The organism is Actinokineospora bangkokensis (assembly GCF_001940455.1).
Classification (GTDB): Bacteria; Actinomycetota; Actinomycetes; order Mycobacteriales; family Pseudonocardiaceae; genus Actinokineospora; species Actinokineospora bangkokensis.
On record NZ_MKQR01000018.1, the window covers coordinates 56,896 to 114,566 of the forward strand.

45 protein-coding genes (2 of these 45 only partly in view) are annotated in these 57,671 nt (G+C 72.8%); 22 read left to right on the forward strand and 23 right to left on the reverse strand.

Features of this window, described 5'->3' with window-relative positions:
• Positions 1 to 42, forward strand: the final stretch of a protein-coding gene (locus BJP25_RS18645) for a DNA-binding transcriptional response regulator (RefSeq protein WP_143219173.1). The gene continues 918 nt to the left of window position 1, outside the view; 42 of the gene's 960 nt are visible here — the last part of the coding sequence; its start codon lies off the left edge, out of view; it ends in the stop codon at positions 40 to 42.
• Positions 43 to 47: 5 nt separating this feature from the next.
• On the opposite strand, the gene BJP25_RS18650 is transcribed toward BJP25_RS18645, so the two are convergent.
• From BJP25_RS18650 to BJP25_RS18660, 3 genes are read right to left on the reverse strand one after another with little or no spacing between them, the layout of a single operon-like run.
• Complete coding sequence (locus BJP25_RS18650) at positions 48 to 2,510, reverse strand: ATP-binding protein (RefSeq protein WP_075976261.1); 2,463 nt, start codon at positions 2,508 to 2,510, stop codon at positions 48 to 50.
• Entirely contained in the window at positions 2,497 to 5,868 is a 3,372-nt protein-coding gene (locus BJP25_RS34235; RefSeq protein WP_075976262.1) for a phospholipase D-like domain-containing protein, read from the reverse strand. The genes BJP25_RS18650 and BJP25_RS34235 overlap by 14 nt, the downstream gene beginning before the upstream one ends.
• Complete coding sequence (locus tag BJP25_RS18660) at positions 5,868 to 9,512, reverse strand: AAA domain-containing protein (RefSeq protein ID WP_143219175.1); 3,645 nt, start codon at positions 9,510 to 9,512, stop codon at positions 5,868 to 5,870. The genes BJP25_RS34235 and BJP25_RS18660 overlap by 1 nt, the downstream gene beginning before the upstream one ends.
• 632 nt (positions 9,513 to 10,144) lie before the next feature.
• On the opposite strand from BJP25_RS18660, the gene BJP25_RS18665 reads away from it, so the two are divergent.
• From BJP25_RS18665 to BJP25_RS18680, 4 genes are all read left to right on the forward strand, one after another.
• Positions 10,145 to 10,735 carry a TetR/AcrR family transcriptional regulator gene (locus BJP25_RS18665; RefSeq protein ID WP_084794167.1) on the forward strand — a complete coding sequence of 197 codons (591 nt, stop codon included), beginning with the start codon at positions 10,145 to 10,147 and terminating at the stop codon, positions 10,733 to 10,735.
• A 95-nt stretch (positions 10,736 to 10,830) separates the two neighbouring features.
• The gene (locus BJP25_RS18670; protein WP_075976265.1) at positions 10,831 to 11,565 is read left to right on the forward strand and encodes an SDR family NAD(P)-dependent oxidoreductase; all 735 of its coding nucleotides are present in this window, start codon (positions 10,831 to 10,833) and stop codon (positions 11,563 to 11,565) included.
• A 107-nt stretch (positions 11,566 to 11,672) separates the two neighbouring features.
• On the forward strand, positions 11,673 to 12,278 hold the full coding sequence (locus tag BJP25_RS18675; protein WP_143219176.1) for a hypothetical protein: 606 nt from the start codon (positions 11,673 to 11,675) through the stop codon (positions 12,276 to 12,278).
• Positions 12,279 to 12,543: 265 nt separating this feature from the next.
• Entirely contained in the window at positions 12,544 to 13,593 is a 1,050-nt protein-coding gene (locus BJP25_RS18680; RefSeq protein WP_143219177.1) for an amidohydrolase family protein, read from the forward strand.
• Between the two features lie 282 nt (positions 13,594 to 13,875).
• Here BJP25_RS18680 and BJP25_RS18685 read toward each other — a convergent pair whose 3' ends face one another.
• The 4 genes from BJP25_RS18685 to BJP25_RS18700 are packed head-to-tail and all read right to left on the reverse strand — an operon-like array spanning position 13,876 to position 19,339.
• On the reverse strand, positions 13,876 to 15,741 hold the full coding sequence (locus BJP25_RS18685) for an ATP-binding cassette domain-containing protein (protein WP_075976267.1): 1,866 nt from the start codon (positions 15,739 to 15,741) through the stop codon (positions 13,876 to 13,878).
• 23 nt (positions 15,742 to 15,764) lie between these two features.
• Positions 15,765 to 16,520: a hypothetical protein gene (locus BJP25_RS18690; RefSeq protein WP_075976268.1), complete on the reverse strand. Its 756-nt coding sequence runs from the start codon at positions 16,518 to 16,520 to the stop codon at positions 15,765 to 15,767.
• Positions 16,521 to 16,532: 12 nt separating this feature from the next.
• Positions 16,533 to 17,729 (reverse strand): cytochrome P450 family protein, encoded by a 1,197-nt coding sequence (locus BJP25_RS18695; protein WP_075976269.1) that lies wholly within the window; start codon positions 17,727 to 17,729, stop codon positions 16,533 to 16,535.
• Positions 17,726 to 19,339 (reverse strand): carbamoyltransferase C-terminal domain-containing protein, encoded by a 1,614-nt coding sequence (locus tag BJP25_RS18700; RefSeq protein ID WP_075976270.1) that lies wholly within the window; start codon positions 19,337 to 19,339, stop codon positions 17,726 to 17,728. Before BJP25_RS18700 ends, BJP25_RS18695 begins: the two co-directional genes overlap by 4 nt.
• A gap of 322 nt (positions 19,340 to 19,661) precedes the next feature.
• Between BJP25_RS18700 and BJP25_RS18705 the strand changes: the two genes are divergently transcribed.
• From BJP25_RS18705 to BJP25_RS18755, 11 genes are all read left to right on the forward strand, one after another.
• Positions 19,662 to 20,423 (forward strand): DinB family protein, encoded by a 762-nt coding sequence (locus BJP25_RS18705; protein WP_075976271.1) that lies wholly within the window; start codon positions 19,662 to 19,664, stop codon positions 20,421 to 20,423.
• A gap of 134 nt (positions 20,424 to 20,557) precedes the next feature.
• Entirely contained in the window at positions 20,558 to 21,472 is a 915-nt protein-coding gene (locus BJP25_RS18710; RefSeq protein WP_075976427.1) for an AraC family transcriptional regulator, read from the forward strand.
• 310 nt (positions 21,473 to 21,782) lie between these two features.
• Positions 21,783 to 22,325 carry a (2Fe-2S)-binding protein gene (locus BJP25_RS18715; RefSeq protein WP_075976272.1) on the forward strand — a complete coding sequence of 181 codons (543 nt, stop codon included), beginning with the start codon at positions 21,783 to 21,785 and terminating at the stop codon, positions 22,323 to 22,325.
• Complete coding sequence (locus BJP25_RS18720) at positions 22,322 to 23,302, forward strand: FAD binding domain-containing protein (protein WP_075976273.1); 981 nt, start codon at positions 22,322 to 22,324, stop codon at positions 23,300 to 23,302. Before BJP25_RS18715 ends, BJP25_RS18720 begins: the two co-directional genes overlap by 4 nt.
• Before the next feature lie 19 nt (positions 23,303 to 23,321).
• Positions 23,322 to 25,427, forward strand: a complete 2,106-nt coding sequence (locus tag BJP25_RS18725; protein WP_075976274.1) for a xanthine dehydrogenase family protein molybdopterin-binding subunit — start codon at positions 23,322 to 23,324, stop codon at positions 25,425 to 25,427.
• Positions 25,428 to 25,432: 5 nt separating this feature from the next.
• Positions 25,433 to 26,413, forward strand: a complete 981-nt coding sequence (locus tag BJP25_RS18730; protein ID WP_075976275.1) for an XdhC family protein — start codon at positions 25,433 to 25,435, stop codon at positions 26,411 to 26,413.
• A gap of 78 nt (positions 26,414 to 26,491) precedes the next feature.
• The gene (locus tag BJP25_RS18735) at positions 26,492 to 26,935 is read left to right on the forward strand and encodes a hypothetical protein (RefSeq protein WP_084794170.1); all 444 of its coding nucleotides are present in this window, start codon (positions 26,492 to 26,494) and stop codon (positions 26,933 to 26,935) included.
• Between the two features lie 2 nt (positions 26,936 to 26,937).
• Positions 26,938 to 27,909, forward strand: coding sequence for a fumarylacetoacetate hydrolase family protein (locus BJP25_RS18740; protein WP_075976276.1), 972 nt, complete (start codon positions 26,938 to 26,940; stop codon positions 27,907 to 27,909).
• Between the two features lie 19 nt (positions 27,910 to 27,928).
• Positions 27,929 to 28,585 carry a TetR/AcrR family transcriptional regulator gene (locus BJP25_RS18745; RefSeq protein ID WP_075976277.1) on the forward strand — a complete coding sequence of 219 codons (657 nt, stop codon included), beginning with the start codon at positions 27,929 to 27,931 and terminating at the stop codon, positions 28,583 to 28,585.
• 23 nt (positions 28,586 to 28,608) lie between these two features.
• Positions 28,609 to 29,025, forward strand: coding sequence for a nuclear transport factor 2 family protein (locus BJP25_RS18750; RefSeq protein WP_075976278.1), 417 nt, complete (start codon positions 28,609 to 28,611; stop codon positions 29,023 to 29,025).
• Positions 29,026 to 29,181: 156 nt separating this feature from the next.
• Entirely contained in the window at positions 29,182 to 30,597 is a 1,416-nt protein-coding gene (locus BJP25_RS18755; RefSeq protein WP_075976279.1) for a purine-cytosine permease family protein, read from the forward strand.
• Here BJP25_RS18755 and BJP25_RS18760 read toward each other — a convergent pair.
• The 5 genes from BJP25_RS18760 to BJP25_RS18780 all read right to left on the reverse strand — a co-directional run bounded on the left by BJP25_RS18760 (position 30,563) and on the right by BJP25_RS18780 (position 36,388).
• On the reverse strand, positions 30,563 to 31,357 hold the full coding sequence (locus BJP25_RS18760; RefSeq protein ID WP_075976429.1) for a peptidoglycan-binding protein: 795 nt from the start codon (positions 31,355 to 31,357) through the stop codon (positions 30,563 to 30,565). The two genes, BJP25_RS18755 and BJP25_RS18760, sit on opposite strands and share 35 nt — an antisense overlap.
• A gap of 32 nt (positions 31,358 to 31,389) precedes the next feature.
• Entirely contained in the window at positions 31,390 to 32,238 is an 849-nt protein-coding gene (locus tag BJP25_RS18765) for a M23 family metallopeptidase (protein WP_075976280.1), read from the reverse strand.
• 213 nt (positions 32,239 to 32,451) lie between these two features.
• Positions 32,452 to 33,198, reverse strand: coding sequence for a thioesterase II family protein (locus tag BJP25_RS18770; RefSeq protein WP_075976281.1), 747 nt, complete (start codon positions 33,196 to 33,198; stop codon positions 32,452 to 32,454).
• A complete protein-coding gene (locus BJP25_RS18775; protein ID WP_075976282.1) occupies positions 33,195 to 34,400 on the reverse strand; it encodes a cytochrome P450 in 1,206 nt (401 codons plus the stop codon). The genes BJP25_RS18770 and BJP25_RS18775 overlap by 4 nt, the downstream gene beginning before the upstream one ends.
• Positions 34,397 to 36,388 carry an amino acid adenylation domain-containing protein gene (locus BJP25_RS18780; RefSeq protein WP_084794174.1) on the reverse strand — a complete coding sequence of 664 codons (1,992 nt, stop codon included), beginning with the start codon at positions 36,386 to 36,388 and terminating at the stop codon, positions 34,397 to 34,399. The genes BJP25_RS18775 and BJP25_RS18780 overlap by 4 nt, the downstream gene beginning before the upstream one ends.
• A 61-nt stretch (positions 36,389 to 36,449) precedes the next feature.
• Here BJP25_RS18780 and BJP25_RS18790 point away from each other — a divergent pair, with 61 nt between their 5' ends.
• Entirely contained in the window at positions 36,450 to 37,364 is a 915-nt protein-coding gene (locus BJP25_RS18790) for a 2-hydroxyacid dehydrogenase (protein WP_233158150.1), read from the forward strand.
• Between the two features lie 53 nt (positions 37,365 to 37,417).
• Here BJP25_RS18790 and BJP25_RS18795 read toward each other — a convergent pair whose 3' ends face one another.
• The gene (locus BJP25_RS18795; RefSeq protein ID WP_075976283.1) at positions 37,418 to 37,972 is read right to left on the reverse strand and encodes a hypothetical protein; all 555 of its coding nucleotides are present in this window, start codon (positions 37,970 to 37,972) and stop codon (positions 37,418 to 37,420) included.
• 131 nt (positions 37,973 to 38,103) lie between these two features.
• Between BJP25_RS18795 and BJP25_RS18800 the strand changes: the two genes are divergently transcribed.
• Positions 38,104 to 39,375 carry an ATP-grasp domain-containing protein gene (locus tag BJP25_RS18800; RefSeq protein ID WP_084794176.1) on the forward strand — a complete coding sequence of 424 codons (1,272 nt, stop codon included), beginning with the start codon at positions 38,104 to 38,106 and terminating at the stop codon, positions 39,373 to 39,375.
• Here BJP25_RS18800 and BJP25_RS18805 read toward each other — a convergent pair.
• Genes BJP25_RS18805 through BJP25_RS18840 form a run of 8 tightly spaced genes read right to left on the reverse strand, consistent with a single transcriptional unit; the run spans position 39,368 to position 51,737 of the window.
• The gene (locus BJP25_RS18805) at positions 39,368 to 40,627 is read right to left on the reverse strand and encodes an MFS transporter (protein WP_075976284.1); all 1,260 of its coding nucleotides are present in this window, start codon (positions 40,625 to 40,627) and stop codon (positions 39,368 to 39,370) included. The genes BJP25_RS18800 and BJP25_RS18805 overlap by 8 nt on opposite strands.
• On the reverse strand, positions 40,627 to 41,160 hold the full coding sequence (cpt, locus tag BJP25_RS18810) for a chloramphenicol phosphotransferase CPT (RefSeq protein WP_075976285.1): 534 nt from the start codon (positions 41,158 to 41,160) through the stop codon (positions 40,627 to 40,629). Before cpt ends, BJP25_RS18805 begins: the two co-directional genes overlap by 1 nt.
• The gene (locus BJP25_RS18815; RefSeq protein ID WP_158075680.1) at positions 41,157 to 42,008 is read right to left on the reverse strand and encodes a TauD/TfdA dioxygenase family protein; all 852 of its coding nucleotides are present in this window, start codon (positions 42,006 to 42,008) and stop codon (positions 41,157 to 41,159) included. The genes cpt and BJP25_RS18815 overlap by 4 nt, the downstream gene beginning before the upstream one ends.
• Before the next feature lie 2 nt (positions 42,009 to 42,010).
• The gene (locus BJP25_RS18820; protein WP_075976287.1) at positions 42,011 to 43,282 is read right to left on the reverse strand and encodes a hypothetical protein; all 1,272 of its coding nucleotides are present in this window, start codon (positions 43,280 to 43,282) and stop codon (positions 42,011 to 42,013) included.
• Positions 43,279 to 44,916 carry an MBL fold metallo-hydrolase gene (locus tag BJP25_RS18825; RefSeq protein WP_075976288.1) on the reverse strand — a complete coding sequence of 546 codons (1,638 nt, stop codon included), beginning with the start codon at positions 44,914 to 44,916 and terminating at the stop codon, positions 43,279 to 43,281. The genes BJP25_RS18820 and BJP25_RS18825 overlap by 4 nt, the downstream gene beginning before the upstream one ends.
• A 1-nt stretch (position 44,917) precedes the next feature.
• Complete coding sequence (locus tag BJP25_RS18830; RefSeq protein WP_075976289.1) at positions 44,918 to 45,958, reverse strand: class I SAM-dependent methyltransferase; 1,041 nt, start codon at positions 45,956 to 45,958, stop codon at positions 44,918 to 44,920.
• 2 nt (positions 45,959 to 45,960) lie between these two features.
• A complete protein-coding gene (locus tag BJP25_RS18835) occupies positions 45,961 to 48,606 on the reverse strand; it encodes an AMP-binding protein (RefSeq protein ID WP_075976290.1) in 2,646 nt (881 codons plus the stop codon).
• A gap of 44 nt (positions 48,607 to 48,650) precedes the next feature.
• A complete protein-coding gene (locus BJP25_RS18840; RefSeq protein WP_075976291.1) occupies positions 48,651 to 51,737 on the reverse strand; it encodes a non-ribosomal peptide synthetase in 3,087 nt (1,028 codons plus the stop codon).
• 694 nt (positions 51,738 to 52,431) lie between these two features.
• Between BJP25_RS18840 and BJP25_RS18845 the strand changes: the two genes are divergently transcribed.
• From BJP25_RS18845 to gntD, 4 genes are read left to right on the forward strand one after another with little or no spacing between them, the layout of a single operon-like run.
• Positions 52,432 to 53,457, forward strand: a complete 1,026-nt coding sequence (locus BJP25_RS18845; RefSeq protein WP_075976292.1) for a TauD/TfdA family dioxygenase — start codon at positions 52,432 to 52,434, stop codon at positions 53,455 to 53,457.
• Positions 53,442 to 54,659: an argininosuccinate synthase domain-containing protein gene (locus BJP25_RS18850; RefSeq protein ID WP_075976293.1), complete on the forward strand. Its 1,218-nt coding sequence runs from the start codon at positions 53,442 to 53,444 to the stop codon at positions 54,657 to 54,659. The genes BJP25_RS18845 and BJP25_RS18850 overlap by 16 nt, the downstream gene beginning before the upstream one ends.
• The gene (locus tag BJP25_RS18855; protein WP_075976294.1) at positions 54,656 to 55,327 is read left to right on the forward strand and encodes a cyclase family protein; all 672 of its coding nucleotides are present in this window, start codon (positions 54,656 to 54,658) and stop codon (positions 55,325 to 55,327) included. The genes BJP25_RS18850 and BJP25_RS18855 overlap by 4 nt, the downstream gene beginning before the upstream one ends.
• A 60-nt stretch (positions 55,328 to 55,387) precedes the next feature.
• Positions 55,388 to 56,416, forward strand: a complete 1,029-nt coding sequence (gntD, locus tag BJP25_RS18860; protein WP_075976295.1) for a guanitoxin biosynthesis L-enduracididine beta-hydroxylase GntD — start codon at positions 55,388 to 55,390, stop codon at positions 56,414 to 56,416.
• Here the strand turns inward: gntD and BJP25_RS18865 are convergent.
• Together BJP25_RS18865 and BJP25_RS18870 are read right to left on the reverse strand one after the other, a co-directional pair.
• Positions 56,413 to 57,084 (reverse strand): HAD family hydrolase, encoded by a 672-nt coding sequence (locus BJP25_RS18865; protein WP_075976296.1) that lies wholly within the window; start codon positions 57,082 to 57,084, stop codon positions 56,413 to 56,415. The two genes, gntD and BJP25_RS18865, sit on opposite strands and share 4 nt — an antisense overlap.
• 36 nt (positions 57,085 to 57,120) lie before the next feature.
• Positions 57,121 to 57,671, reverse strand: partial view of an aldo/keto reductase gene (locus BJP25_RS18870; protein ID WP_075976297.1) — the 3' portion only. Its footprint extends 397 nt past the window's final position; only the last 551 of its 948 coding nucleotides appear in the window; its start codon lies off the right edge, out of view; the stop codon is at positions 57,121 to 57,123.

The following is a 57,671-nucleotide window of genomic DNA, read 5'->3' on the forward strand; positions in this document are numbered from 1 at the left end:
CTGACCGACCTGCTGGACACCGTCGACCGCCTGACCAGGTGATGTGGTCAGTCCGCCAGCGGTAGCCAGATCGCCACGTGGGCGCCGCCGAGGCTCGACCGGGTGCCGAGCACCTTTAGGCGGCCCCGGCTCGCCTGCAGGTTGCGCTGGACCAGCCGCAGCCCCTCCCCGCCGGGCATCCCGGCGCGGTGGCGCGCGTGGTCCAACTCGACCCTGGGGACGTTGCCGAAGCCAGGGCCGCTGTCCTCGATGTCGACCACCGCGAACCGCTCCACCGCGTCGGTGCGGTGGCGCACGGTGACGCGCACGACGCGGCGGGGCGAGTCCGCGCCGCGCATGGCCTGCTCGGCGTTGTGCAGCAGGTCGACCACGGCCAGCCGGACGAGCAGTTCGACGGCGTGGACGACGGCGTGGCCGTCGGTGTGGTCGACCAGGGTCACCGCCATCCGCCCGGCGGCCTTCTCCACCTCCACCTGGACCGCGACCAGGTCGATGAGGTCGACGTCGGTGGCGCGCAGCAGCGAGTTGACGTCGTGGCGCTCGATGGCCTCGACCTGCGCGATGAGCTCGTGGTGCGTGGCTATCCTGCGCTCGAGCCGCTGGCGCCTGGTCGGCTCGCTGGTGCGGCCGAGCTCCTCCTCCAGCAGGCCCAGGGAGTACTCGTAGCCGCTGCGGACGTGCCGGTTCTGCCGCTCGGTGCGGGCCAGCAGGACCAATCGCGCGTGTTCTTCGACCTCGTCGACATCCCGGTGCAACCGGTGCAGCTCCGCCACCGCCCACGACGTGAGGTGCTCCCCGGCGAGCAGGGTCACCAATCCCTGACCCGGCAGCCCGATCTCGGTGCCGGGCAGGGCGAGACCGACGTCCTCCAACCTGAGCACGGCCGCGTCGACGTCGAGCCGCGCCTGGTCGAGGTACCACTCCGGGGCGCGGCCCCAGTCGCGCTCGTACTCCACCATGAACTGCAGGGTCAGCTGCTCCACCTCGTGGTCCAGCTCGCCGTGCGGAACCCGGTCGCGCCCGAGGCGAGCGGCGCAGAGCAGCAGCGCGGCGCACACCACCCCCGCCGCCCGGTCGTCGACCAGCGGTGCGAACACCGCCGCGCGCACGGCCTCCACCGAGTCGACGTCCGACCGCAGCTCGGTCAGGTCGTCGTGGGTGAGCCTGCCCGGCCTGCGCACGACCTGGCTGAGCTTGCGCAGCACCGCGGCCAGGGCGGCGGGCACCTCGGCGGTGTAGTACATCACCATGTCCGGCACCTCGGGCGAGGCGCGCAGCCCCAACAGGTCGAACACCCACAGCAGGGTGGCGCGGACAGCGGCGCGGTCATCCAGGCTCTCGTCGAGCGGGCGCACCACCCGGTCGAAGGACAGCTGGGCGCAGACGGCGCGGAGAACGTTGATCTTGCGCCACCTCGGGGTCGGCGCCCGGCCCGCGAGATCACGTTCCATCAACCGGAACAGCAACCGCGGCTCCAGCCGGGCCACGCCGTCCGGCGCCTCGCCGCCCCCCGCGGTGTCCAACCACAGCACCGTGCTCCCGTCCGGAACCGGGGCGTCCGGACCGATGTGCAGCGGCAGGCTCCTCGGCAGCGCCAGCCAGTCCAGGCCGAAGTCGTGGAAACCGTGGAGCGCCACCGTGAACCCCTGCCCGGCCCTGGTGACGCGGTGCTTGATCGGGGACTCCTCGACCGCGCCGTCGAGCGCGTCGGCCAACTCCAGTGCGGACCGCTCGTCCACGGCCTCGTGGACAGCGGCCAGGGCCGCGATCAACCGACGCCCCGGCTCGTCGACGGGCAGGTGCAGCTCGAAATCAGGGGGCGCCTTCTCCACGCCGGTGAACCACCTCAGCACCAGCGGGTCGGAGAACCGCCCGTACTCCCACCGAGGCGGGTTGGCCACGGCGGTCGGGTTGCCCCGCCAGGACTCGGTGTCGAGGTCGGTGACGATCCGCTGGGCGACCGCGTACTCCCCGGCCTCCAGGCACGCTTTCGCGCCCGCTCGCCGTTCGGCGTCGAGACCGTCGAACCCCGCCTCGATGCTCGCGCGCAGCTCCGAGGTCAGGCTGTCGAGCTGTGCCCGGAATTCCTCCAGCGCGGCCTTGGCCTCGCTCTCGGAGTCCTCGACGAGGGCTGCCCAGGGCTGCTCGGCCTCGGACAACCCCAGCGCCCGGGCCCTGATCTCCAGCCGGTGGGCCAGTGGTCGCAGCTCGGCGCGGACCCCCGCGACCCGGCGGTGGACCCGGCCGGTCAGCTCGGCGGTCTCCTCAGCGGAAAGGCCGAGCCCGGGCAGGGCCAGCATCCGCTTGGCGGCCGCGAAGTCCCCGCTGTCGATCAGCCGCTGCACGCCGTCACCCACATCGGCCACCGGCCGGAGCAGGTCATCGAGCAACGCCTCGGCCGCATCGGCGTCAACCCCGTTCGCGGCGACGGCGAACAGCCGCGGCCGCCGCCACGCCGCCCTCGCCTGCCCGGCCACCTCCGCCAGGAGTCGCTCGTCAGCCCCGCTCACGGATCCCCCAATCGAGGATGTCCTTCATCGAATCCAACGCGTGGTCGGTCAGGTGGCGCTCGGGGGCCGGGTGCGAGGCCAGGTCGGCGCGCAGGTGAGACCACAGGTCGGCCAGCGCGACGGCGAACGGGCGCGTCACCTCGACCTGGTGCCTGCCCTCGGCCGAGTTGCCGGTGGCGAACGCGGCGACGACCTGCGCAGCATCCCGCACAGCGCTGAGGCGGTTCAGGTAGGCCCACCGCTTGGTGCTGTGGATCGTGTTCTTCTTGTGCCCGATCGCCACCACACCCGCCGACGTCCTGTCGAGGAACGCGGGCAGGTTCCCCACTTCGGGCCGCTGGACCCACTCCGCGGCGGCCGTGAGGTCCCTGCGGTCGATGATGTCCTGGAGATGCCCGAACAGGCCGTTGGGGTGGAACAGGCGACCGTGGGTCTTGATGCCGACCTCGAAGGTGAAGAGCACCTGGGCCGCGGCCGCCTGCGCCTCGGCCGCCGCCTCCCACGCCTCGGCCAGTGCGCTCTCGCGCCTGTGCTTGAGCAGCTCGACGCGCGCCAGGGCAGCGGCGCCCGGGTCGTCCACGGCGGGCGGCAGGTCCACGACGGCCCTGGCCAACCTGCGCCAGCACCTCGCCATGCCCTCGGTCCCCTCCAGCGAGCGCAGCACCTCCCGCAGCTCGTGCGCGACATCCGCCCGGACCACCGACCGCGGCCCGCCCGGCCAGGCCAACACCTGGGAGGTGGCGTGGGCGATGAGCGCTGCGGCGACGGCGGGGGTCAGGTCGTCCTCCACCGCGGCGGTCGACAGCGCCTCCGCGACCCAGTCCGTCCCGGCAGCGGCCCCCGCGAAGCACAACGCCTCCGGCAGGGGGGAAGCAGGCTGGGACAGCCGCAGCACCCACGCCTCCACGAAGCGGCGCTCGGCCCACAGGTCCTCGATGAGCCAGTGGGCCCACTGGACCAGGTCTTGCGGGACCGCCGCGAGGCGACCCCGCAGAGCCGCCGCCGTGACCAGGCGCAGGACATCGGTGCTCGCTCCGACGACCCGCAGTTCCGACAACAACGTCGCCGGGCTCGACCCCGCCCCCACCGCGTCGACGACCAGGTCGGCCCTCGCCGCCGGGTCGGTGCAGGCGTCCAGCTCCGCCAGCAATCGATGACCACGCGTGCTGACGCCGTCGAGCGCGGGGACGGTCCGGCGACGGGGTGCCACGGAGACCCCGCCCAGTTCGGCGGCGACGCGGCTCGCCACGTCCCCGCCGGAGATCCGCACGCTCAACTCAGCGGGCAGCCTCCGGCCGGGTCCGGCGCTGTGGAAGCCCTCGTGGGCCAGGAAGTCGAAGCTGCCGATGACGGCGTCGTCATCGCAGACCAGTGCTCGTGACGTGGCCTCGACCCTGCGCGAGCGCAGCAGCGCCGACGACCCCTCGGCGGCCGCGGCCAGTTCCAGCCTGGCGTCGTCGGAGCCCTTTTCCACGTACCTGTGGAACACGTCCACGCGGGTGCCCAAGGCCACCCGCTCGCGAACCAGGTCCAGCAGCCGCTTGTTCACGACCTTCGACGACAGCCGCTCCCCGGAGACCACCACCTGCCGGGTCGCGGCGCGGAGGCCGTCCCAGAACGCGTCCCGGTGCCCGGTGTCCTCGACGAGGGTGGCCGAGGGCAGCGTCCGCCCGGCCAGCACCCTCGTCACCTCGGTGGTGCACCGGCGCCAGGCCAGTGCCCATGCCCTGGCCGTGGCATCGGCGGCGGTGACGTCCTGGTCGAGCGGGGTGGGCAGGGGCAGCCAGGTGAGGCCCGCCGAGGCGGGGGGCGGGGGGTCGGGGCGGAAGTCCCTCGTGCGGAAGCGGACCGCTGCGGCGGTCACCGCGTCGGGGGCGGCCGTGCGGGCCCAGCGCAGCAGCTCCCCGGCGAACTGGCAGGTGCCGGACCCCGACGCGGAGATGACGGCGGCGAGGTGGTCGGCTCCCCTGTCGAGCTTGCCGAGGAAGGAGTACCCGCCGAGGAGGGCGGTGTGGTCGTCGGCGACCACGAAGTTCGCGTTCACGTTCGAGGGCTTGCGCGCCACCAGCACGTTCGAGTCGTTGAGGTGGTGGTCGGCCGCCCGCAGCCGGAGTTCCTGGAACGCGTTGTCCACCCTGTCGTCGGCGGCCTCCGCGCGCCGCCGGTTCCACAGGAGCACGAGCTGGACACCGTGCAGCACGGCGTCCTGGAGCGCGGGCAGCAGGTCGGCCACGCCCTCGTAGCGCAGGGAGGAGACCACGATGACCAGCTGCCGCTCGGCGCGGCGGATGACCGAGCGCACCGCCTCGCGGTGGTCGGCGCACGAGCGCACCAGGTCGACCTGGACCTCCCCGTCCACGCGGGCGGCGATTTGGTTCCTGGTGGTGGCGATGGCGTCTTCCAGCTGCTGGTGCAGCGCGGTCCTCGTTCCTGCCGCGGCGGTCTGCGCGTCCTCGGTCAGGGCGAGCAGCTTGTCGATGCTCCGGTCGAGCGACGGGGGATCGGCCAACCTGGACTCCGCGGTCCCGCGCACCTTGGCGGCGAAGGCGTGCCGCGGGCGCTGCTGGATGAACTGGCCGAGGAGCCTGCCGATCCGCTGGTACTGCGCGGCGCTGCGGAAGGAGTCCTCCGCGGCGGTCACCCGCAGGTCACCGCTCACCGGGTCCTCGCGGGCGGTGATGTCGATCGGGAACCACGCCCTCCTGACCGCAGCGGGTGCGAGGGCCGCGGGGACGATCCTGGTCTCCAGGACGCGCTGGGCGCGCCCCTGCGGCTTGGCAGGCTCGTCCGGGGACGACCGGTCGAGCCTGCGCTCGCGCAGCAGCTCCTCCACAGCGCGCACGACGGCACCGCCGCTCACCTTGTCGACGGTGGCGTTGAACAGGCGATCACCGGGCACGACCACGTCGCGGCTCGGCGGGTGGGAGTAGCCCGCCCGCCCGGTGAGGTGGCCGCTGACGCGGTCGAACCACAGGTCGACGGTCTCCAGCGTGTACTCGCCACCCTCCAGCTCGCGCTCACCGCCTGCTTGGAAGATCCGCACGATGTCCGGCGTCGGCGCGACCAAGCCGCGGTAGAGGTCGAGGCTGACGTACTCGCGCCGCCAGAGGTCGAAGATCAGGTCGAGGGTCATCCGCTCGCCCAGGTTGAACCGGTCCACCAGGGTGCTCAGCCCTATGCCCGCGCGCTCGGCGGGCACCGCCGCCCGCTCGGTCTCCCCCGGCTCCCGCCTGGACAGCCACAGCAGCACGATCCCGCGCAGCACCGAGGTCTCGATCCTGGACAGCTCCGTGCCGTACCCGAGCCGGATGCGGACCTGGACGGACTCGTACGGGAGGAACACCCGGATGCCGGGCATCAGATCGCCTCCGGGTCATCGGCGGGCACCACGGTGCCGAATCGCTCGACGAGGGCGCACACGTCCGACCACATGGGACCGCCGTGGTCGTGGAAGTGCTGGAAGGCGCCCACGATGACCAGGTGTTCGCGGGCGCGGGAGAACAGCACGTTGACCAGCTCCGGCTCGTGCAGGTGCCCGATGTTGGCCCAGGGGCGGTCAGCGGAGTCCGGCCTGGCCCGGTCGCGCACCAGCGACACCACGACGACGTTGGCCTCGCGCCCTTGGAAGGCGTGGATGGTCGAGACGTGCGGGCGGGTCTCAGCCCAGGAGTTGAACTGCTCCACCTGCCTGCGGTAGGGGGTGAGCACGGCGATGGGGTGGTCGCCGTACCCGTGGCGGCCGCGCGCGGGCTCAGGGCTGAGCGACCTGAGGAAGGACCGCACGACCTGGACCTCGCCCGGGTTCTGCCAGGCCGGTTGCTCCGCGCAGGAGGGCACGGCGCTGGTGTCGAGCCAGACGACCGAGCGCCGTGCCGCGACCCGCGGGTGGCGCAGCACGGGAACGTCATCGCGGCCGGTGGCCAGCATGCCCTCGGCGTCGAGGTCGACGTGCCCGTCGGAGCCCGCCTGCTCCACCGGGTAGAAGGCCCTGCTGACGATCTCGCAGATGTCCGGTCGCATCCGGTACTGGGTCCGCAGGGTGTGCCGGGGCGGTCGTGCGACGGGCTTGGGCCCGTCGACGAAGAGGTTGCCGAAGAGGTCGAACACCTTGACGTAGTCGTCCTTGCGGTTCCCGTGCACCAGCAGGTCGTCGTCGGTCGAGGCCGCGCAGCGGTCCAGGAACTGCACGATCTCCCGCCTGCGGTGCGCAGGCAGCTGCCGGTGGTCGCCGACCAGCGCCCACCGGGTGCCGCGGCTCAGCGGGATCGCCAGCTCGGTGGGCCAGGCCTTGGCGGCCTCCTCGATGACGACCAGGTCGAAGATGTCGGTGGCCGCCGAGCGCTCGAGCGCCGACGGGGTCGCCGACGAGCAGGTGGCGAAGACCAGGTTCGCGGCCCGCTGCACCCGGTCGATCAGCTCGGGCAGGCCGTCGCGGATCGCCGCCTCCCACCCGCTGAGCAGCAGCGGGGTGCCGATGTCGTTCTCCGCCTCCGCCTCCGCCAGGAGTTCCCTGGTGCGCTTGAGGATGTCGCCCTGGCGCAGTTCGGCCAGGTTGTTGATCAGGAACGGCGCGATCGCGCTGTCGACCTTGTCCTCGCCGCGGATCCCCGTGGCGCGCACGGCGATCACGTCCTGGGCCCCTCTCGCCGTGGACCCCGACCCGTTGAGCAGCCCCAGCTTGCCGAGCAGCCGTTCGGCGATGTTGTCGAGGGCGAAGTTCGACTGGGTGGACACCAGCACCCTGGCGCCTGGTTCGCGGTTGAGGTAGCTGACCACGGCGTCCGAGGTGGTCTCGGTCTTCCCCGTGCCCGGGGGGCCCTGCAGGGCGAACAGCGGTTCCGTCCGGCCGAGCGCGTCGGCCACCTCCGCGTTGGTGCTGCGCTTGGTCAGCGCGGGCGGGTTCATCGCGTTCGGCCTGGCGAGCTGGTCGACGAGGAGCCTGTTGCCCAGCAGCTCCCACTTGGCCTGGTCCTGGCGGTTGAGCGCCACCCAGGAGCCGAAGTCGTCGGAGAGGCTGATCCACCCGCGCTCGGGGATCCGCGCGCTGCGCTTGCCCGCGACCACCTCGACCATCTCGCTCTTGGCCTGGACGCAGTCGCCCACGAAGGAGGGTGTCCTCGCGGGTACGCCCCTGTCGTCGGCCCGCAGCGACACGGTCACCGTGCCGTCCTCGTTGCTGGCGCCCGCGAAGAAGTCGCCCATCGGCGGGCGCAGGTTCGTCTCGTTGGCGAACTGGGTCGCGAACGCCGAGCTGTGCCGCCAGCGCTTGTCGCGCTGCTCGTCGAAGCGCAGCAGCACGCGGTCGCGCTCGCCCGCGCCCTCGGCGACGTAGGGGTACTGGCGGGACTCCAGCTCGGTCCGCTGGAACTGGAGCAGCCAGTCGAACGCCTGGGTGTAGGTGCGCTCGTTCTTCGTCAGCGGCGCCGCGTCCCGGACCGCGGCGAACAGCGGCAGCCACGACGGCCTGCCGTCGAGCTCAGCGGCCATCTCGTCGACGTCGATCGTGGAGGCCACCACGTCGATCACCGGCGCCAGCCGTTGCTTGCGGGCCTTCTTCACCGCCACCCGCAAGCTGCGACCACGAGAGGTGTTGAGGTTGATGACGAACGCGGCCAGCAGCGCCCTCGGGTCGGGCTTGCCCATCCGCCCCCGGCCGCGCTCCGGGGACCACGGGCGGCAGAACCACGCGTTCTCCGTCCCGAGGAGGACGTGCTCGGCGGCGCGCAGCTTGTCCGGGTCCTGCCCGGCCAGGAAGGACACGGCGCCACCGGGGATGTGCAGGACCCGGGCTCCGCGCAGGTCGGAGAGGATGAACTCGGCGGTCTCCACGAGCCCTTCCTCCGAGGCGGGGTCGTTGTCGATCTGCTCCCACTTCAGCAGGGTGTCGCGGCACTCCTCCGGCATGAACACCATCAGGTACGGGGTGCCGTTGTACTCGGTCTCCGCGGTGAGCTGCTCGTAGTGGTCGCTGAGCCTGCCGACGACATCGATCGCACTGGGGCGCGTGGTGACCGAGTCCCACTCGGTCATGTCGCGCAGCAGGGCCGCCAGCGGACCCGGCAGCACCTGCACCGCCTTGCGCAGGTGGCTGTTGACCGCCCGCGACGCCACCAGCAACCGCTCCTGGTCCGGTCCTCGGTCCGGTCCCGAGGTCATGGCCTCGGCGACACCCGCGATCAGCTCCGGTGGGATCGGACCGGTCATCCACTCCGCGACCATCATCCCCAGGCCGTAGATGTCCGACCGGTGGTCCTCCAGCCGAGCGCCCTCGACCAGCAGGAACGTGATCCGCTCCGGGGAGAAGTAGGCCAGCGCGTCGGCCCCCTGCGCCACCGTCAGCAGCCTGGCCTGCCTGGCCCGCTCCCCGGCGTCGAGCAGCGTCGAGCGCAGCAGGTTGGACACCAGGCTGCTCATCTCGAAGCGGGTGAGCACCAACTGGATGCCGTCCTCGGTCCTGACCTGCCCGATCGTGCCGGGCCAGATGTTGCGGTGCACGATCCCCATGTCGTGCAGCACCGAGAGCGCGTCCGCCAGCGCCATGAACTGGCCCACCGTGTCAGCGCGGTTGACGCTGAGGTCGTTGATGATCGTCTCGTTCAGCCCGGCCCGCATCCCCTCCTCGGGGTCGGACTCCTCGAAGAGTTGATCAAGCCCCCCGGAGCGGGTGATGACGAACGCGCACCCCTGCACACCGAACGGCGCCGTCACCGCCTCGTCGATGTAACCGCCGTCGACGAACTCCGGCAGCGCGGGGTGGCGCAGCGACGCCACCCGCTGGAGAACGCGCCACTCCTGGTTCCACAGGCCCTCGCCCGCTTCGGAGACGCCCAGGTAGAACTGCACGGTGACAGCCTGCTTCGTCCCGCGGTCAACGAGCCGGTAGCGGTAGACGGTGTCGCTCAGCAGCTCGACCCCGGTCGCGCGCGTTGCCGTCCCCGGCACCTTGTACGAACCGTAGGCCGAGTCCTGCGCGCAGAAGACCTCGGAGACGAGCCTGTCCATGTCAGCCAGCAACGTCGACACCCACTTGCCCACCCGCCCCTTGAAGATCGACTGTAACCCAGATCGTCCTCGACCCCCACCCCGTTACCGAGAATGGACTTGATGCCCAAACCTCGTCGCCGCGTTGAGCGCGCGGCAAAACGTCAACGCAGACCATTCCCCGCCATCAGCACAACCTCCTGCTCACACAATCCGAAAAGCACGAAAAATTCATGCGAGGAGCCATGGCTGAATCCCCAACAAGATTGACCGGGTCGTCGTCGTGGCAATTCGTTAGGATGTGATCATCGCGGCCACCGGAGCGCGGCCGGAGCTGCGTGGGCGCACTGCGATCAACAGCTATAGCGTGGTCACACTCCCTCTCGCCCCAATAGGGACAACAGTAAGCACGCACTGGCCCGAGAGCAGCGCCTCGCCGACGTGGTTGACGCCGAGCACTTCCAGGTGCGGGCCGTGGACGACCGCGGCACGTCCAGCGCACGGATCATCGTTTGAAACGCGGTCCGGGCCCGGACAGGCGTGGCCGCGCGGTCGTTGCCCAGGAGACCTGGTCCGCTAGACCGGTGCCACCGCCTGACCACGGGCCGCCGCGGATACTGGACTGATCGGTTCACAAACTGTATGTTCGGCCCGTGCCACGCCCTCGCCAGTTCGACGAGCAGCGGGTGCTGTCCGCGGTGCAGGCGGCCTTCTGGAACAACGGGTACGCGGGCACGTCGCTGGAGGACCTGCTCGCGGCCACCGGGCTGGGCAAGGGCAGCCTGTACGGCGCGTTCGGGGACAAGCGGCGGCTGTTCCTGCGGGTGCTGCGCGAGTACGACGAGGCCAACGACCGCATGTTGCGGGGCTGGCTCGCCGACGCCGACCGCGGCATCGACGTGGTCCGCGACTTCGTGCTGGGGCCGGTCCGCGACCCGAGCGGCGCCCAGGCCCGTCGCGGGTGCCTGCTGGCCAACACCGCGATGGAGCTCGCCACGAGCGCCCCCGAGGTCGCCGCCGAGGCCCGCCGCAGCTACGACGCCACGACCGCCGTGCTGGCCGACGCGATCCGACGGGCCCAGCGCGAGGGCGACGTCGCCGCCCGCGTCGACCCGGGGCAGGCCGCCCCAGCGGTCCTGGCGGGTCAACTGGGCCTGGTCATCCTCGGCCGCACCGGCCAAGACCTGGCCGCGCTTGAGGCGATGGGCGAGACGCTGCTCGCCTGCCTCCTGCCCGCGTCCTGAACCACACCGCCCAGGCGGATCCTGTTCTTGACTATCCGGTCCAGATCGGCCAGGGTTATGGACCGAACGGTAAAGAACACGACCTGGGAGGAACCATGGGAGCGCTCGACGGCAAGGTCGCCGTGGTCACCGGCGGGAGCAGCGGCATCGGTCTGGCGATCGCCCGCGCGTACCTCGCCGAAGGCGCGCGGGTGTTCGTCACCGGCCGCCGCAGGCCCCAGCTCGACGCGGTCGAGGCCGAACTCGGCACCGGCGTGACCGCGCTGACCTGCGACGTCAGCCGCCTCAACGACCTCGACGCGCTCTACGCGACCGTGGCCGAGCAGGCGGGCCGGGTCGACGTGCTGGTGGCCAACGCGGGCATCGGCATCGCCGCCCCGCTGGGCGAGATCACCGAAGAGCAGTTCGACGCGATGTTCGCCACCAACGTCAAGGGATCGGTCTTCACCGTGCAGAAGGCCCTGCCCCTGCTCGCACCGGGCGCCTCGATCATCCTGCTCGGCTCCACCGCGGCCACCCGCCCCGAGTCGGTGCTCCCCGTCTACGGGGCCACCAAGGCCGCCATCCGCAACCTCGCGCGCGGCTTCGCCCACAGCGCCAAGGCCCGCCAGTTCCGCATCAACGTCCTGTCCCCCGGCGCCACCCGCACCCCGGGCCTGCTCGACCTGCTCACCCCAGCCGACCTCACCGCCGCGGAGTCGGTGATCCCCCTCGGCCGCCTCGCCGACCCGACCGAGATCGCCACCGCCGCGGTGTTCCTCGCCTCGGACGCGTCCAGCTTCGTCAACGGCGCGGACCTCGCCGCGGACGGCGGCTACGCCCAGGTCTGAGGGCGGACCTCCACCGAGCAGGCCCGGGTTCGACCGCAGGCGGAACCCACCTCCCCGGTCCGGGGGACGGGACCCGCTGCACGGCGGGTCGGAACTAGGGTCAGCCCATGGCTGATGCGATGTCCGCGCCCGCTGGGCAGGTGGTGGTGCTCGTCGACCGCTGGCCGGATCCGTCGCCGCCCAGCGAACTCCCGGTCCGCGGCCCGCTGCGGACGGCCAGCCGCGTCCTGCTCGTGGCGCTCCTGGTCCTCGCCGCAGCGGTGGGCGTCGAGGCGATCGTGCTGCTGTGGACAGAACCGACCCCCGGCTGGTGGTTCTCGCTCCTGTTCACCCTCGTGCTCACGGCCCTCGTCGCCGCGCTCTGGATCGCCTACCTCGGCGCCGTCGCCCACAGCGCCGAGCGCACGCGGGCCCGCACCCGCTGGGCCGAGGCGACCGACCGGATCGAGTTGCTCGACGGCACCATCCGCACGCGCACCGCCTCCACCATCGAGGACGGCGGCATCGACAGCTTCACGCTCGTCGTCACCACCACCCGGGGACAGGTGCGCGGGAGGTGGGAGCGCCCGACATCGCGATCGCCGATGCTCCCCCAGACCCGACTGCCGGAAGTCGGCGCCCGCGCGCGGGTGTGGCGGCTCCGAGACGCGGACGACGACGCACCGGTCGTCATCGAGGTGCGCGTCCCTTCTTCCGCCGGACCAGCGCACTAGGGCTTGCCCTTGCGCCCCTCCACGCCTTTTCAGCCGAGCGTTCAGCCACTTCACGTGCACCGGCGGCTCGATGGACCCCGTCGGCACCTCCCAGCAGCGCAGGTGCACGGAACGACCACGCGCGCCACAGGCGGCCTCCCGCACTCACCTATCCGCGCGGGTGGGGAACACGATGTGAGGCACCAGCAGGACATGGGAAGGATCCCGCCGGCATGGTGAGGGAGTCGGATGAGCGCTGGCAGCGTGCTGGACTGGTGGGGGTGTGATGGGTTTCGAGTTGGCCGGGGTGGTCCTTCCGGACGGTGAGGAGCGGGTCATCCGGGTTTCCGGTGACCGCATCGGTGGCCCGGGTGGGGAATGCCTGGTCGAGGGCGCGTGGCTGCTGCCCGGTCTGGTCGACGTGCACACCCATCCAGGCACCAACCAGCCCGGCGAGGACTTCGACGAGGACCTGCACCGCTCCCACATGACCGATCACCGCGACGCGGGCGTCCTGCTCGTGCGCACCCCCGGGTCAGTGGACCCCGACCCGACCCGCGAGCGGCACGACCCCACCTTGCCCCGCGTCCGCCGGGGCGGTCGGTGGCTGGCCATGCCCGGCCTGTTCTTCCCCGACTTCGGCCGTCCCGTCACCGAAGCCGACCTGGTCGACGCCGCCGTCGAAGAGGCCGAGGCCTCCGGTGGCTGGTGCAAGATCATCGGTGACTGGCGCCCAGGCGATCCTGCCGTACCGCTGGACCTGCTCACCGAAGCCATCGCCGCAGTGCACGCCATCGACGGCCGGGTCGCGGTGCACGCCCAGACCGCGGAGGGCAGCCGCAACGCCGTGCTCGCCCGCGCGGACAGCATCGAGCACGGCATGCACCTCGACAACGACCTCATCCCCACCATGGTCGAACACGGAACAGCACTGGTCCCGACCTTCACCGCCTTCGCCCCCACCATTGAGCGAATCCGCGCCGGAGAGGGGGCACCGGAGATCCGCGAGTGGCTGCTGACCGGTTGGGAGGGCCTGTTCACCACCGTCCGCACCGCCCACGAGGCCGGTGTGACCGTACTGGCAGGCACCGACAGCAAACCCTGCGGCGACATCGCAGGCGAAGTGCTCTGGCTGATCCGCGCAGGACTCCCGCCCGAAGCCGCCGTCGCCGCAGCATCCTGGACCGCGCGCCATTGGCTCGGCCTACCCGGCCTGGAAGAGGGCGCCCCAGCCGACATCGTCGCCTACGACGCCGACCCCCGCGTGGACCCCTCTGTCCTCCGCAGGCCATCCCTCATCGTGCTCGGCGGCCAGGTAATAGGACGTCAGCGATGACACTCCCGGTGAGGCCAATGAACACCGGCGTCACGAACGCGACAGCCGACGCAAGCAAGGGGCTCAACCACGATGGCCGTTCACCCGGCGGCCAACAGCGGGGCGAGCAAGCACTCCAGTCACCCCGGTGCGGTGCCACCTTCACCACCCCACCACCCTCGATATTGGACCGAACGTGGACGGAGGACCTGGAGCGGGTGGCGGCGACACCGCTGGTGCGCGCCCAGTCGCTCATCGCCGAGTGCACGGCCACCAGGCACGCAACAGCTCGGTGCGCGCAGGTCACCGAGCTGCTGAACCCTCACTTGCGCTGTCGTACAGGAGCCGGTAGGGACCCGGCCTGCTGATCAGTTCCGCGTGGGTCCCTGTCGCGACGATCCTCCCCCGTTCCAAGACCACGATCAGGTCCGCGTTGCGCACATTGCCGAGCCGGTGGGTCACCAGGACGGTCGTGCGGTTCGACGCCCCCTCGTTCCCGCAGAGGGCGTCGAACACCCGGGCTTCGGCGAGGGCGTCGAGCGACGCCGTCGGCTCGTCGGCGATGAGCAGCGGAGCGGTGCGGAAGTGGCCCCGGGCCGCGGCGATGCGCTGCCACTGGCCGGTCGAGAGGCCGTGTCCCCCTGCGAACAACGTCGAGAGAACGGTGTCCTCCCGACGGGGCAGGGCCTCGATCAGGGTGTCCGCCCCCGCGGTGCGGGCGCTGTCCGGCCACCGCGCCCGTTCGCCATCGAGGTCGGAGATGCAGATGTTGGTGGCGGCGCTGACCGGCCACCGCACCGGGTCCTGCGCGATCAGCGACGTCCGAGGGGGCGCCGCCGTCGCGAGGTCGACGTCGTCCCAGAGGACCTGGCCGGTGTCCGGGGTGAACAGGCCGCAGATCAACCTGCTGAGGGTCGACTTGCCCGAACCGTTCTCCCCGACCAGCGCCACGACCTGCCCCCGCCGGAGGGTGAGGTCGACGTCGCGCACCGCGGGCTCGTGCTGGCCGGGGTAGGCGAAGGTCACGCCGCGGAGGGTGATCGTGGCGGGGTCGGGCGGGGCGCTGCGCGACCGGGCCGCGCCTCGCCTGCGGCGGCACTCGTCGAGGAGCCGGGCGCGCAGGTCGATGTAGAAGCTGTTCTCGTACATCGCGTTGAACTCGCGGATCGCCTGGGACAACGACGCGGCCGCACCGCTGATCGCGACGACGGCCGTCCCGGCCAGGGACAGGGGGACCTGCTGGGTGTACAGGAGCACCCCCAGGGTGCAGTACGCGCCGAGGCCGCCCGCGGCGGCGAGGGCCCGGCCGCCGAGGCGGATCGCCGCGCACCGGGCTTCGGTGCGCACGGCGTCGGCGTTGAGCCGCTCGGAGACCCGGGCGTGCTCGTCGAGCAGGACCTCCTCCAGGAGGAACGCGCGGACCTCCATGGCGGACTCGGCGCCGGTGATGAGGTCGCCCACCAGCCACGCCTGCCGATCGCGCGCCACCATCCGCAGGAACGAGGTGTAGCTCAGCCTGGCCGCGCGCATCGCGGCCCACCCGTTGGCGGCGGCGGCCAGCAGCAGCGCGGGCAACAGCCACGGGTGGAAGGTGGTGACCACCGCCAGCGCGACGGCCAGCGCCACCAGCGCGGCGAGCAGGTCGGAGGCCGCCTGCACCGAGCGGCGCACGGCCCACACACCGTGCATCCCGCCCTGGCGGACCAGTTCGACGAAGTCGGCGTCGCTGAACGCCACCGGGGCGACGTCGAGGACCGCCCGGTGGATCCCGTGCCGCGCGGCGTACTCGACCCGCGGTGCCAACGCGGCCTGGGCCAGGTGGGCCACCGCCCCCACCGTGGTCCTGGCCGTGTGGGCGAGGCCGACCAGCAGCAGCGAGGGGACGCTGTCCAGCAACCGGTCCGGGTTCGGCGCGCCGTCCAGCAGGGTGGTGAACGCGTCCGCGACGGCGAACAACCCCACGGCCTGGAGCGCCCCCGCCGCCAGGTGCGCGGTCGCGGCCAGCGCGGTCCACCGGCGGGAGGTGCGCCACGCCAGCAGGACGACGGTGGCGAGCGCCGCGGGGACGGCGCGCGCGCTCCGCCGCCACCCCGCGGTCGCCACCTGCTCGTTGATCGTCGCCCACGCGGGCTCGGCGAGCTCACCGTCGTCGATCAGCGGGTACCTCATCGGTCTCCTGGTCGGGTGGGCGCTCAGGGGCCGACGAAGACCGGGACCGCGTTCGACCGGATCGTCCCCGGGCTGGTGGCCTTGAGCTTCTGCAGACCGGTCCGGGTGAAGGTCACCGACGCCCGCCCGTCAGCTCCCGTGGTGGCCCCGCCGACCGACGCGCCTGCGATCGGGGCGCCGGTGGCGGCGTCCACGACCCGGTACACCACGCCCTGGCCCACCCGGGCGAAGACGGGCCCGGTGAGCTTGAGCGCCGCGGTCTCGCTGCCGTCGGAGATGGCGAACAGCACCTCGTCACCGGTGGCCACCCGCTGCTGGCAGCCGCCGACGCTTGTGACGGCACCATTGCGGCGCAGGGAGAAGAACGTGGTGGCGGTCGAGGACTCGGCACCGATCCTGGTCACCAGGTAGTCCTCGAAGGACGGGAAGTAGGGGCCGTCCCAGTCGAAGCCGTAGGTCCGGGCTCCGTCGTCGAGGGCTCCGATCGCGGTCGGCCCGGCGGTGGGGTTGGCGCCGAGGTTGGTGCCGTCGCACTGGTGCGTGCCGCCCGCCGCGCTGGTCACCTCATGCGGGCGGGTGATGACCAGCCCCTCGAAGATCGTGCTCGTCGCCCCCTCCACCCGCAGCTTGACCAGCGCCGCGGTCGACGGGGAGCCGCCCGTCGGCGCCGCGGGACCGGCGACGGCCGGGACCGCGGTCGCGGTCAGGCCGACCAGTCCGGCGACCAGGACCGCCAGGCCGCGCAGCCTGCGTGCGGCGGGGCGCTTCGACTGTCTCATGTGGATCTCCTCCTAGTTGTTCCCGGTAGCGGGTGGACCGGGCCGCAGGGTCACCGGCAGGGTGACGAGCCCGCGGATCATGGTGTTCGCCCGCCACCGCAACCCCGCGGGGTCGCGGGCGAACCCCATCCGCGGGAACCGGGACAGCAGCAGCTCCAGCGCCACCTCCGCCTCGGCGCGGGCCAGCGCCGCGCCGAGGCAGTGGTGGACGCCGTGCCCGAACGCGAGGCTGCGCGCGCCGCGCCTGCGGATGTCGAAGTCCTGGGCGTGCGGGAAGCGATCGGGGTCGCGGTTGGCCGCCGCGAGCGCCGCCATCACGAAGGAACCCGCGGGGATGCGGGTCCCGGCGATGTCGACGTCGCCGGTGGTGTGCCGCAGCGTGCCGAGGTTGGCCGGGCCCGCGTGGCGCAGCAGCTCCTCGATGGCGTCCGGCAGCCACGTCGGGTGCTCGCGCAGCAGGCGGAGCTGGTCGGGGTGGCGCAGCAGCGCCCAGACGCTGTTGCCGATCAGGCTGACCGTGGTCTCGTGGCCCGCGACCAGCAGCAGGAACACCGTCGACAGCAGTTCGGCGGTGGTGATCGATCCGTCGACCTCGCACGCGCGGATCAGCTTGGTCAGCAGGTCGTCGCCCGGGCTGCGGCGCTTCGCGCGGACCAGGCGCACCAGGTACTCCGTCATCCGCGCTGCGGGCTCGGCGCGCGCGTTCGGGCTGACCTCGGTGAACAGCACCTCGGCGATCCGGCGGAAGTCGGGGTCCTCGGCCTCGGTGATGCCCAGCACGCCGCGCATCACCCCCAGCGCGAACGGGAAGGCGAACCCGTCGACCAGGTCCACCTCGCCGTCGGCGTCGAGCGCGTCGGCCGCCGCGGTGGCGACCGCGGCGATCATCGGGCGCAGCTCGTCGACGCGTCGCGCGCTGAACGCGGAGCTCACGACGGCGCGCAGCCGGGTGTGCGCGGGTGGGTCGCGGTTGAGCATGTGGTGGGTGAACGGCTCGGTGGCCGCGCCGCTGGCGTCCTTGGACACGTGCGGGTGGACCAGCACCGCGCGCACGTCCTCGTAGCGGGTCACCAGGTACGCGGTGAGGTGCAGCCTCGGGATCCGCACCAGCACGACCGGCGCGGTGGCCCGGGTCGCGGCGTAGAAGGCGTGCGGGTCCTGCAGGAAGTCCTCGTCCAGCACCGGCGTGCCCGGGCGGGTGCCGCTCACCTGGGCCCCCCGGCGGGGCGCAGCAGCTCGTCGTCCCAGACGAGGAAGTCCAGCCCCATCCGCTCCGCTGCCGCGGCGACGTCGGCGCCCGCGTGCGCGATGGGGTCGCCGCGGTCGTTGAAGGACGTGTTGAGCACGACCGGGTCGTGCCCTCCGCCGCGCAGTGCTCGCAGCACGTCGTGCACGACCCCGGTCTCCCGCACCACCTGCATCCGGCACGTGCCGTCGACGTGCGTGGCCCCGGGGAGCGAGGAACGGCCGAGGTCGGTCATCGGCGCCGACGCCGTCATGTAGCGGGAGCGGGAGCCCCGGGAGTCCCAGAACACGCCGTCGCACTCGGCCAGCCCCGCGGGCGCCAAGGGCCGCCAGGGCTCTCGGCCCTTCATCCGGTTGACGCGGTCCCGGACGGCCGTGTCGTCGGGCCGGGCGATGACCGATCGGTGCCCGAGCGCCCGGGCACCGACCTCGGCCCGCCCGGTGTAGACCGCTCCGACCTGACCGCACCGCAGGAGGTCCGCGACCAGGTCGGGCGTGTAGTCGACCGACATCCACCCCGCCAGCTGATCTGCCGTGCGCGGCTGGGTCTGCGCGCCCAGGTACGGCGAGACGCCCTGCGGGAGGACGGGCCCACCGGTGGTGAGCCAGGCCGCGCCCAGCGAGACCCCCGCGTCGTGCGCGAAGGGCGGGACGTAGACCGGCTCGTCCACAGCCCCCATCGCCACGCAGTTCTGCGCGACGCCACCGCCGATGCACACCGCATCCAGCCCCGTCAGCTCACGCGCGCGGGCCACCAGCCGCGCCAGCTCCGCTGCGACGGTCGCCTGCGCCTGAGCCGCGATCCGCACGGCCAGCGGATCGCGGTGGAGGCAGGCCGTCGGGGTGCTGACCGGTCCGTAGGTGTCCTGGAACCACGTCCCCCACGCGGTGGCGGCCTCGTCCCAGGTGCAATCCGCTCGCAGCGCACGGGCGCCGGGTGGGATGCCGTCGGCGAAGGCGAAGAGCGGCTCGGCCGCCAGGGCGTAGGAGGCGAGTCCCATCGTCTTACCCGCCTCCAGCAGGCGGAACCCGAGGTGACGGGTCGCCGCTTCGTAGAAGTAGCCGAGCGAGAACGGCCGGGGGTAGCACTCGACCGGCGTGATCCCCGTCCGCCTGCCACCCCGGTGGATCGACACCGAAGCCCGTTCCCCGTGCCCGTCCACGACCAGCACCGCGGCGTCGTCGAACGGCGAGGCGTAGAAGGCGGAGGCCGCATGTGCGTCGTGGTGGTCGAAGAAGCTGAAGGTGCACCCCGCAGGCAACCGGTCCCACCCCAGGAGGTCCTGGGCGAGCACAGCAGGATCGGCGTACGAGGGGCGCCACGCCTGACCAGAGGGGTGGTTGGCCAACCAGGGCTGCCACCCGACCGCGACGAGGGAGATCTCCTCGCGGTCGACACCCGTCTCCGCCAACCCGGCCGCGACCGCGGCGACGGGGAATTCTCCCCAACCGTGGCGATGTCGGGTGAATCGTTCCTCTTCCGCCATCCAGAGCACGTTCCCGGCGGGATCGACGACCGCGGCGGCGCCATCGTGGAACCACCAGTTGACCCCGAGCACATAACCGCCGGACATGCGCCCCCCAGGAAATCGGACGAAAATGACGCGGCAGATCCCACCCCGCCGGATGCGACTTCGCCTCCCCCGCAGTGCCGCGAGTGATGCTAACCCCCCACGCCCGTACATCGTATAGTCCGTTCGGGTAGCGTCCCGCCCACTGCGCGGAGAGACCATCCGAACGCCGCAGGGGAGTGAGATTGCCAAGATCTGCAAGGCAGTTCACGCCACCCCGGGGCCAAGGACGCCGTGGAGCACTGACCCGGCGGCGAGCCAGGTGAATTCGCGATAATGACCTTTTCCGCCTCACTTCCACTGCGCGACGTGGAATAGTGCTGTCATGACCAGGTTCGGGCCGTCTGATGACCTCTCCGGTGCCGCGTTCGTCGATGTGGGCCTTCGGGGGGCGCGGTTCACGCGGTGCGATCTGTCCCGCGCGGTGTTGCGAGCTGTCGACGTGGACGGTGCTGAGGTTGATGCGCCGTGGCTGAGTTCCCTGTGGGTCAACGGTGTCGACGTCGCGCCGTTCGTGGAGGGGGAGCTTGATCGGCGCTTCCCCGGCAGGGGTGAGCGAGGGGCGACCAGCCCCGACGGGCTGCGCCGAGCGTGGACGAAAGTGGAGCACGCCTGGGCGGCCGCAGTAGAGCGGGTGGCGGCGATGCCACCGGGTACCGCCGACGTGTCGGTAGCCGGTGAGTGGTCGTTCGCACAGACCTTGCGGCACCTGGTGATGGCCACCGACACGTGGTTCCGCGTTGCCGTCCAAGGCGTTGAGAAGCCCTACCACCCGCTGGGTGTGCCGAACGCCGAGTACGCCACCGACGGGTACGACACGTCCATCTTCGCCGCCACCGAACCTCCCTACGCCGAGGTGCTTGAGGTCCGGGCCGGACGGGTGGCAATGGTCCGCGACTTCCTCGCCGCCGTCACCAGCGACGACCTGGTGGTGCCGCGGAGGCACCCGTGGGCAGCCGAGTACGAGGTGACCACGCTGGAGTGCCTGCACACGATCCTCACCGAGGAGTGGGAGCACCTGCGCTACGCGACCCGCGACCTGGACGCGATCGCCGCGGCTGGCACCCCGGGAGGGCCGATGGCGTAAGGGCTGGCCGGTGCACGCTCCACGTCGCCTGTCCGGTTGGGATGACCAGGGTCGCCTCGTCCACGTGAGGGGTTCAGCCCACCTCAGCTGGAGGTCACCTCTGTCGGGCCCAGGGCGGTGATTCAATGACCGCCATGCCGCTCGATGAACTGCGTGACTTGCTGGCCAAGCACGCTCGACCTGATCTGAGCACCGACATCGATGACGTGCGCATCTTCCGGGCTGATGAGCCGAGCCCGCCGACGCCGACCACCTACGGGAAGGTGCTGGCCCTCGTCGCCCAGGGAGTCAAGCGGTTCGCGCTGGGGGACCGCCTGTACGAGTACCGCGCAGGGGAGTACGTCATCGCCTCGGTCGACCTGCCGGTGACCGCGCAGTTCACCCGGGCCTGCCCGGGGGAACCGGCGCTGGGGTTCGGCCTGGACCTGCGGCAGGGGGACGTCGCCGAGGTGCTGTTGGCCGCGGACGACGGGGGGTTGCCGGAGGTGCCGGTCGGCGCGGCGCCGGGTCTGGCCGTGAACACCGCTTCCGCCGAGCTGCTGGACGCCGTGGTCCGCCTCCTGCGGCTGCTGGACCGGCCGCGCGACATCCCCGTGCTCGCCCCCCTGGTCAAGCGGGAGATCATCTGGCGGTTGCTCACCGGGGAGCAGAGCGCGATGCTGCGCCAGTTCGGCCTGCCCGACAGCGGTCTGAGCCACGTCGCCAGGGCTGTCCAGTGGATCCGCGACAGCTACGCGCTGCCCTTCCGCGTCGAGGAGGTGGCGAGGCGGGCGGGCATGAGCGTGTCGGCGTTCCACCGGAACTTCCGGGCCGTCACCTCGATGAGCCCCATCCAGTACCAGAAGCAGATCCGCTTGCAGCACGCCAGGTTGCTGCTCGCCGCGAACCCCGGGGACATCGCCGGGGTCGCCCGGCAGGTCGGCTACGACAGCCCCGCCCAGTTCAGCCGCGAGTACCGCAGGCAGTTCGGTGACCCGCCGCGCCGGGACGCGGTCCGCCTGGGCGCGAGCGCCCGAGCCGCCACACCGGGCGCCCCTCGCGGCGATTGAGCAGAACTCGCGACTTCTAGCTCGATCCTGCCTGCTTGTTCTTCCGCCGGGCCCTGCCGCAGGAACTCGCTATAGCCTGCCGGGCAGGGACGACCGGGGACGGTTCGCGGTCGGCTGGTGGCCCGGCGAGCGACGACGGGCGCATGAGGTGGGGATCGGTGACGGACGCGGCACGGTGGGCCAGCACTGTCTTCCGAGCCCGTTGACCTCGCGCGGCAGAGCGGCGGCGTCCCGGTAGTGGTTCGAGCGCATCAGGCTCCTCTCGGCCTCGCCTGTTGCTGTGATCGGAAGAGGCAAGGGGAAAAGCGCGATGGAAGACGACAGTCGAAGCGAAGTATCGCTGCACGTCAACGGAACCACGCACCGGTTCGATGTCGACAACCGCAGGACGCTGCTCGACGCGTTGCGGGAGGACGCGGGGCTCGTCGGTTCCAAGAAGGGGTGCGACTTCGGTCAGTGCGGTGCGTGCACGGTGCTGGTGGACGGCAGGCGCGTGGTGTCGTGCCTGACGCTCGCGGTGGCCGCGGAGGGTGCTGAGGTCACCACGGTCGAAGGGCTCGCCGCGGACGACGAACTGCTGCCGGTGCAGGAGGCGTTCGTGCGGCTCGACGGGCTCCAGTGCGGGTTCTGCACTCCTGGTCAGCTGTGCTCGGCCGTCGCGGTGCTGGCCGAGCACGCGGCGGGGTGGCCGAGCGCCGTCACCCCTGACGTCTCCCCTGACCAGCCGCACCGCCCCCTCGACGCCGATGAGGTGCGCGAGCGGATGAGCGGGAACCTGTGCCGCTGCGGCGCTTACCCGTCGATCGTGCGCGCCGTTCTCGAAGTGGCCGAAAGCGAAGGGGTGAACGGGTGAAGGAGTTCGCCTACCGCCGAGCGACCGCGGTGCGTGACGCGCTGGTGTCCGTGGCAGGACAGGACGACGCCCGGTTCCTGGCGGGCGGCACGAACCTCGTCGACCTGATGAAGCGCGGTGTCGAGGCACCCGCTCGTCTGGTCGACGTGCGCGCGCTGCCGCTGGCCGGTGTCGACGAAGACCACAACGGTGACCTGGTGATCGGTGCGACGACGACGAACAGCGACGTCGCGGCGCATCCCGAGGTGCGGCGCCGCTATCCGGCACTGTCCCAGGCGGTGTTGGCCGGTGCCTCCGGGCAGCTGCGCAACATGGCGACGGTGGCGGGGAACCTCCTGCAACGCACCCGGTGTCCCTACTTCGCGGATCTGCCGTCGGCGTGCAACAAGCGGGTGCCCGGTAGTGGCTGCGCGGCACTGGAGGGCGTGCACCACAACCACGCCATCCTCGGCGCGTCACGGGCCTGCGTCGCCACGAACCCATCGGACATGGCGGTGCCGATGATGCTGTTCGACGCGGTCGTGCGCTACGAAACGCTGGACGGCGAGGGGGAGATCCCGATCTCGCGGTTCTACCGGCCGGTCAGCGACACGCCGCACCTGGAGACGGCGCTGCCCGACGGCGCCCTGATCACCTCCGTGCGGCTGCCCGGTGCCGCCGCAGGACGGCAGTCGCGCTATCGCAAGGTGCGCGAACGCTCGTCGTACGCCTTCGCCACCGTGTCCGTCGCGGCGGACCTGGTGGTGCGCTCCGGCCAGGTGAGTGAGGTGCGCATCGCTCTGGGTGGCGTCGCCTCGCACCCGTGGCGGGCCAGGGTCGCCGAGGCGGAGCTGCGCGGCGGGCCTGCCACGCCGGAGCGATTCCGCGCCGCGGCCGAGGCGGAGCTGGATGCCGCAGTGCCCCTGCCGCACAACGGGTACAAGGTTCGGCTGGCGCGCAACCTCATCCAGTCCGTGCTGACCGAGATCGCCCGCTGAGCGGATGGGGAGCGACACGATGACCACACACCCGCAGGTGCTCGCGGGCACTCCTGCGATCGGCACAGCGCGGTCCAGGGTCGAGGGCCGTGACAAGGTGAGCGGCAAGGCCCGGTTCGCGGGCGACCTCCCGGTCGAGCGGCTCGCCCACGGCGCGGTCGTCACCGCGACCATCGCCCGCGGCCGCGTCACCGGCATCGACACCAGTTCGGCACTTGCCTCGCCCGGGGTGATCGGCGTGGTGGACCACCGCAACGCGCCGCGGCTCGTCCCGGGGGTCGGATCGCCCTTCTTCGGCCCGGACGGGCAGTTGCAGCTGCTGCAGGACGACCGGGTCGCCCACGGTGGTTGGCCGGTCGCGCTCGTCGTGGCGGAGACCCCCGAGCAGGCCCGCGCCGGGGCCGAGCGGCTGCGGCTGACCTTCGTCGAGCAGCCGCACGACACCGCGTTCGCCGCGGACCACCCGGCGGCGCGGCCCGCGCTGCCCGCGTTCGGCCCGGACGCGGACAAGGGCGACCTCGACGCCGAGCTGGCCGCGTCCGCGGTGGTCGTGGACGAGCGCTACACCACGCCCGCCCAGCACGCCTGCGCGATGGAACCGCACGTGGCGACGGCCTGGCTGGAGGGCGCCGTGCTGCGCGCGATCGACTCCAACCAGGCGCCGTACGGCATCGCGGCGCAACTCGCGACCCTGTTCGGCAGGCCGCTGTCCGAGGTCCGCGTCCAGGTCGAGCAGGTCGGCGGCGGCTTCGGGTCGAAGACGGGGCTGGGCCCGCAGCTGATCCTCGCGACCATGGCCACCCTGCTCTTCCACCGCCCGGTGCGCGTCACCCTGACGCGGGAGCAGGTGTTCCTGGCGACGTCGGCGCGCCCGCGCACCGACCAGCGGGTGCGGTTGGGCGCCGACCGCGACGGCAGGCTGCGGGCGATCGGCCACGAGGCGGCGTTCGAGATCTCCGGCGAGTCCGAGTTCATCGAGAACTGCGTGGAGATCGCCAAGACCCTCTACGCCGCCGACGCCATCCGCACCAGGCTCACGGCGGTGCCGCTGGACATCCTGCCGGTCGCCTCGGTGCGCGCGCCCGGCACCGCGCCCGGGTCCTTCGCGCTGGAGTCCGCGGTGGACGAGCTGGCGGAGCGGCTGGGCGTGGACCCGCTGGAGCTGCGGCGGCGCAACGAACCGGAGGTCGGGCCGGTGTCCGGCCTGCCCTTCACCAGCCGGAACTTCCAGCGCTGCCTGTCGGAGGGGGCGCGCCGGTTCGGGTGGGCGGGCCGCGACCACCGGCCGCGCAGGCGCCGGGAGGGCCACCTGCTGATCGGCACCGGCATGGCGGGCACGTCGTTCCTGACCACCGCCTTCCCGTCGTCGGCGACGATCACCGCCGAGCGGGACGGCACGTTCACCGTGGCCATCGCGGCGATCGACATCGGCACCGGGGCGCGCACGGCGCTGCGGGCGATCGCCGCGGACGCGCTCGGCGTCGGGTGGGACGCGATCCGGCTGGAGATCGGTGACAGCGCCATCGGTCCGGCGTGGCAGGCCGGGGGGTCGCTGGGCACCACGTCGTGGGGGTGGGCGATCGTCGCGGCGGCGAGGGACCTGCTCAAGCAGCTCGAACCGGGGCCCGCGCTGCCGGTGTCGGTCACCTCCGACACCACCGAGGAGATCATGTCGCGGCCCCACCGCGAACGCCACTCCTACAGCGCCGTGTTCGCGGAGGTGGCCGTCGACCCCGCCACCGGTGAGGTGCGGGTGCGCAGGCTGGTCGGGCGGTTCGCGGTCGGGCGCGTGGTGAACCCGCTGATGGTCCGCAGCCAGCTCACCGGTGGCATGGTCATGGGCCTGTCGATCGCGCTGCAGGAGGAGGGCGTGCGCGACGGGGTCAGCGGCAGGCAGGTGAACGCGGACTTCGCCGGGTACCACTTCGCGGCGAACGCGGACGTGCCGTTCATCGACGCCGACTTCGTCGACGACCACGAGCCCGATGACCCGCTGGGGTTGAAGGGACCGGGTGAGATCGGCGCGGTGGCCGTGGCCGCGGCCATCGCGAACGCCGTCTGGCACGCCACCGGCCGCCGCCACCGGGACCTGCCGATCCGGCTCGACCGCGTCGTCGAGGGCTGACCGCGGTGCTCGGTGAGGTCTGGCCGTTCGTGCAGGTCAAGCACGACGCGGGTCAGCAGGTCGTGCTGGCCCGCCTGGTCGACCGCGACGGCCCGGGTGCCCGGCCGCTGGGCGCCACGATGGCGATCGCCGGGGACGGCACCTGGCGCGGTTCGGTGTCGGGCGGCTGCGTCGAGGGCATCGTCCTCGACGCGGCGCGCACCGTGCTCGACGGCGGCGCGCCGCAGGTGGCGACGGTCTCCCCGACCGCGCACCTGATGCCGTGGGAGGGCACCCCGGCGTGCGCGGGTGAGCTGACGGTGCTGCTCACCCGCGCCCCCGACGACCCGGTGCGGGCCGCGATCACCGCGGCGTTGGCGGAGGACCGGCCGCTGGCGGTGCGCGTCGAGCTGGAGCCGCCGTACTCCTGGTCGGTCACGACCGCCGCCGAGTGGCCACCGCCCGGCGACGGCGGTCCCGCGTTCGTGGAGGAGTTGCGGCCGCGCAGCACGCTCGTCCTGTTCGGCGCCACCGACCTCGCCGCGACCGTGGCGAGGATGACCGAACCCCTGCACCGCAGGGTGGTCATCCTGGACCCGCGCCCCGGACACGTGCTGTCCGGGGCGTTCCCCACCACCTGCGAGGTCGTCCGCACGTGGCCTGACGAGTGGATCGCAGGCAATCCCCTCCGCCACCAGGACGCTGTCGTCACCTTGACCCACGATCCCCGCATCGACGACCGCGCCATCCGCGCGGCGCTGGGGAGCGAGGCGGGCCACGTGGCCGCGCTGGGCAGCCGGGCCACCCACGCCCAGCGCCTGCGCCGACTCGCCGGAACCCCCGGTCTGCACCGCCTGAGCGGCCCGGCGGGCCTCGACCTCGGTGCGGCATCACTCGCTGAGACCGCCCTGTCGATCCTCGCGGAGGTGGTGGCGGTGGGCCACTCGCGGTCCGGGCGGCGGCTGCGCGAGGTCGGCACCCCGATCAGGGCGGCGGTCCGACGCTGAGGACGGCCGGGGCTTGCGGATCGGCCGCGCGTGGTCTTCACTATTATTGAACGATCGATAAACTAGTGGAGGGTGCCGGTGGCGGTCGCAGTGCAGGTCCTGGTGACCATCAGCGTGGTGTCGTTCGCCGTGGTGGCCGCGGCGGCCGACCTGAACCGGACCCACGCCACCAACCCGCGGTGGGTGGGGCACGCCCGGTTCCACGTGGTGTGGCAGGTGATCACCCACATCGGGGTCGGGCTGCTCGCGCTCGTGCTCACCTGGGCCCCCGTCGGAGACCTCCGGGTGCGGCTCGCGGTCGCGATGGCCATCGCCGGGGTCGTGCTCGGCGGGTTCTTCCTCAGCGCGGCGACGATGCGGTGCTACGACGGGGAGCTCGCGGACCCGAACGGGTACCGGCCGCTGACCGCCAGGGTCGGCGGCAGGCGCGTCGTGGTCGACAAGAACGTCCTGCTGTTCCTCGGCGGCAGCGCGCCCCTCGTCGCCGCGCTGGCGCTCTTCGCCCTCGCCAAGGGGGTGTGACGGTGAAGCTGGCCAGCACGCGCGTCGACGGCGCCGTCCGGGTGATCGCCGACCGCGGGGACGGCGTCGCCCTCGACGTCAACGACGTCCTCGACGACCCGGCCTTCACCATCGACCGGCTCCTCGACCTCGACGAGCCCGCGCGCGCGGCGGTCGTGGACACCATCGCGAGCCACGACGGGCACGCGGTCAGCGACCTGCGGGGCGCGGTCTGGCTGCCCCCGGTCGCGCGGCCGTCGAAGATCGTGGGCGTCGCCCTGAACAACGACGTGTTCAACTACCTGGCGGTGCGCAAGATGTCCGCACCGATGTACTTCCTCGCCCCGTCGACGTCCATGGTCGGGCACGGCGGCGCCATCGAGGTGGATCCCGCGTGGGGCCTGGTGCACCCCGAGCCCGAACTCGGCGCCGTCATCGGGGCGCCGCTGCGCCACGCCGGACCCGACCAGGCCCTCGACGCGGTCTTCGGGTACACCATCGTCAACGACGTCACCTCCCCCGGCCTCAAGGCCGCCGACAGCGTCGAACTGGTGATGCCCGAGGGGATCACCGTCGACGAACCCTGGCGGACCACGCGCGGCGACGACGACCGGTCGCTCTACCTGACCTACCACGCGCGCTCGAAGGGCACCGACACCTTCACCCCGATCGGCCCGTGGATCACCCTGCGCGACGACGTCCCCGACCCCAACGACCTGGAGGTCCGCGCCTACCTCGACGACACCCTGGTCCTGCTGGACTCGACCGCCAACCTCACCTTCCCGGTCGAGCGGGTGCTCTCGCACCTGTCCCGCTCCATGACCCTGCTGCCCGGCGACGTCGTCCACTTCGGCACGGCCGCGCGCCCCGCCGACCCCGACCGCTTCGCCACCATCCGGGCCATCGACCTCACCCGGCACGGGGACACCGTGTCGGTCGAGGTCGACCGGATCGGCAGGCTCGACAATGTCATCTCGCGCACCACGCGCGCATGACCACGTCAGGAGCCACCCCATGCCGCCCGCCGAGCACACCGACGGCCGCCGCCGCCGCGGCGCGATCTCCCGGTCCGCCATCGTCGACGCGGCCACCGCGCTGTTCTCCACCCGGGGGTACGCGGGCACCACCATCTCCGCCATCGCCGCCGCCGCCGACGTGCACGCCGGGTCCCTCTACCACGCCTTCGGGAGCAAGCAGGGACTCCTGTCGGCGGTGATGGCGACCGTCGCCGACCGCGCCTTCGCCGCCGTCAAGGCCGTCACCGACCTCCCGCGCGCCACCGTCGCCGACCGCCTCCGCGACACCGCCCACGCCTTGATCGACGACCCCGTGTTCCTGCGCCTGTTCCTGCTGCTCGCGCTGGAGAACGTCGACGACCCCGAGGTGCGGGCCCTGGTCGACGGCGTGCGCCGCCGAGCCCGCGCCGCCGTCGCCGACGCGCTCCTCACCGAGCTCAGCGGCCTCGACGCCGCCACCCGCACCGCGGTGACCGACGTCGCCGGGCGCATCGCCCTCATCCTGCTCGACGGGATCTTCGTGTCCCACCAGCTCGACAGCGAGCACGCGGAGCTCGACACCACCCTGCACCTGGTCACCGCCATCGCGGAGAAGGCCCTGCACGACGCACCCGCCCTGTTCACCGGCCACAGCCCGCCCCCGCGCACCCCCTGACGCCCCCCGAGGAGGACCCCCACGTGCTCACCGCCGCCACCCGCGCCGACATCACCGACCTGCTCGTCGAATTCGCCTGGCGCATCGACCACGACGAAGGGCGCGGGGTCGAAGACCTGTTCACCGAAGACGGCGAATACCTCCTTTTCGGACACCCGGTGCGCGGGCGCGACAACATCAGGAGCCTCTACGACCACCGCCGCAGCCGCGGAACGCGGACCTCGCGGCACCTCTTCGACAACATCCGCGTCACCCCCGGCCCCAGCGAGCGCGAAGCCCGCGCCACCAGCGTGCTGACGCTGCACGCCGCAGACGGACGACCACCCCTCCCCCTCGCCCCGCTCCTCGTCGCCGACTACACCGACGCGCTCCACCGGGACGACGACGGGCAGTGGCGGTTCCACCGACGCACCACCACCCTGCTCTTCCAGCCGACCTGATCGACTACGCCGAACGGACGCCATTCCCGGCCCCCGTAGGCAGCATGATCATCCGCTTCGCGCGGGGAGAGCCCGGGGGGCGGTGAGGAGCTGACCGGACCGCGGCGGGCCACCCAGTAGCATCCCCTGGTCATCGGGCGAAGGGGGGCACGGGCGATGGGTGCGGGTGCCGAGGTGTTCGGGGGCAGGATGCCGTCGGGCGAGGGCGATCTCGGGGTGGAGACGCACGGGATCAGCCCGATCCCGGCGGGCAACCGCTTCGGGCGGCCGTGGCGGTTGTTCGGGGTGTGGTTCGCGCCGAACCTGACCATGGCGGCGATCTTCACCGGGACGCTGGGCGCGGTGCTGGGCCTGGACTTCCGCACCGGGCTGGCCGCGATCGCGGTCGGCACGCTCATCGGGGCGCTGCCGGTGGCGTACCTGTCGACCTGGGGCCCGCGCACCGGGTCCGCCCAGCTCCCGGTGGCCCGGCTGCCGTTCGCGCGCGGGGTCGTGCTGCCCGGCGCGGTGCAGTGGCTGAGCACGATCATGTGGGACGCGCTGACCGCGCTGTTCGGCGGGGACGCGTTGGCGGAGCTGAGCGGGATGCCGTTCTGGTTGTCCGTCGGCATCGTGCTGGTGCTGCAATGCCTGCTCGGCGTCTTCGGCTACGCGGTGATCCACCGGGTGCAGACCGTCGTCACCGCCGTGGGGGTCGTGGGTTTCGCCCTGTTCGCCATCAAGGCCGTTCCCGGGCACCCGCTCCCCGCGGGCGGGGAGCTGCACGGCGGCGCGCTCGCGGGGGCGGTCGTGCTGTTCACCACGATCTCGTTGAGCCTGGCCGTGTCGTGGGTGCCCTACGCCTCGGACTACAGCCGCTACCTGCCCGCGGGCACTCCCCCGCGCTCGGTGTTCTGGTTCACCGGCACCGCCATCGTGCTGTCCTGCACCCTCAGCCAGGGCCTGGGTCTGGCACTGGCCGACACGCTCGGCGGCACCACCGCGGCGGGTGTGCGGGGATTGGTCGGCGGTGGCGCGGCGGGGGTCGTGGCGCTGCTGGTGATCCTCGTGGTGACCGTGTCCGCCAACGCGATGAACGACTACAGCGGCTCACTGGCCCTGCAGACCGTCGGCATCCGCCTGCGGCGACCGGTGTCCGCGGTGATCGCCACCGTCGTGGCCTACGCGCTGACCCTGTGGATGCACTCCGGCGACCTGTCCGCGAAGTTCGAGAACGTGCTGCTCTTCGTCGGCTACTGGGTCCCGCCGTTCCTCGGGGTGGTGCTGCCCGACTGGGTCGCCCGCCGCCGGGGTGCCGCTGCCGCCGCGCGGTCGTGGCCCGCGCTGCTGGCCTTCCTCGCCGGGTTCGCCGCCGCGGTGCCGTTCACCAACACGTCCCTCTACACCGGACCGGTCGCGGCGGCGCTCGACGGCGCCGACCTGGCCTACTACGTCGGTTTCCTGGTGTCGGCGGCGGTCTACCTGGTCGTGCGGCGGTTCGCAGGCCAGGCGCCGAGCAGCTCGCCGGCGGGCGACGAGGACCACCGCAGGCTTCCCCTCAGGCCTGGTACTCCTCCCACGTCACCTTCGTGACCTGCGGGCCGTCGTCCGGACCGCGGTTGGCCAGGCCGTTCTGCCCCAGGTAGTAGTCGCCCGCCTGGTGCTGGGCCTGCGGTGACTGGTCGGTGTCGGAGATCGCCACGGCGTGGATGTGGTAGGGCCAGTCTCCCTGCGACGGGGTGCGCAGCCACGCGGCGAAACCGACCTGCCGCAGGCGGCGCACGACGTCCGTGCGGGTGGCGGTGGTCAGGCCGGTGACGGAGATGTCGAGCACGCCACCACCGTCGTGGGTGCCCGCCGACGTCGAGTCCCCGCCCGGGTTGTAGGAACCCTGGGTCAGCGTGAGGGTCCGGCCGAGCAGGCCCTCCGCCGCCACCAGCATCGCCTTGGTCCTGGTGTTGACCGTGACGCCCCGGAAGGCGATCTTGGAGCCGGGGCTGATCACCGCGGTCACCGTGAACCTGTTGGTGCCCAACGAGGTCAGCGAACTCCGGCCGGGCAGCCCGGAGGCGTCGAGCCCGGAGAAGCCCAGGGAGCGCTGGAACGCGGCGTAGGCGTCGACCGTCCTGGTGCCGAAGTGGCCGTCGACGTAGGACGGGTCGAGGAAGCCCTTGGCGTCGAGCGCCTTCTCGACCTGCAGGACGCTCGCCGCCGCCCCCGGGGTGAGCGCGGTGTCCGGGCGGCGCGGGTCGATCTGCGCCGCCTTGACCACCGCGGCCATGTTCACCGCGGGCAGCGCGGTGGCGGTGGCCGAACCGGTGGCGGGCGCGGCGACCGAGGCGGCGACCGCCATCAGCAGGGTTGCGATCCGCTTGCGCACGCCCGTCACCCGCAGTGCTCGTAGGGGCTGGTGTACGCCGAGGACCCCACCGAGCCGCCCCACTTGACGCAGGTCGACCCGGCCGCCCGGGACACCGGACCGGCGTAGTAGGCGAAGCTGCCCGAGTCGGTCACCTGGGTGGACCCCTCCACCTGCAGGTGGGCCGAGACCGCGGACGCGGTGCCGACGCTGGTCGACTTGATCGTGGCGACGCAGTTCCTGCCCGTGCCCGCGGCGTAGAGCAGGTACACGGTGCCGCCGGTCAGGGCGTGCGAGTCGATCACCGAGTAGTCCGACCCGCACACCTCGGTCGGCGAGTAGGGGTTGCCACCGCACTTGTTGTGGCTGGTGAAGCTGGTGTGCCCGTAGTACGGGACCGCCCGGCCGTCGAGCACCGCCTTGAGCACCGTGCCGTTGAGGCGCTGCTCGTAGTGCAGGTGGGGCCCGGTCACACCGCCGGTCGCCCCGGCCTTGCCGATCTGCTGGCCGAGGCTGACCGACTGGCCGACCGAGACCTGCTGGGCGGAGAGGTGGGCGTAGCGGGTGGTGTAGCCGCCGCCGTGGTTGATCTCGATCCAACGGCCGTAGCTGACATCGCCCTCGTTGGCCACCCGCGACACCGTCCCGCCCGCCGAGGCCAGCACCGGCATCCCGGTGATGTCCGACCTCTGGAAGTCCACGGCGTTGGCCGGGCTGTGCCCGGAGAACGTCGCCGCCGTCACCACGGTGTTGCACGCGAACGGAACCTGGAAGTTGGGGGCGGCCACGGCCTCCGTCGCGCCGGCCACCACCAGCCCGGCCGCCGCCACGACCCCGGCCGCGGCCAGGGCCACCGACCTGAATGACATGCGCATCCCGCCTACCTCCCCGTGCGGTGCATCAGCGGTGCTCATGTCACACCATGACGAGGTGTGTCCGCAATCCGCCAAAAGGACACCGGGGTGCGTCCGGTCAGGAAACACGACCGCCACACCAGCGGCAAGCCACCGCAACGCGACGGGATCACCGGGCCGCAGGCGCCCCCGTCCTCCTGGCACCGCCGGGGTGGGCCGCCGCCCTGGCGCGGCTCACCCGACGAGCCGCGCCAGGGCGGCGGTGACCTCGGGGTTGCCGTCCAGGTAGAAGTGGCCGCCGCGGAAACCCCGCACGTGCGGCGGGTGCGGGGTGGACAGCGCCCACCGCTCCACCGCGTCCACGTCGAGGTGGTCGTCCTGGCGGCCGTACCAGACGTGGTAGTCGACGTCCCCGGTCGGCACGGGCGACCCGGGGTAGGTGTCGGCCAGGTGCAGGTCGTGGCCCATCAGGGTGACCACCTCCTCGAGCAGCTCCGGCTCCTCGAACAGCTCGGGCGGGCACCCGCCGCGGTCGCGCAGCTCGTCGAGCAGCCGGGGGCGGGACCGGACCAGGAACGGCCCGGCGGGGTGGGTGGCCTCGGCCGCGGCGTCGGTCGGGGAGGTGAAGGCGGACACGACCACCGCGCGGACCTGCTCGCGGCGGTCCGGGGGCAGCGCGCCGAGCAGGCCGTGCGCGAGCAGGGCGCCGAGGCTGTGGCCGAAGACGACCGCGGGCCGGTCCAGCAGCGCGGCGAGGTCCGGCAGCAGGTCGTCCACAGCGGACCGGAAGTCGGCCGGGGGCGGGGTGCCGGTGCGCGTGCCCCGACCGGGCAGGTCGAACAGCACCGGCTCGCAGGACTCCGGCATCGCCTGCGCCAGCGGCAGGTAGGACATGGCGGAACCGCCCGCGTGGTGGAGCACGAACAGGCGGACGGCGGCGTCCGGGCGTTCGACGAGCACGTGGGTGTCGGCGAACCTCACGCGCTCATCCGGACCGGGAGGCTGGTGATGCCCTGGATGAAGTTGGACCGCAGCCGGACCACCTCACCCGCCTGCTCGAACCGCACCCGGGAGGTCAGCAGCCTGCGGAACAGGGCGGGCAGCTCGACCTGGGCCACCGGGGAGCCGATGCAGCGGTGGATGCCCACGCCGTAGGTGATGTGCCGGTTGGGCGAGCGGGTCACCAGGAACCGGTCGCCGTCGGGGAACTGGGACTCGTCGCGGTTGGCCGAGACGTTCCACAGGGTGACCGGCTCGCGGGCCCGGATGAGCGTGCCGCCGATCTCCACGTCGGTGGTGGGCACGCGCAGCACGTAGGCGTTCGTGCTCGCCCAGCGCAGCATCTCGTTGACCGCCGGGTCGAGCAGGTCGGGGTCGGCGAGCAGCAGGTCGTGCTGGTCGGGGTTCTCGATGAGCGCCAGCAGCCCCGCCACCGCGGTGTAGGAGGAGGTCTCGTTGCCGCCCACCGCGACGTTCATGCAGTTGTAGAGGATGTCCTCCTCCGGCAGCCGCCTGCCGTTCACCTCCGCGGTGGCGAGGATCGACACCAGGTCGTCGCCGGGGTCGCGGCGCCGGGCGCGCAGCAGGTCGGCGAAGAACTCGAAGATGTCCGACTGGAGCAGGGCCAGCCGCAGCCGCTCGTCGCCGCTGGTGTCGACCCAGTTGGGGTCCCGGAAGCCGATCATGCGGCGGGTCATGCCGATCAGCTCGTGCGCCTGCGCCCTGGAGACCCCGACCATGACCATCAGCGCGGCTGCGGGCAGCTCCGGGGCGATGTCGGTGGCGAAGTCGCAGCCGCCGTCGGCCAGCGCCCGGTCCACCGCGGCGTCCACCAGCTCCTCGACCCGGTGGGCGACCGCGGTGACGTAGCCGGGCCCGAAGACCCGGTGCAGCAGCTGGCGGAGCATGCGGTGCCGGGGCTGGTCGGAGGCGACCAGCATCCGGTTGGCCGCGCTGTCGGCGTCCATCGTGGAGAACGAGCCGCCCAGCATCGGCCCGCCCGCCGAGCTGAACGTGGCGTGGTCGACGTAGGCGGCGACGACGTCGTCGTACCGGGTCAGCGCCCAGAAGCCCGCCTTGTCCCGGTAGACGGGCTCGTTGGCCCGCAACCAGGCGAACACCTCGTGGTGGCGCTGCTCGACGAAGGTGTCGACGTCGGTCAGGTCCGTGGTCGGCAGGGTCATGGCCTGCTCCCCTTCCGGTCGCGGATCAGGGCGGCGAGCCCGGCCAGGACGCTGTTGGCCAGCACGTCGCGGGGTTCGAGCTGCACGCCGAGGTCGCTGGCCACCCGCCGCCTGACCCGGAAGGCCAGCAGCGAGTTGCCGCCCAGGGCGAAGAAGTCGTCGTTGGCGCCGACGCCCTCGACCGCGAGCAGGTCCGCCCAGATCTCGGCCAGGCCGCGCTCGACCTCGTCGCGGGGCTCGACCAGCGCCGCGGTCCGCTCGGTGTGCCTGGCCAGCAGCTCCCGCAGCTTGTCCAGGTCGCGCTTGCCGTGGTCGGTGGCCGGGACCCGCGGCACCCGCAGGAACGAGCTGGGCACCATGAAGTCGGGCAGCCGGGTGGCGGTGTGCTCGCGCAGCTCCCTCGGCGACATCCGGTCGAACGGCACGACCAGGGCGACCAGGTGCCGGTCCTGCCCCTCGCCCGCGACCACCACCGCGGCGTCGCGGACGTCGGGGTGGGTGGCCACGACCCGCTCGACCTCGCGCGGCTCCACCCGGTAGCCGCGGACCTTCACCTGCTCGTCGACGCGGCCGAGGTACTCCAGCACCCCGTCCGGCCGCATCCGGACCTGGTCGCCGGTGGCGTACATGCGGCTGCCGTCCCCGGCGAACGGGTCCGGCAGGAAGGCGGCCGCGGTGAGCTCCGGCCTGCCCAGGTAGCCGCGGGCCACGCCCGGGCCGCCGACGTGCAGCTCACCCGGCTCACCGGGGGCCACCTCGGCCAGGTCCGGGCCCAGCACGTGCACCGTCGCACCGCGCAGCGGCACCCCGATGGGCACGGTGTCGGCGTCCGCCGCCAGCTCGGCCACCCGGTGCGCGGTGACGGCCGTGGTCGCCTCGGTCGGCCCGTAGAGGTTGTAGAACTCACCGTCGAACCCGCCCGCCAGCAGCTCGCGGCTGGCCGCCGGGGACAGCACGTCGCCGCCGGTGTGCAGGACCCGCAGCGGCGCGAACGCGTCGCGGTCCTCGCGCACGACGTGGTTGACCGCCATGGTCGGCACCAGCATCGCGGTGATCCGGTGGCGCCGCAGCTCCCGCTGGATGTCGCTGTTGAGCAGGTCGGGCATCGCGGGCAGCACGGTGATCCGGGCACCGCCCGCGAAGGCGGCCCACACCTCGAAGTGGAACGCGTCGAACGACACGCTCGACACGTGCCCGACCCGGTCGGTGGGCCCCAGGGCGGGCAGCGCGGGGTTGCGGGCGAAGTGGACGACGCTGTGGTGCTCCAGCACGATCGCCTTGGGCGTGCCCGACGACCCGGAGGTGAACAGCACGGCCGCGGCGTCGCCGCCGGACACCTCGTCGCCCGCCGCGGTCCCGCCCGGCCCCGGCGCGACGTCGTCCAGCACGAGGACCTGCTTGCCCAGCGCGGAGACCGCCGCGGCGTGCGCGGTGTCGGACACCACGACGTCCGCCCCGCTCGCGGAGATCATCAGGTCCCGCCGGGCGGCCGGGTAGCGGATGTCGACCGGGACGTAGGCCGCGCCCGCCTTGAGCACACCCAGCAGCGCGGCGAACACCCCCGTGCCCCGGCCGAGGTGGCACACGACCCGGTCCTCGCGCCGGACGCCGAGCCTGCGCAGCTCGCGCGCGACACCAGAGGCCAGCTCGTCCAGCTCGCGGTAGGTCAGGACCCGGGTCGGGTCGCCGACGGCCTCCCGGTCGCCGTGCCGGGCGACGGTGTCGGCGAACAGGCCCACGAGGGTGTCCCGACTCCCGGGCGCGGTCGAGGTGGTCGGCCCCTGCGGCCACAGGCCCGCGATCTCGGCCAAGCACCCGGCCCGGTCGCCCCGGTAGCCTGTGCAGCGCCAACCACCGGGGACCGGCAGGTCCTGCGGCCACAGGCTGAAGTGCCCGTGCGCATTGGTCACCACCGCGGTGGGGACCGCGCCGCCCGCCGCGGCGCCGTCGATGCCCGCGGCGTCCGCCACCGGGTGCAGGTCGGTCATGTCAGGCCCCCTTCGTTGGCACAGCGGCACTCGAACAACCCCAGCTGGAGGCTGATCGCTCGTGATCACGGTGTGGCTGCCGGAGGCGGAGTCCGAGGACCTGATGGGCGGCCTGCCCGACGGGTTCCGGGCGGACGTGTGGACCGGCGGCGAGCTGCCCGCCACGGCGGACGAGGTCGAGGTGGTCGTGCCGCCGTTCGACGTCGAGGACGGTGCCCTGGCGGTCCTGTCGGACCTGCCCAGGCTGCGCCTGGTGCAGCTGGAGTCGGTGGGGGTGGACTGGGTCCTGCCCCACCTCCCCCCGGGCGTGGCGCTGTGCAACGCCAGGGGCGCCTACGACGCGGCGGTGGCCGAGTGGGTGGTCGCGGTGGTGCTCGCGCAGCTGCGCACCCTGCCCCGGTTCGCCGGGGCGCAGCGGGACGGGCGGTGGGACTACTCGCATTCGGACTCCCTCGAAGGCAAGACCGTGCTGGTCGTCGGGTACGGCTCGATCGGCTCGGCGCTGCGGCCGGTGCTGGAGGTGTTCGGCGCCGAGGTCGTCGGGGTGTCCCGGCGGGCGCGCCCGGGTGTGCGCGGCGCCGAGGACCTGGCCGCGCTGCTGCCCACCGCGGACGTGGTGGTGCTGCTGGCACCCGCGACCGCGCAGACCGCGGGCATGGTGGACGCGCGGTTCCTGGCCCGGATGCGCGACGGGGCGCTGCTGGTCAACGCGGGCCGGGGGGTGCTGGTGGACACCGGTGCCCTGCTCGCCGAGCTGACCTCCGGCAGGCTGCGCGCCGCGCTCGACGTCACCGACCCCGAGCCGCTGCCCGCCGGGCACCCGCTGTGGTCGGCGCCCGGCCTGCTGCTCACCCCGCACGTCGCCGGGTCCAACGGCACCGCGATGGCCAAGGCCATGGCGCTGGTCAAGGCGCAGCTGGTGCGGCTGTCGCGGGGTGAGCCGCTGGTCAACACCATCACGCCGGACAGCTACTGAGCGGCGGCGGGGGCGCCGACCGGCGCCCCCGCGGTCGGCCGCGGGCCCGGGTCTCACAACCAGCCGGAGCGCACGAGCTGCCACTGGCCGTCGACCTCCAGGGGCGCGTCGGGGTCCGGGGAGGTGCCCAGCTCCCCGGCGCGCACCCGCTCCAGCACCCGGCGCGTGGCGTCCACGATCTCCGGTGCGGTCCGGCGCAGCTCCGCGGCGTCCCCGGGGGCGGCCGCCTCCGGCGGGAACCCCGCCTCCGCGAGCAGGCCGCCCAGGTCGGACAACCGGTCCCCCAACCAGGCCAGTGGGTCGGCCGACAGCGCCCGGTCGAACACCCGGTCGCCCGGGTCCCAGCCGGTGAACACGGGGTGGTAGTGCGTGCGGTCGAAGGGCTTGCCGTCCACCGCCTCCAGGAAGTCCGCGCGCCAGATCGGCTGCTCCACGGCGATCGGCGTGGAGTCGTAGATGGACTCCTTGAGCTCGCCGCGCTCGAGCACCCGCAGCTCCAGCCGGACACCGTTCTCGGCGCCCTCCTGCCCCTTGAGCGGGTCTGGGTCCACGAAGTACAGATCGCCCAGCACGACGCAGACCTTCTCGAACCCGAAGACGTACAGCACAGCTACCTCCCTGCCGCGAATGAGTTCCGCCCCCCGCGCCCGCCCGGCGCCCGCGCTAGGGTCGGGCCAGACCGAGAACCGGCCGCTGCTCCACCGAGCACCGCCCGGCCCAGGGGGACTGGAGGGGTTCCATGACCGACATCAGCACGCCGCGCGCCCGGCCCGACGCACCCGTGGTGCTCGTGGTCGGCAGCGGGTACCGCCCCTACCGCGAGTACATCCTGCGCGCGGTGTCCGGCCACTACCGGCTGTGGCTGCTGGACACCCGCGAGGCGACGTGGCAGCTGGACTACCTCGTCGGCGCCACCGCGGTCGACACGCACGACACCGCGGCGCTGTTCGCCGCGGCGCGCGCGGTCACCGAGGAGCTGCCGGTGGCGGGGGTGTTCACCTACGACGAGTCGCAGGTGGTCGCCTGCGCCGAGCTGGCCGAGGAGCTGGGCCTGCCCGGCAGCCCGCCTGCCACGATCCGCGCCTGCCGGGACAAGGCCGCCACCCGCGCCGCGCTGGCCGCGGCGGGCCTGCCGCAGCCCCGGTCGTCCATCGTGGACTCGCTGGCCGAGGCGCTGGCCGCCGCCGAGGCGATCGGCTACCCGGTGGTGGTCAAGGCGCGCAGCCTCGCGGGCAGCTACGGCGTCATGCGCGCCGACGACCCCGAGGCGGTGGCCACCGCGTTCGCCACCGCCGACGGCGCCGAGTTCTTCGGCCTGGACCGGCAGGAGACCGGCCGCGTGCTGGTCGAGGAGCTGCTGACCGGGCCGGAGATCAGCGTCGACGCCGCCATCTTCGACGGCGAGGTGCTGCCCACGACCATCGCCCGCAAGCGCGTCGGCTGGGCGCCGTACTTCGAGGAGGTCGGCCACGACGTCACCGGCGACGACCCGCTGTGGCAGGACGCCGAGCTGCTCGACCAGGTGCGCCGCGTCCACGAGGCGCTCGGCTTCACCTACGGCGCCACGCACTCGGAGTTCATGCTCACCGACGCCGGTCCCCGGCTGATCGAGGTCAACGCCCGGCTCGGCGGCGAGTTCATCCCGCACCTGGGCCACCTGGCGCGCGGCTGCGACGCGGTGCTCGCCGCCGTGCAGGCCGCCGCGGGCGAGCGCCCGGACACCCGGCAGCGGCACAGCGCGGCGGCGGGGATCCGGTTCCTCTACCCGCCGACCCACGTGGAGACGGTCGAGGTCATCGTGCACGAGGACCGCTTCGGCCCGACCGTGCGCGAGGTCGGGCTGACCACCCACCCCGGGGACCGGCTGGCCCTGCCGCCGGTGGCGCGGCTCAACCGCTACGCGCATGTCCTGGCCTCCGGCGAGAGCGCGGAGCAGGTGCTGGCCGACCTGGCCGAGGCTGAGCAGCTCGTCGAACTGGTGGCCACCCCGATCGAACCCCCCGTCACGTAGGCCCGCTGACCCCGGCCGCACTGGCCGACCCGGCGGACCGGCGCACACCGGTCCACAGCACGGCGGCCAGTGCGGAGGCCAGCAGCGCGGGCGCGAACCGGTACACCTGCTCCGGCAGCGCGACCGACCAGCCGAGCAGGAACGACGACAGCGCCAGCGCGCCCAGGATGAACGCGCGCATCACCGCGTTGGTGCGCCCGGCGACCTCGTCGGGGATGGCGCGGAACCGGAACTCGTTGGTGGTCACGTTCATGCCGCCCTCCGCGGCCATCAGGCAGATGAAGGCCGCGATCACCACCGGCTGCCACGGCAGCAGCAGCAGCGCGCAGGAGGCCGCGCAGAGCACGAACCAGCGGCCGATGCGCTGCTCGGGGGTGCGGTCCACCCACACCCGGTCGGCGACCCACGCCCCGGCGGCGCTGCCCGCGGCACCGGCGGCGATCACCAGGCCGGTCCACTTGCTCGACCAGCCCCAGGTGCCCTGCACCAGCAGCACCATGACGATCGGCACCGCGCCCGCGCCCAGGTTGTGCATCGACAGCGACAGCGTCAGCCGCGGGATGCCGGGCAGGCGCCGGAAGCTGCGGAACCCCTCCACCTGCATGCGCAGGAACCCGCGCTCCACCGGTGGTTGCGGGCGCTTGGGCAGCGCGAGCGCGACCAGGGCGGTCAGCAGGAAGGTCGCGGCGTCGATCCACAGCGCCCAGTTCGTGCCCAGCGTGGCCAGCACGAGACCGGCGAGCGCGGGCCCGAGGCAGCGCGCCGCCTCGGTGGTGGCGGCGAACTTGCTGTAGGCCCAGGTGACCCGGTCCGGCGGGACCAGGGTGGGCAGCAGGCCGAAGTCGCTGGTCAGGTTGGAGACCACGTTGGCGCAGCTGGTCAGCAGCAGCATGGCGAAGACCAGCTCCACCCGCTCGGCCATGAGCAGCAGCGGGATCAGCGCGACGAGCACGCCCTGGGCCAGCTCGGAGACCAGGAAGACCCGGCGCCGCTCGAAGCCGTCGATCAGCGAGCCGAGCGCGGGCGAGAGCACGAACGGCAGGTACTGGACGCCGAGGCTGAGCGCGGCCAGCACCGAGGACCCGGTGCCCGCCAGGATGGTCACCGGCATCGCCAGGTGCAGGAACGTGGTGCCCAGCTCGGAGGCCGCCGACGACCCGGTCAGCAGCCAGAACCGGCTCACCCGGTGCCCGGGGGCCCCGGGGGGCTGCTCGGTCGCAGCCCCCCGGCCGGTCTCCTCCGGCGCCGACATCACTTCACGTGCGCGGCGATCGCGCGCGCGCACTCCAGCGACTCGGTGTGGGTGGTGTCGACCTCGACGTCGTAGGTGACGCCCACGTGCACGACCTCGGCCTGCGAGGCCGCCATCCCGGCGACCCGGTCACCGCGGGCGATCTCCCGCATGGCGGCGACCTGCGGGTCGCAGCGCACGCCGACCCAGAGCACCGACAGGCCCTCCAGGTGCGCGCGGGTGCGCGCCTGCGAGGCCGCCCCGCTGAGGAACACGTCGTCGATGATCACACCGGCGCCCGCGCGGGCCATCGCCGCGATCCCCGCCATCCAGGCGCGCTCCATCTCCTGGAAGCCCTCGCCGAGCTCCACCTCGCCCTGCTGGCCGAACGACACCCCGGACCCGGAGTCCACCATGGACGGCGGCAGCCGGTCGATGAGGTCGTCGACGCCGAGGTTGAGGAACGGGGTCGGCAGGATGTGCTTGAGGCAGCGCGAGATCCCGGACTTGCCCGAGCTGGAGCCGCCGTTGAGCACGATGACCTGGGTCGTCACTTGATCGGTTCACCTTCCAGAGTGATCCGCTCCATCTTCCTGGCGTGCGGCCAGTAGTCGGAGACGGCGTAGTGCTGAGTGGCCAGATTGTCCCAGAGTGCCACGTCCCCCTCCTCCCACTGGAACCGGCACTGGAACTCCGGCCGCCACGCGGTCAGGTGGACCATGTCGAGCACGCGGCGGCTCTCGGCCTCGTCGAGGCCCTCGACGCGCACCCCGGACACCTTGTTGGAGAACAGGACCTTCTCGCCGGTGAGCGGGTGGGTGAGCACCAGCGGGTGCGCCTGCGCAGGGTACTTCTCGCGCATCCGCGCCCTGGCCTCCTCGTTGCCCTCGAAGGCCGGGGCGTAGATCTGCATCCAGTCGTGCACCACGCGCATCTCGTCGAGCTCGGAGCGGGTCGCCTCGCTCAGCGACCGGTACGCCGCGCCCATGTTCGCCCACAGCGTGTCCCCGCCGCGGGGCGGGATCTGCACGCCGCGCAGCAGCGAGCCGAAGGTGGGGACCTCGCGCCAGTTCAGGTCGCTGTGCCAGGCGTTGAGGTTGCCGGTGTGCTTCTCGTCGTGGTAGATCCCGGTGATCTCCGGGTACTCGTGGTAGGGCTGGAACGGGGAGATGCCGTGCACCAGCGGGTCGTCCTCGGAGATGAACGGGTGCACCTCGGTGCGGCCGATCCGCCTCGCCACCTTGGCGAAGGTGTGCCGGTCGAGGTGCTGCCCCTTGAAGAAGACCACCTTGTGCTGGAGCAGCAACTCGTTGACGAAGTCGCCCAGCGCCGGGTCGGCCGGGTCGAGCCGGTAGTCGTCGAGGACCACGCCGAGGTGGGTCCCCAAGGGCCTGCGTGCCACCATCACTCCTCTGCCTTCGTGGTGATCGAGTAGCGGGCGGCCGCGGCCGCGAGGTCGCGCTCCACCTCGGCGGTGGAACCGGCGGCCACGAAGAACCGGCCCGCGGTGCTCCAGGTGTCCGGTGGGTCGTTGAGCAGCTCACCGACCGCGGGGGTGTCCGCGTGCACCACCGAGGCGGGCAGGTCGTCGAGGCCGCGCACCTCCAGCACCCGGCACGGCCCGGGTTCGTCGAGCGGCACGAACAGCCAACCGGACGCGCCGATCCCGGGGAAGTCCAGCATGGTCGGGCCGCCGGGCAGCTCGCTGGGCTCGCCCAGGCACGCCAGCACGGCCTCCCTCGGCATGTCCACGCCGAACACCTCGCGCAGGTGCACCGGCACCCCGGCGCCGCCGAAGCGGTTGCCGATCTCCAGGAACACCAGCTCGTCGTCCGGGGTGTGGAACAGCTCCAGGTGGAACGCGCTGTCCACCAGGCCGAGCGCGGTGGCCACCGACTGGGCGTAGTCGAACATCCTGGCGACCAGCCCGGGGTCGTCCGGGGTGACCGACACCATCGGGACCCGCTCGTGCTGGAAGGAGAACGCCGTCGTCGCGTACCGGGAGGGGCAGTACCAGATCAGCTTCCCGTCGCGGACCACGCCGTCGGAGTGGTAGATGTCGCCGTCGACGAACTCCTCGACCTCGTAGCCCTCCTCGATGCGGCCCGCGTCGTGCTCGGCCAGCAGCTCGGCCGCGCCACCCAGCACGCTGACGCCCATGCTCGCCCCCTGGCTGCGGGGCTTGAGCACCAGCCGACCGGGCACCGCGGCCGCGAACTCCGCGAGCACGTCGCGCGGGGTCCCCGGGTCGACCGCGAGGTGGCGCGGCACGCGCACACCCGCCTCCGCGAGCGCTTCCTTCATCGCCACCTTGTCGCGGCACAGCAGCGCGGACCGGGCGTTCGTGCCCTGCACGCCGAAGTGGTCGCGCAGCCTGGCCGCGGGCAGGGTGGTGTGCTCGTAGAGACCGACGATCGCGTCGGGGGCGCCGAACTCGGCCACCAGCTCCGCCGCGGACTCGCGGATGGTGTCGGCCGCGCGGTCGTAGTTGTCCAGGTCGTCGATGTCCGGCAGGTCGAAGGTGGCGATGGCCGCGAACCGCGCCGCGACCTCCTCCGGCAGGCGCGCCGCGCTGCCCTTGGGCATCACCGCGGTCACCACGTGGTCGTCGAAGTCGACCGCGTGCGCCTCGGAGGCGTGGAAGCCGACGCAGAGGACGTGCTTGTTCTTCGTCATGTGCCCAGCGCAATCGTCTCGTGCAGGTACAACCGCTTCGCGGTGCGCCCGCTGTCCCTCACGTACGCGACGAGCTTGTCGCTGTCGACCATCGCGGGGTGCGCCTCGTCGTACTCGACGCACATCACCGCCCCCAGCCAGGGTTCCTGGCCCATCGCGTACACGTACACCGAGTCCGCCCCCAGGGCGTCGACGATCGCCGCGCCCTGCTCGAAGTTCGACCCCTTGAGCCGCCTGCCCGCGTCCACCTTGCGGTCGAGCCGCTCGGGGAACAGCGGGCCGTAGAGCCAGCTGACCGGGGCGCCGACGCTCTCCATGCCGATGAACACGGTGTCGACGTGGTCCACCAGCGCGGCCACCCTCGGGTACAGCTCCGGGGAGACGTTGGTGGAGTCGGCGGCGAACAGGACGCGCTTGCCGTCGAGGTCGAGCAGCCACCCGCACTTGGTGCGGATCCGGATGTCGCCGTGCTCGCCGAGGAACGGCAGCGCGGTGACGGTGCCGCCGGGGGTGCGCACCGAGTCCATGTCGTCGAGCTCGACGACGTCGGCGAAGCCCAGCGCGTGCAGGACCCGCTTGAGGTTGGGGTCGACGAGGCTGGAGCCGGAGGACTTGGCGATGAGCACGGTGCCGACCCGGTGGCGGATCTTGAGCAGCGTCTCCAGGAGCATGTGGTCCTGGTGGTTGTGGGTGATCATCACGTAGTCGACCCGCTCGGGCAGGTCCGCGAAGGTGAACCGGCCGTCGGCCTCGCGGGAGTACCCGCTGTAGCTGATCACCGGGTCCACCAGGAACGTCGTGCCGCGGTGGCGGACGAACACGCACGCGTGCCCGACGTACTCGATCACGTCGCCGCCCCCGGGCGGGGCAGCCCCGGTGGCCCCGGTGGCCCCGGTTTCCACGGTGGCCCCGGTTTCCACGGTGTCTTCCTCGAAGAACCCCTTGAACACCTCGGCCCGCTCGCCGCGCAGGCCCAGCTCGGCGGTGACCCGGTCCAGGTCGTCCGCGCCCAGCCCACCGCGGAAGACGTCGTCGAGCAGCGCGGAGTCCAGCGGCACGGTCACCAGCACCTGCTCCGGCGAGTACTCCAGCACCGGCGTGGTCAGCGCGAAGTCCCGGTCGTCCGCGTGCACCTCGGAGAACCGGACCTGGTGCAACCCGCGGTCGAAGTAGGGCGAGGAGTACAGCAGCGGCTCGATGAACCGGTAGTCCGGTGTGCGGTTGTCCCGGTTGTAGAACAGCTCCACGCACCCGGCCAGCGGTTCGGGCAGCTGCTTGTAGACCGCCTCCATGGACGCGCCGGTCTGCTCGGGCAGGATCTTCTGCTCCAGCTCCTCGATCGCGTCGGCGAGCTCCAGCAGCGGCGCGCGCTGCTGCGCGGTGGCCTCGTACCACTGCTTGACCGCCTCGTGCGCGCCCTCGTGCCGCTCGATGACGAACGGGCCGCCCTGGAACCTGGCCTGCTTGAGCGCGGTGCGGTGGGTCTGCGGGTTGGCGATGAACGACTCCGCGATCGTGCGGTAGTGGTTCTTGAGGTACAGCGCGAGCGTCTGCGGCGGCAGCAGGTACGACCAGGCGTACCACCCGGCGATCGACGGCTCGGCGATGACGTTCTTCTTCAGCGACAGCGTCAAGTCAGCCTCCGAGCTCGCAGACGTAGTACTGGAACAGGTGGTCCTCGACCCGGGCGGTGGTCTGGCGCACGACCAGGCCCGCGGCGGTGAGGTCGGGGACGTCGAGCAGCACGGGGCTGTGCCCCAGCAGCACCAGGGTGCCGCCGGGGCGCACCGACTCGACCAGCCGGGGCAGGATGCGCCTGGCCGCGGCGGTGGTGACCACCTCGGAGTTGAGGAACCGGCTGAACAGGATGTCGACGCTGCCCGGCGCGACGGCGGGCCGCTCGGCGTCGCCGTGGTGCACCCGCTCCAGGTGCGCGCGGGCGAAGTCCACCATGTGGCCGCTGAGGTCCTGGCCGACGGTGCGGATGCGGGCCGGGTTGAGCGTGGCGAAGTCCGAGAGGAACTGCCCGGTGGAGCAGGCCGGGTCGTAGGCCAGCACGTCGTGGTCCAGGTCGGTGAACCGCGGCCCGAACAGCGCCCTGGTGTAGTCGCGGATGTGCCGCTCGCCGAGGCCGAGGAACTCCGCGCGCTCGGCGCTGACCCGCCAGCCGTCGGCGGGGCTGGTCTTCTCCCTGCCGTGCTCGCGCTGCTTGGCGAACGGGTGGACGAGCTCGGTCAGCGGGGTGATGGCGTCGAACGCGGCCCGCCGGTCGGCCTCGGGCAGCGGCCGGAACACGACCCGCGCGTCGGAGTCGGAGGTGCGGACCGACTCGACGAGGCCGACCACGTTGAACCAGAACACGCGGCTGCAGAAGACACCGGGCAGGTCGTGGTCGACGACGAGGTCGGAGATGGTCTTGTACCCGGCGTACCAGCGCTCGTCGGGCAGGCGGAACAGGAACAGCCGCTCCGGCTGCCCGGTCAGCTCCTCGCGCAGGGCGTGGCCGCCGCCGGGCAGCTCCCAGCGGCCGAAGTCGCCCCTGACCAGCTCCGCCTTGGCCTTGACCTCGGTGTCGACGAACTCCGGGTCGAGTGGTGCGCCCCGGTCCCAGCCCTGCTGCCCGGTGTCCTGCTGCCCGGTGTCCTGCTGCTCGGTGTCCTGCTGCTCGGTGTCCACGCTCAGTCCCCGATGGTCTGCCGGAGTTCCCGGATGATCTGGCGGTCGGTGGTGGCGACCGGCTCGGCCCAGCCGTCGTCGGCCAGCCACAGGCGCAGGGCGGCCAGCACCCGGCTGTCCGCGCCGCCGCCCGCCGCGGCGTCCAGCCAGTCCCCCGGCTCGACCACGCGGGCGTCGTCGAGGCCGAACTCCGCGCGCAGGGCGTCGAGGTCGTAGGTGCGGTGCACCAGCAGCGACCGCACCCCCGGCACCGTGCCCGCGTCGGCGGCGGCGACCAGCGCGGACACGACGTCGTCGACGTGGCACACCGGGACCAGGCCGGACAACCTCGGCAGCACGCCGAGCCTGCGCGAGAGCCGGAGCAGCCAGGTGAACACATCCCGGTCGAGGAACGCCTCCTCCTGCGGTGCGTGGCCGTAGACCAGGCCCGCCCGCAGGAGGTCGACCGGGCGGTCCAGCGCGCTCGCGTAGGCCTCCGCGACGAACTTGGCCTGCGAGTAGGGGTCGCCGATGGCGGCGAGGGACTCCTCGGTGAACGGTGCGAACTCCGCGCCCGCCGAGGCGGCGGACAGGAACACGAACCGGTCCGACCCGCGGGCGGCCGCCGCCCGCACCAGGGCACGGGTGGTGGCGACGCTGCCGGTGAGGTGGCGCTCCAGCGGCAGGAGGTGGTTGACCTCGAAGCCGCAGTGCACGACCGGCCCCCACCCGGACTCGGGTGCGCGGTCGAGGTCGGCGTAGCCGAGGAACGCCACGCCGTCGAAGTCGCCCTCCCGCTTGCCGAACCGGGCCCGGTGGCGCTCCACCAGCCGCTCGGGTCGGCTCGTGGTGACGACGGTGATCGGCCTGCCGGTGCCGAGCAGCCGGTCGAGCACGTGCCCGCCGATGAAGCCGCCCGCGCCGGTGACGGTGATCGCCCCGCCCGCCCTCGCCAGGTCCGAGGTCGGCAGCGCGAGGTCGGCCAGGTCCTCGCTGACCTGGGCGAAGACGGCGTGCACCGGGGAGACCGGCGCGGCGGCGCCGCCCAGGGCGTCGAGGAAGCCCTGGACGGTGAAGTCGTAGTTGAGCTTGTCGAAGGCGTCCTGCACCTCGTCCTCGCCGAAGCGCTCGGCCAGGTCCACCTGGATCTGCACGAGGGTGAAGGAGGTGCCGCCCGCGTCGAAGACGGAGGTGGTCAGGTCGATGTCGCCGCCGATCGCCGCGGCCACGATGCCGCGCACGACCTCCGGGTCGGCCCCGGCGGGGTCGGTGGCGGGCGCCGGGGCCCGCCGGGCGAGCACCCGCAGGGCGTCCTTGTCCGCCTTGCCGGACTCGGTGACCGGGATGGCGTCGACCAGCAGCAGGGTGTCGGGGACCTCCCAGGGCGGGAGCACCTCGCGCAGCCGGGCCCGCAGCTCGGTCTCGGGCAGGTGGTCGGCGGTGTGCGCCAGGACCAGCGAGCTGCCGTCGAGCAGCACGACCGCGCGGGTGTCGAGCAGCCGGGACAGCCTGCCCTCCAGCTCGCCGAGGCCGATGCGGTGGCCGAGGCGCTTGACCTGGTCGTCGACCCGGCCGAGGTAGTGGACCTCGCCGTCGCGCAGCTCGACGTGGTCGCCGGTGCGGTAGGCGGGCTGCCCGTCGACCTCGGTGAACGCGGGGTCGTCACGCCCCTCGTAGCCGAGGGCGACCCCCGCTCCGACCAGGACCAGTTCGCCGGTGCCGCTGGTGGCGCAGCCGTCGGCCGTGCGCACCCGGGCGGAGTAGCCGTCGATGGGTGTGCCGACGGTGGTGCTGAACCGGGTCAGCTCGGCGACGGAGAAGCAGACGGTGCCCTCGGTGGGCCCGTAGGCGTTGAGCACGCGGCTGTGCTTGGCCGCGGTGCGGTACTCCACTTCGGACAGCGCCTCGCCCGCGAAGACGACGGTGCGGATGCCCTGCTTGGCGGTGTCGTCCAGCCGCGCGTACACCGAGGGCGGCAGGGTGACCAGGTCGCAGCCGTGCGCGGCCAGGTGCGCGCCGACCGCCTGCACCCACGACCCGCCGTCCCACTCGGGCACCACGAGCGTGCCGCCCGCGGCGAGGGTGACGAGCACCTCGGCGAGGGAGGCGTCGAACGACAGCGAGGAGAACTGCAGGACGCGGGTCCCCGGCTCGATGCCGAACAACCGGGTCTGGGCGGTGCACAGGTTCTCGATGCCCCGGTGGCCGACGTTGACCAGCTTGGGCAGGCCGCTGGAGCCGGAGGTGAAGATCGAGTAGGCGATCTCCTGCCGGTCCCCCAGCGGTGCGTGCTCGTCGGGCAGCTCGTCCGGGGTGAGCACGCGGTGCCCGGTGGCGCGCACGGCCGCGGCGTCGGCGGTGCAGCACAGCACGAGCGCGGGGTGGGCGAGGTCGAGCGCCTCCCGCATCCGGTCCGTGGGCAGGTTCGCGTTGACCGGTGTGTAGGTGAGCCCGGAGCGCAGCACGGCGATCGCCCAGATGAGGGCGTCCGGGGTGTGCTCGCCCGCCAGGACCACCCGGCCGCGGGGCACCGCCGCGCGCAGCCGCGCCGCGCGCTCGGCGGTCGTCGTGTCCAGCTCGGCGTAGGACCACGTGCGCGCGCCGGACTCCAGCGCGGGCTGGTCCCCGCGCGCGCCGAGGTGGTGGTCGAGCAGTGCGGAGAGGCCCACGGTCGACCTGTTCTCCCTTCCCAGCAGCGGATTCCCGGTTGCGGTCATGGCGTCCCGCCGATGCGGATCGGGCGGTCCGGGGCCGCGGTCAGCTCGCCGAGGACCGCGGTGTACTCGGCCAGCAGCCCTTCAGCGGTCGAGCGGGTGAGGATGTCGGTGTTGTAGGGCAGCACCACGACCAGTTCCTCGCCGACCTCGTTCACCTCGATGGTCAGGTCCGCCTTCGCGGTGCCGTTGTCCACCAGCCACGGGGTCGCGCGCACGCCCTCCAGACCTGCCCGCGGGCGCAGTGGCCCCTGGTAGGCCAGCACGACCTGGACCAGCGGCTGACCGGAGGCGCCCGGTCGGGCGCCGAGGGCGCGGACCACCGCGCCGAAGTCGACGTACTGGTGTTCCAGCGCCTCCTGGGCGTGGTCGTCGACGGCGGCCAGCACCTTGAGCGGGACCGCGTCGTCGTCGAGGACGACGCGCATCACCGCGGTGTTGGTGAAGAAGCCGACCACGTCCTCGGCCGCGGGGGAGGGCCGCCCGGAGTACGGGGAGCCGATCAGCACGTCGCGCTGACCGGTGCGCCGGGCGACCAGCACGGCGAGGGCGAGCAGGTGGACGGCGAACGGGGTGGCGCCCGCGTCCGCGGCCAGCCGCCGCACCGCCTGCCGCAGCCCGGGGCCGGTCGCGTGGTTGAGCCGCTCGCCCCGGTGCGAGAACACCGCGGGGCGGGGGCGGTCCTCGGGCAGCCGGACCTCGGTCGGGGCACCGGCCAGCAGCTCGCGCCACCGGTCCAAGCCAGCGGCGAGCGCGGGGTGGTCGGCGACGGCGTGCTGCCAGGCGGCGTGGTCGCGGGGGCGCAGCCCGGTGCCGGGCACCGGGTCCGGGCTCCGCCCGGCGCGCCGGGCCGCGTAGCAGTGCGCGAGGTCGGAGTCGATGACGTCGATGGACAGCCCGTCGGCGACGACGTGGTGGGTCACCAGGACGAGCACGTGCTCGGTGGGCGAGAGGACCAGCAGGGCGGCGCGGAGCAGGGGTGGCTCGGCCAGGTCGAACGGCACGGCGCCCAGCTGCGCGGCCCGGCGCTCGGCCTGCGCGGGCGAGCCCACGGCCTCCACCACCAGCTCAGCGGTGACCTCGTCGGCCACGCGGACCACCAGCTCGCCCGCCACGAGGTGCAAGCCGCTGCGGAAGGCGTCGTGGCGGTCGACGAGGTCCTGCACCGCCCGGCCCAGCGCGGGCACGTCCACCCGGCCGTCCAGGTGCAGGGCGGAGGCCTCGTTGTAGGCGACCGACGCGGAGCGCTTCACCCTCGCCAGCGACCAGAGCCTGCGCTGGTGCGGCGACGCCGGGTGGGTCGCCGGGGCGTCCACCCCGACCAGCGGCGGCAGGCCGGGCGCGGCGCCGCCCGCGTCGAGCAGCTCAGCCACCGCGGCCAGCGAGCCCGCGCCGAGCAGCTGCCGGGCGGTCAGCGCGGCGCCGAAGTCGTCGCGGACGCGGTTGAGCACGCGCACCGCCTGCAGGGAGGTGCCGCCCAGGGCGCGGAACCCGTCCGCCGCGCCGACCCCGTCCACCCCGAGCACGTCCTCCCAGATCGCCGCGAGCCGGGCCTGCGTCTCCCCCGCGGTCCCGCCGGACCCGGTGTGCACGGGCACGGGGTGCTCGGCGAGCGCCTTCAGGTCGAGCTTGCCGTGCTGGTTGAGCGGCAACCGGTCCAGCCGGACCACCGCGGACGGGACCGCGATCGGCGGCAGCTCGGCCGCGAGGCGCTCGGCCAGCTCGGCCTCCACACCGCCGTCCCCGCCGTCCCGGGTGCTGTCCACCACGACGAAGGCGACCAGCCTGGCCGCCGGGCCCTCGCCCTGCACGACCGCGGCGCAGGACCGCACCCCGGGGTGCGCGGCGAGGACGGCCTCGACCTCACCGCGCTCCACGCGGTGACCGCGCACGTTGAGCTGCTGGTCCACCCGGCCCAGGAAGTCCAGGTTGCCGTCGGGCAACCGCCGCACCCGGTCGCCCGTGCGGTAGAGCCGGGCGCCGGGGCGGGCGCTGAACGGGTCGACGGGGAACTGGCGGTCGGTGAGCTCCGGCAACCCCCAGTAGCCCTTGGCGAGGCCGGGACCACCGACGTACAGCTCACCGGGCTCCCCCTCGGGCACCGGGCGCATCGCCGGGTCGAGCACGTGCACCTCGCGCCCGGGGAGGGGCTTGCCGATCGGCGGGGCGGCGCCGGGGGCGCGCTCGTCGGAGGCGGTGGCCGCGACGGTGACCTCGGTCGGGCCGTAGACGTTGACCAGGCGCCTGCCCGCGCCCCAGCGCTCGGCCACCTGCGGCAGGCAGACCTCGCCGATGTAGGTGAGCGTGCCCAGGTCGGGCAGGGCGGGTCGCTCCACCAGCTCGGCGAGCAGGGCGGGCGGCAGCATGGCCGCGGTGACCCGCGTGTCGCGCAGGAACCGGACCAGCTCGGGTCCGGCGGTGTCGACGTGCGCGGGCGGGACCACCACCGTGCCGCCGACCGCGAGCGGGGCGAAGATGTCGAGGACCTGGATCTCCCAGGTCAGCGGGTAGTACTGGAGGAAGCGCGTCCCCGGTCCGAGCCCCAGGTAGGGCGTGATGGCGCCGATGAGGAAGCACGCCGAGCCGTGGACGTGCATGACGCCCTTGGGCCTGCCCGTGGTGCCCGAGGTGTAGGTGATGAACGCCAGCCGCTCCGGGTCACCGGCGGGCAGCCCGCCCTCCTCGGGCTCCGCGTCCTGACCGATGAGGTCACCCGGTGTCACGAGGGGGACGCCGCACGGCGGCAGCACCGCGCGCAGGGGCTCCGAAGCGATGAGCAGTCCTGGTTGGACGTCCTCGACCACCCAGCGCAACCGGGCCTCGGGGTGCGAGGGGTCGAGGGCGACGTAGCTGCCGCCCGCCTTGAGGATGCCCAGCAGCAGCACAACCACCTCGGCCGAGCGCTCCAGGCACAGGCCCACGAACACTCCGGGGCCGACGCCGAGCCCGCGCAACCGCCGGGCCACCGAACCGGAGGCCCGGTCCAGCTCCGCGTAGGTCATCCGAACACCGCCGCACTCGACCGCGAGCGCGTCCGGGGACACCCGGGCGCGCGCGCTGACGAGGCCGTGGATCGAGCCGCTCATCGGGGCCCCGCGTCGCGGCGAACAGCCTCGGCATGCGCGTTCACGGCAGTTCCCCCTCGCACGAGCACAGGTGACCGACAGCCAACGGTGAGTTGCGCCTCAGCTACAGCAGTTACTGCTTAGCACCTCAGTTACCACCTTCGCGACAGTTCCACACGCGAACCTTTCGCGATTACAGAACGCAACAGCAGGCTCCCCCAGCGGACGTCGGCACCCTACGCCGCGCGTCTCGTCACTGGCAACCTCGTTGCCATTCCTGCCGGGAACCCCTTTTCCGGGCACGCCGTTCCACTATCGACGGACACGTCGTCCCCTGCGCAACCCCTAAAGCCTTGCACCAGCACTGAGCACTGGATACACTCCGCCGCGCTCCTGCGGAGCACCGGCATTGCGAGGAAATCTCGGGAAAATCGGACGTCATTAGGCGGTTCGGGGTAACACCTGCCTACCTGCGCATTCACCCGCAGCCGACGCGAGGGGCGCGGTTGAGCGGTACACAGTGAACTGTGGTAACCATTGGTGCAGACCTGCGTTTGGGGTCGCGCACCGAGGGCAGGAAGAACGCTCGTCCACTTTCGCCGAGCAGCCGCTGTTCGGCCCACTGGCGTGCCGTCGGCACTGGGAGAACCGAGGGAAGGAATCAGGTGCTATGGGCAGCGCTGTGGCCAGTGCCGATCCGCGGCCGCTGGATCACGTGGAGATTTCGCTGACCGATTCCGAGTGCGCGGACGTGCGCGGGCGGCTGGCCGAGTTCGCGCGCGCGAGCAACGACCTGCCGCTCGACAGCGAAGACCTCCTCGCCGACGCCGAGGTGGCCGGGAAGGTGCTGCCCGACCGCCTGGTCCGCGCGCTGCGCGGGTTCCGGCGCGGGGGCAACGACACCGGCGCCCTGCTGATCAGGAACGTGCCCACCGACACCGCCCTGCCGCCCACCCCGCACGACGGGTACTCCGGGCACTGGACCGAGGTGCCGGTCGCGACCTTCGCCCAGCTCGCCGTCGTCTCCCAGCTCGGCGAGGTCATCGCCTACGCCGACGAGAAGGCGGGCAACCTCATCCAGGACGTGGTCCCGGTCCGCGGCGCGGAAGCGCGGCAGGAGAACACCGGCACCGTCTACCTGGAACTGCACACCGAGAACGGGTTCCACCCGCACAAACCGGACTTCATCACGCTGCTGTGCCTGCGCCCCGACCACGGCCGCGCCAGCCACACCGTCGTCGGCGGCGCCGCCGAGGTGCTGCCGGAGCTGTCTGCGGCCTGCACCGCGGCGCTGCGCAGGCCGGAGTTCCGGCTGCGGGTGAGCAGCTCGTTCGGCGCGGGCGCCGACCTGCGCACCGAACCGGTCGCGGTGCTGTCCGGTCCGGTCGACTCCCCCGAGTTCCTCGCCGACTTCCACACCATGGAGCCGCTGACCGGCGCGGCCGCCGCCGCGCTCGACGAGCTGAAGGCGGCGCTGCTGAGGTCGCTGCGCGGGGCCAGGCTCGACGCGGGCGACCTGCTGGTCATCGACAACCGCACCGCCGTCCACGGCCGCACCCCGTTCACCGCCCGCTACGACGAGACCGACCGCTGGCTGCGTCGCTGCTTCGCGGTGTCCGACCTGCGCCGCTCGCGCGGGGTGCGCAGCCCCGGCTCGCGGGTGTGCGCGCCGCTCGCGGTGATCGGGCTGTCGGGCACCCACCCCCGGACCGAGGAGGACGCGCGGTGCAGCAGTTCCTGACCACCCTCGACGAGCTGGCCGCCCGACCCCCGCAGCACCTGCTGCTGCTCTACTCCGGCGGCCTGGACGGGACCTTCCTGCTGCACCGGCTGCGCGAGCTGGACAGCAAGGTCACCGCGCTCAACGTGCGGATCGGGGACACCGAGCCCGCCGACACCGCCGCCGCGCAGGCGCGCGCGTTCGGGGCCGACTTCCGCGACGTCGACGCCACCGACGAGTTCTTCGCCGAGTTCCTCCCGGCGGCGATCCACGCCGACGCCTGCTTCCAGGGCGAGTTCCCGGTCAGCTCCACGATCACCCGGCCGCTCATGGCGCGGGCGGCGGTGCGGGTGGCCCGCGAGCTGGGCTGCGACGTGATCGGCCACACCGCCACCTACATGCAGAACAGCTCGATCCGGCTGTCCGGGTCGATCTCCGCGCTGGACCCGGGGATCGGCGTGGCCGCGCCGTTCCTCGGGTCGGACCTGCCGCGCTCGGCGAAGCTCGCCGCGCTGGCGGGCACCGGGGTGAGCTTCCCGGAGGGCATCCACAGCATCGACGCCAACCCGTGGGCGCGGGTGATCGAGTGCGGGTCGCTGGAGAGCCCCGAGAACCGGCTCGACGAGAGCGTCTTCCGCTGGACCAACGACATCGCGGACGCCCCGGACGAGCCGGTGGAGATCGCGCTGACCTTCGCCGCGGGCCTGCCGGTGGAGCTGGACGGGACCGCGCTGCCGTTGCCTGAGCTGGTGTCCCGGCTGAACGCGCTCGGCGGGGAGCACGCCGTCGGCCGGTCGTCCGGGCTGGAGGACACCCCGTTCGGCGTGAAGAACCACGAGATCCGCGAGGCACCGGCCGCGGCGATCATCATCAAGGCGCACCAGGTCCTCGCGAACGCCGTGTGCACCAACCAGGAGCACGCGGTGCGCGCCGGCATCGCCCGCGAGTGGACGAACGCCGTCGTGCACGGCCAGTGGTTCGGCAACCTCGGTGAGAGCCTGGCCCGCTGCCTGGCCGACCTCGACCGCCCGCTCACCGGGGCGGTGCGGCTCAAGCTGCACAAGGGCAACCTGGTCGTGATCGGCACCGACTCCCCGAACGGGCTCTACTACACCCGGCACGGCGCGGAGTTCCACGACGTCATGAACAGCTACTCCTACGCACCCTGGCTGGCCCTGGCCACGTGGCCGGACCGACTGCGACGACCCGGAACGGTGACATGAGCGACGACAAGCGGACCCTGGTCGACCTCTCGCACGTGGTGCGGCACGGCATGACCACCTACCCGGGGCTGCCCGGGCCGGTGATCGAGGACCACATGTCCTTCGCCGACTCGCAGGGCCGGTACTCCCCCGGCACCGAGTTCCAGATCGGGCGGATCACCCTCGTCGCCAACACCGGCACCTACGTCGACGTGCCCGCGCACCGCTTCACCGGCGGCTCCGACCTGTCGGAGGTGCCGCTGTCGACCTTCGTCGACCTGGAGGGCGTCGCCGTCTCCGCCACCGGCGCCGCGGCCGTCGGCCCCGAGGCGTTCGACGGTGTCGACGTCACCGGCAAGGCCGTGCTCGTGCACACCGGCTGGGACAGGCACTGGGACACCCCGCACTACGGCGACGCGGGCCACCCGTTCCTGACCGCGGACGCCGTGGCGTGGCTGGTCGAGCGCGGGCCGGTCATCGTCGGCATCGACTCGGTGAACATCGACGACATGGCCGACCTGAGCCGCCCGGCGCACACCGGGCTGCTCGCGGCGGGCATCCCCTGCGTGGAGCACATGACCGGCCTGGAGCAGGTGGTGGGCACCCGGTTCCGGTTCCACGCCGCGCCGATCGCCGTGGCCGGGATGGGCACCTTCTCGGTCCGCGCGTACGCGCTCGTCGACGGGTGACCCGCGGCGCCCCACCAGCCAGGCGGAGGATCCCACCAGCCCCACGGAGGTCGTGAGCCCATGGAGAAGCACCACCTCGATCCCGCGAGCGCCGCGGCGCTCGACGAGCTCGTCCGGGAGGTCACCGCGCAGGTGTCCACCGTGCACGGCGCCGAGTTCCACCGGCTGGCCGCCGTGCTCGCCCACGAGCTGCCGCGCGGCCTGCGGGAGGTGTTCGTCGACTTCCGGCTGCGCGAGCCGTCCGGCGCGCTGTTGCTGTCCGGGCTGCCGGTGGACGACGACCGGATCGGGCCGACCCCCGCGCACTGGTACCCGGACCCCGACGAGGTGTCGCCGTCGCTGCGCGAAGAGGTCGCGTTCGGCCTGCTGGCGCAGCTGCTCGGTGACCCCTTCGGCTTCGCGACCCTGCACAACGGGCTGCTGGTGCACAACATCATCCCGATCAAGGGGTACGAGAAGGAGCAGATCGCCTTCGGCTCCGACGAGAAGCTGGAGTGGCACACCGAGGAGGCGTTCCACGTCCACCGGTCGGCCTACACCGCGCTGCTCTGCCTGCGCAACCCCGCAGGCGCGCCGACCACCTACGCCGACATCGCCGACCTGGAGATCAGCGCGGCGGACCGCGCGGTGCTCCGCCAGCCGCTGTTCGAGACCCGGCCCAGCGGCTCGCACTCCGCCGAGCGCAACAAGTTCCGCGAGCTGCTGCCCGAGTCCGACCACGAGCGGTGGGGCCGCAGCTTCGCCGCCACCGAGGGCATCCACTCCGACCCGGTCGTGCAGCCGGTGCTGCGCGGGGCCGAGGACCGGCCCTACCTCTGCCTGGACCCGGACTGCATGACCGCCGTCGACGACGAAGCGGCCGCGGCGCTGGCCAGGCTGGTCGCCGAGGTCGACCGCAGGATCCAGGACGTCACGCTCACCCCCGGCGACGTGCTGTTCATGGACAACGACCGGGCCATCCACGGCCGCAAGCCGTTCAAGGCGCACTTCGACGGCAACGACCGGTGGCTCAAGCGGATGAACATCGCCCGCGACCTCAGGCCCTCCCGTGACCGCAGGCTGTCCCCGGACAGCCGCGTCATCTTCTAGTGCCCCTGCTCGTGCCCACCCCGGCCCGCACCAGCCGCCAGCACCGCGAAGGCCTCGGCCGGGGTGGCCACCACGACGTCCGGGCGGGGACCGACCTCGGGCACCCGGGCGCCGTGGGAGATCCACAGGGTCCGCATGCCCACCGCGGCACCACCGGCGACGTCGTTCTCCAGGGAGTCACCGACCATCCAGGCCCCGTCCAGGTCCGCCCCCGCCCGCTCCGCCACGAGGCGGAACACGGCGGGGTCGGGCTTGGGGGCCACCTCGTCCTCGGCGTAGCAGACCACGTCGAACAGGTCGAGCAGGCCACCGCCCAGCTTGGGCAGCTGGTCCACCGCGGTGCCGTTGGTGAGCAGGGCCTGGCGCCAACCCCGCTCGCGCAGGTCGCGCAGTCCACTCAGGACACCATCGAGCGGGCGGGCCAGCCTCGGCACCCCCTCGGCGAAGGCGTCGCGCAGGTCCCGCCAGGACTCGGTGAACCCGAACTTGGTGATGATGTTGGTGAAGGACACCTGCGGCGTGGCCGGGCTGGCGGCTTCGGCGCGCAGGAACTCCAGGGCGTCGGGGCCCAACCCGCGGCTGTCGACGAGTTGGACCAGCCACCTGTCCGCGGCGGCGGTGCTGTCGACGAGGGTGTCATCGAGGTCGAACACGGCGAAGGGGCGCACAGCACAGGAATGTACCGAACCGCGCGCCCGTCGGTGTCACTCCCTCGCACCGACCGGCGCGGGCAGCGCGTTCAGCTCGGCCAGTTCTTCCCCGCTCAGGGTGACATCCGCTGCCGCGGCGTTCTCCGCGAGGTACTTCGGGTTCTTGGTCCCGGGGATCGGGATCACGTGCTCGCCTTGGGCCAGCAGCCACGCCAGGGCGACCTGGGCGGGGGTCACCCCGTGGCGCCGCCCGATGGCCCGGACCGCGTCCACCAGCAGCCGGTTGGCCGCCAGCGCCTCCTCGGTGAACCTCGGCATCTGCGCGCGGAAGTCGCCGCGCTCGAGGTCGGCGGGCGTGGTGTAGCGGCCGGTCAGCAGACCGCCGCCGACCGGGGAGTGGCAGAGGAAGGCGATGCCGCGCTCGGCGCAGTACGGGACGACGTCAGCGAGGAAGTCCCTGGTGAACAGCGAGAGCTCGGACTGGACCGCCTGCACGGGGTGGACCCGGTGCGCCCGCTGGAGTTCGTCGAGCGCCATTTCGGAGATGCCGATGTGGCGGGCCTTCCCGGCGGCCACGAGCTGCGCGAGGGCGCCCCAGCTCTCCT

Bases quoted from the DNA above. Each gene is read 5' to 3' on its own strand.
- BJP25_RS34235 (WP_075976262.1), bottom strand. From the start codon at position 5,868: ATGCCCGGCATCCGGGTGTTCCTCCCGTACGAGTCCGTCCAGGTCCGC.
- BJP25_RS18660 (WP_143219175.1), bottom strand. From the start codon at position 9,512: ATGGACAGGCTCGTCTCCGAGGTCTTCTGCGCGCAGGACTCGGCCTAC.
- BJP25_RS18670 (WP_075976265.1), top strand. From the start codon at position 10,831: ATGGGAGCGCTCGACGGCAAGGTCGCCGTGGTCACCGGCGGGAGCAGC.
- BJP25_RS18675 (WP_143219176.1), top strand. From the start codon at position 11,673: ATGGCTGATGCGATGTCCGCGCCCGCTGGGCAGGTGGTGGTGCTCGTC.
- BJP25_RS18680 (WP_143219177.1), top strand. From the start codon at position 12,544: ATGGGTTTCGAGTTGGCCGGGGTGGTCCTTCCGGACGGTGAGGAGCGG.
- BJP25_RS18685 (WP_075976267.1), bottom strand. From the start codon at position 15,741: ATGAGGTACCCGCTGATCGACGACGGTGAGCTCGCCGAGCCCGCGTGG.
- BJP25_RS18690 (WP_075976268.1), bottom strand. From the start codon at position 16,520: ATGAGACAGTCGAAGCGCCCCGCCGCACGCAGGCTGCGCGGCCTGGCG.
- BJP25_RS18700 (WP_075976270.1), bottom strand. From the start codon at position 19,339: ATGTCCGGCGGTTATGTGCTCGGGGTCAACTGGTGGTTCCACGATGGC.
- BJP25_RS18705 (WP_075976271.1), top strand. From the start codon at position 19,662: ATGACCAGGTTCGGGCCGTCTGATGACCTCTCCGGTGCCGCGTTCGTC.
- BJP25_RS18710 (WP_075976427.1), top strand. From the start codon at position 20,558: ATGCCGCTCGATGAACTGCGTGACTTGCTGGCCAAGCACGCTCGACCT.
- BJP25_RS18715 (WP_075976272.1), top strand. From the start codon at position 21,783: ATGGAAGACGACAGTCGAAGCGAAGTATCGCTGCACGTCAACGGAACC.
- BJP25_RS18725 (WP_075976274.1), top strand. From the start codon at position 23,322: ATGACCACACACCCGCAGGTGCTCGCGGGCACTCCTGCGATCGGCACA.
- BJP25_RS18745 (WP_075976277.1), top strand. From the start codon at position 27,929: ATGCCGCCCGCCGAGCACACCGACGGCCGCCGCCGCCGCGGCGCGATC.
- BJP25_RS18755 (WP_075976279.1), top strand. From the start codon at position 29,182: ATGGGTGCGGGTGCCGAGGTGTTCGGGGGCAGGATGCCGTCGGGCGAG.
- BJP25_RS18760 (WP_075976429.1), bottom strand. From the start codon at position 31,357: ATGGCGGTCGCCGCCTCGGTCGCCGCGCCCGCCACCGGTTCGGCCACC.
- BJP25_RS18765 (WP_075976280.1), bottom strand. From the start codon at position 32,238: ATGCGCATGTCATTCAGGTCGGTGGCCCTGGCCGCGGCCGGGGTCGTG.
- BJP25_RS18775 (WP_075976282.1), bottom strand. From the start codon at position 34,400: ATGACCCTGCCGACCACGGACCTGACCGACGTCGACACCTTCGTCGAG.
- BJP25_RS18780 (WP_084794174.1), bottom strand. From the start codon at position 36,388: ATGACCGACCTGCACCCGGTGGCGGACGCCGCGGGCATCGACGGCGCC.
- BJP25_RS18800 (WP_084794176.1), top strand. From the start codon at position 38,104: ATGACCGACATCAGCACGCCGCGCGCCCGGCCCGACGCACCCGTGGTG.
- BJP25_RS18805 (WP_075976284.1), bottom strand. From the start codon at position 40,627: ATGTCGGCGCCGGAGGAGACCGGCCGGGGGGCTGCGACCGAGCAGCCC.
- BJP25_RS18820 (WP_075976287.1), bottom strand. From the start codon at position 43,282: ATGACGAAGAACAAGCACGTCCTCTGCGTCGGCTTCCACGCCTCCGAG.
- BJP25_RS18840 (WP_075976291.1), bottom strand. From the start codon at position 51,737: ATGAGCGGCTCGATCCACGGCCTCGTCAGCGCGCGCGCCCGGGTGTCC.
- BJP25_RS18855 (WP_075976294.1), top strand. From the start codon at position 54,656: ATGAGCGACGACAAGCGGACCCTGGTCGACCTCTCGCACGTGGTGCGG.
- gntD (WP_075976295.1), top strand. From the start codon at position 55,388: ATGGAGAAGCACCACCTCGATCCCGCGAGCGCCGCGGCGCTCGACGAG.